Origin of the sequence: Flavobacterium sp. Root186 (assembly GCF_001428525.1) — a bacterium.
In the GTDB taxonomy this organism is placed as follows: Bacteria; Bacteroidota; Bacteroidia; order Flavobacteriales; family Flavobacteriaceae; genus Flavobacterium.
The window spans coordinates 1-53,394 of record NZ_LMHW01000004.1; the positions used below are offsets into that span (position 1 = coordinate 1).

Here is a 53,394-nt window from a genome sequence, read left to right on the forward strand (position 1 = left end):
CTTATATTAAATTTTAAATGAAATTGTTTTAATTTAAAAAGCGTGAATTTGAATAGCGGATTAATGAGGCTTTTTTATAAAATCTTCCGTGGCCTTATGTTTAAAAATCTCATAATATTTTGATGAAAAATAACTTAGTTTGCTATAACTCAGCCAAACTTTTTTCGTATTCTACTTGAAAGAGAAGATTAAATAAATTATTTATATTTTACAATAATTATTTAATCTCTAATGCTGGTGCATCAGCAAAATTTGCTTTCAGTTCTTCCGGTAAATAGGGTCTGCCTCCAGTTGCAGGTACACAAGTTCCAGTAAATACAGCTGAAGCCATTATTTTCCCGTTTTTTATTATGGACTGTTTGAAATGAAGACGAGGCAATCCTTGAGCATCAGTAAAAACAGTACAGGTCACATCAAAATTATCATCTTTTTTTAAGGAGCGTATAAACTTGATGCTGTACTCAGACAAAACCATAAATACACCATTTTCTGCCTGTTGAACAAAATCAAAACCCAAGATTTCTCTAATATAATCATGGCGGCACTCCTCCATATAAAAAGGATAATATAAGCCATCCATAATGCCTTGTACATCTATATGTCCTTCTGCAACAGTGTAATTTTTTGAATATTCCATAGTGTAAATTAAAAATTTAGTCTATCTGTAAACGTACTTCTGAACGGCTTATTGCAGTGAAAATATAATATAATGCTTTTTATACTTGATCTCTATAATAACATATTTATATCACATACAGTAAATCATATTGTCTCATGTTTACTTTTTTTCTACTTAGGGAGTTTAGTTTTATATTTGAAAGCATATAAAATATAAATGAATCAGATATTATCGTTCAAAATAAAAGAATTAAAAAAAAGTTTTTAGAATAATTATATAAATTAATATATGTTTTTTAAATTCGATAATGTTTTATCCTATTGCATATTTAATACCGCCCAACAAGTGTTTTAAAAATATGGGATCATTATAGCCTTCAATACTATGGCCTAGCGCAGTATAAAAAACTCTTCCTCCATCAAATTGATGATACCATGAAATTGGATGGCCGTTATTAGTATTCATTGCGCCAGTATATGATAATTCGTCCACCTTTATGAGGATATTTATATTAGGGTTTTGATTTTTAAAATTATACCATTCATCATTTCTTTCCCATATTGAAGGTAGATTATCCGTGGATTGATGTGTCTTGTCAAGAACTATTAATTTACCTATTTGCTGTTTTGGATGTGATATAAAAGTTGCACCAATCATATTTATGAACCAAGGCCATTCAGTCTCACAGTTTGTTGCGGAATGAATTCCAACAAAACCCCTGCCTTTTTGCATGAAATTTTGAAGAGCCAGTTTTTGTTTTTCATCTAATATTTTACCAGTTGTGCTTAGAAAAATGACTGCTTGATATTTATTTAAATTTTGAGAGTTGATATCTAGCGAATCTTCCGTAGCGTCTACTAAAAAATCATTTTCAATACCTAGTTTTTTTATAGCAGTAATACCTGCTGTAATACTCTCATGTCTGTAACCATTAGTTTTTGAAAAAATTAATACTTTTTTTTGTTCTACCTGAAGATTTTCCTTTGGAGTGTTTTTTTGAATCGAAGTAAAAAAGAAGAGGAATACGCAGCAGCTGACTACAGCTAATATATTAGGTAAAAAAGCTTTTGTTTTTAATCTGAATGTTTTATTCATATTTGAAAATTAATGGTAAATATAAATAATCTTATTTTATAAGTTTCATAAAATTAATAAAGTCAGTTTGTAATTATCTCAATGATAAAAAAAAGAATGGAAATACCTCACTATGTTTATTTATTAGTCAAATAAAAAAATGTGCCTTAATTCCACATTATTTTATTCCATAGTGTAATATTAATTCCTGGAAATGAAATTAACTTTTGGGATGTCATTTTTATAAGGAATGTCTAATATTATGTTTATAATCAGTACTAAAGCATATTTTTTCAACAGGTAGTAAAACTCTGTGTGTCAGCAGTTAAAATGGGGTTTTTGGAAAAGCATTCAGGCTGAACGGTCTGGACCTGACTAACAACAATGCAATGAAAAGAGCCATAGTACTGCACCGTTATAAAGAAGTTCCCAATGACGAGAAAGAATATTACATTATCAACAGCCATGGCTGCCCCATGGTAAACGAGGTATTCTTTAAAAGGCTTGAAAAGGTTATTGAAAGTTTTGATTCAAAAATCATGCTTTACATTTACTATTAAAATCAGCAGATTTAAAAGAGTTCTTTATAAAATATTTATTTTCAGTAGATTCTGAAATTCAAAATAAAGTCGTGAGGAGAATTTTTAATTTTAATGGATAAATCACAAAAAAAAATACAAAATAGGTTTAGTCCATAAAATAAATATCAAAAATCCTGAAAGACATAATACTTAAATAATCTGCAGATGCGGACGAATCTGCATACTGACAATATCACATCTCTTTGGCTGCGAAAGACAAAATAAAGTACTCATAGCAATATCGTAAGCCTCCAGCATTTCCAATTTTTCTACTTTCTCGTGCTGTACTGCTTTCGGGTCGGTCTGCATATCGCTTGTTACGGCTCCCGGTTCAATTAAGGAAACTTTAATTCCAAGCGGATTTAATTCTTTGCGGAGCGAAGTACTAAAACCTCGTATGGCTGTTTTAGTTGCCACATAAATAGTACTTTTCGCAGTACGGCTTTCTGCGCTCATCGACCCAATGTTGATGATATGTCCTGATTTTTGCTCTTTCATTCTTAAAGATGCTTCCTGAGCAAAGGCAAGATAACCTGTAATGTTTGTGTCAATAATATATTTGTAATCGTCATAGGTTCCCTGCGTGAGTCCCGGTGCTGCCAGTGCAGCATTATTGACCAGAATGTCAATTCCGCCGAGTTTACCATCTACAATTTCAAAGATTTTATCTATATCTTCTTTTTTAGTTACATCTGCCGGAATGCCATAGACCTCGCTTTTGGGAAATTGCTTTTTAATATCTGCAACAGCATTTTTAAAATCTTTCTCATCTCTTCCAAAAATAAGAACAAGCCCGCCAAGAGACACTAAAACATCGGCAATTGCTTTTCCTATTCCGGTAGTTCCACCGGTTATTACTATTTTTTTATCTTTGATATTTTGTCCAAAGTAATTTGTTAATTTTTCCATTATATGTTTTTTATTAATTAGTAAATATTACCATTGAATTTTAACTGAACCCTGACCTGAAACTTTGTATTCATGCATTTTTGCACTTTCGTTAAAGGCACTTAAAGCTTTCTTATCCTTAAATACTTTCATTTTAATATTTTCGTTCCCTAATTTTATAATCTTCAAATTGCACGACATATCCTTGTCGCCGTCAAGGTTAATAGTAATTACTTTTCCTCTTTTTTTATATTGATTTGGATAATCAATAAAAATTAAAAAGTCTTCATCGATTTTGATGTACTGCCTTGGCACAACACCAAAAGCCATTCCGGCGCCGTAAACTTCCTGACCGACCTGACCACTTTGTTCCCATCCGTTGTATAAATCTTCTAAAGGAACCCACAAATCAGCTTGTATTTCTCCTGTTTTGACTTCTTTCGAAAGCATTTCTTTTGGCAGCAGCGGAGGATAATAATAGGCAATTCTGCCAACTGCATATTTGATAAATTCCGGTATCAGCGTTTTTAAAGCAGGTAAAATATCGACATCTTTTGCCTGAATGAAATATTTGGATAAAGCGGCATATACTTCCAATTCTTCATATGCAGCAGTGTAAGGCGCATCATTTAGTGGGAATATTGAAAAGAAGTTGGTGTAATTTTTACCAAAACCATATCTGCAGTCATAAAGCTGTACGTTTTTAAATAATCCGGCAAGGCAGGTATAACTCAAATCGAGATATAATTTTTTATTGGTAATTTTATAGAGCTCTAATAATGCCCCGGCAGTAAAGGCTGTATTATTGGCCTGGTATAAAATATCAACACCAAGCTCTTGCAATTTTTTCGCTGCTTTTTCGGCTTCGTTTAAATAACGTTTTTCTTGGGTTAACTTAAAAACCAGCAGCATTAAGTGGGCATACGCTCCCGGAACATCCTTTTCTCCTCCGGCTCCGGGAGCTGTTTCTTTTTTGATTATTTCAAAAGTCTGCATATCATAGAATACCGGCCAGCTGTACTTAAAATGATGGGCTGTTTTTATGACATAATCAATGGAATCCAGCACCAGTTTCTCTGCTGTTTTTTCTCCATGTAAAGCCAGCCGTGCCAGATTAATCAACGGATGATGCAGGTACCAGGAATCCATTACCATTTCTTTTTTATGTTCTTCGGACTGATCCAGCTGATCTGCAAGGGCTGGAAGCCATCTGTTTATGCAGTTAATTTTTGGATCATAAAAAGCGGGCAGTCCCTTTATTAAATCCTCACACAGAGGCTGTTTTTTGCCACTCCATTTTTCAAATTCCTTAAACGGAGCCAATACTGCAAGCTGAACCATACTTTCAGCAGGTGTTTCATAATCGCACAGGTAGGCATTCAGGTAAGGAATTCCATTTTTTTGTGTCCACGCACCTTTATTATGCGTTAAATCGGTTATGACTTTTTGAGCAATATCAGGCCAGTCATTATATTCAATTCCTGGTTGCTCGAGAACTTTATATATTTTGACAAGATTGTTTAAAAAGTGTTCGCAGATAGAGTCCGTCTGCTTAAATATTTCAGCTTCCAGTACAATGTATGCATCTGATATAGTGAAAGCTATGCCTGCCGGAAGAGGCAGTTTATCAGTAGTTGGGAGTTGAAACCCAATTTCCGGCCAGTTTCCGCCCACTGTATTCTTGGATTCTGTTTGGGTAGCTTCGCAATACTCAGATATGGAAGTAAGGTTTTGAAAATAAAAAAACGATCCGGTTTGCGGTTTTGTAATACTGGCAAACAGAAGTCCCGATCTCGACCCGAATTGTTCCATATGAATTTTTCCCGAGGTATTTTCGACACTTCCATTTTGTGTGAGCGGAATTATATCCCGCGGCCAAAAGGGTATCATCAATGGGACAGCTGCCGTAAAAGTAGTGGTGTAATGTAAAAGCGGGGTCGCCGTATCGGGAAAATCAATGCGAATTTTATAATTACCGAGTCTGGAATTCAATAAAATGACAATAGTATTTTCGTCATCAAAAAGATTAACCACTTCAAAACAGCTGTTCATTGCAAATGCAGTACGAAAAGCTATTTTTCCATTGCCCGGCGTAATTGCAACGATCCAGAGAGAATCTCCTGTATTGTAAACTTGATAGACAAAATCAAGAATCTTTTTCTCTAAAAGTATTTCATTATTTTCAATATCTGCCTGAGCAGTTGTGCTCCAGGGTGTAACTGTATGCATAATGATAAGTTTTAGGTTATAAAAAAGTGATGTCCAATGAATAATGAATTACAGAATCAGCCTGCATTTCAATGGAGAGTGGTTGATCAGTATGGTTGTTAAAAATAATTAAGACCCGTCATCAGCGCTCCCAGAGAAAGCAGTAAAAAATAAATGAATAAACCATAAGTGCGTAAAAATGTATTCGTCTTTGAACTGATTTACAACAAATTTCAGTAAAAGGGCAGTTTATCCCCTTATATAATTTTTTTAACTTTTTATAAGATTTTACCCATAATGGAATAAGCCTTCTATTCTCAATACTTTTTTGCTGAACTATATAATATGATATTTTCCTTATAATCAGATTCCTTTATTGTAATTTTTTTTAAGAGATAGTCAAAGAATTTTTATTCATAATAATCTGTAATTCAGTATTTTAAATATTGTAAATATCAACTGAAAAGTTGTGAAAAAATAGAGTCTTGCGCTTTGTAAATTTGACTTATAACCTTAAAAAAACATTATGAAAACTGCTATTAAAAAAACAGCTGACACAAAAAGCAAAACTGCATCTTCCGCTGGTAAACCAACAGCATCAAAAACAGTTTCAAAAAAAACTGTAAAAGCAAAACCTTCTGCTGCTGAAGGACTAAGAGAATTATTTGTGGATTCATTAAAGGATATCTACTGGGCTGAAAAAGCTCTTGTTAAGGCACTTCCAAAAATGGCTAAAAATGCGACTTCTGAAAATCTGATTATGGCTATCAATGATCATTTGTCCGTAACACAAAAGCAGGTCGAAAGACTTGAGGAAGTTTTTAAATCTGTGGGTGAGAAGGCAGCAGCAAAAAAGTGTGATGCCATGGAAGGTCTTATAAAAGAGGGTGAAAGTGTTATGGAGGAGACTGAAGCAGGGGCAGTAAGAGATGCAGGGATTATTGCCGCATCACAAAAAATTGAGCATTATGAAATTGCTACGTATGGGACATTGGCTGCCTTTGCAACAACTCTAGGTGAAGATGATGCAGTACTGCTTCTGGAAAAAACTCTGTCTGAAGAAAAAGAAGCTGATGTTATACTGACTGAAGCGGCGTATAATACTATCAACTTTGACGCAAATAAAGAAGGCCAGGAATAATTTTAAAGTGTAATTCCAAGATTGCAATTGATTTTTATGAAACCTGTATCATTTTTCAATGGTACAGGTTTTTTGACTGTTGTAACTTTTACTGATCCCCACTGTAAAGAAATCGTAGATAACATAAATACAGCTTCTACTGTTTGGGAGCAGGTACAAGAACTGACTCCGTGAATTTTCCTGTGATCACTGTCCCTTCTTCGTCTTCCCATTGAGTAATGACATTTTCAATCAATTCAGGCTCGAAACCTATTACTTTCATTATCGGTCCGCCGAATTCCTGTTTTACATCTTGTCCTTTTTTAAATTGACTACTCATGATTATTAATTTTAATGAATGTAGTAACCATCAAATTAGCTATTGTTTGATCTGGTGCATTTTTATATTGTTTATTCGTCTAATTAGATTTTATTTTTTCTAGAATCAGTGACGCGGCCTTATCTGCTGCCTGCTTTACGATCTGCTTGGGACTACCGAAGAATACCTCCTTGTGGTCTATTATCCCTGTCGGAGTAATTATCGACAAAAAGATAGTACCGACTGGTTTCTCTTCAGTCTCGCTTCCTCCCGGAGTGGTAAGTCCAGTCAGGGCGACGGTAATATCAGAATTGAATATCACGGCAGTACGCTGGGCAAGGGCACTTGTTACCTGTGCTGATTCGGGAGTATACTGTTCTATCAGCTCGTGCGGCACCAGCATTATCTGTTCTTTAACAAACACTTCATAACAGACAATACCGCCCCTTAAAATTTTTCCTGATAAAGGGGTTAAAGAAAACTCAGCACTTAACTTTCCGGCTGATGCGCTTTCTGCAAAAGCGATATTCCAACCTTTAGCTGCAATGGCTTCACTGCATTGGATTATAATTTCTGATGTCATATTTTAATCTATTAATTACGGGTCGATTTGATGCTTCTATCCTTTTAATTTCTCTGTATACGAATCTTTATCACATTACTATTTATTGCTGGCCGTATGACCGGTCGTCACAATTTTTTTTTTATTTTCAGACAGCGTTATACCCTGCGTATTTTCCTGGTCATTTTTCGGATCTTCATCCCAATGGCCCCAATCTCCTTTATAAGAACTGCGGTAGATAATTTCACAGTTAGTTTCACCATATACCGCAACCTGATAAGGGCATTTATGAAGTTTTTCAGCAGCTACATTGATTAACTTTTTCATGATTGTGTGATTTTATAGTAGGATAAAAATATAACCTTACCGAAAGTGTTTTATTACAAAAAAAAACTAATAATTTATGAGATTATCATGTAACGGTAATTGTTTTATTTCTTAAGTAGAATAAATGTAAAAGGTATGTTCAGCATGAAATCCGTACGAAAAAAAAGCCATTATAATATATTCACTGCTGCAGGAATACAGAAATTGTGTTTTCGAGTTTCTCCCCAGCCTGTCAATTTTGACTTGCTGAGGATTGCTCACCAGATGTATTGAATTTTACCTTAATGCTGCCTGCAAAAGCAAAAAACCTTTTGTAATGAAATTTCAAAAGGTTTTATAAATAAAGTGCAAAGCTGATTTTTAAGACTGCTGTTTGGTTTCAAGATATGATTTCAATGCTCTTATATCATCATACACTATTTTTTCAAAAAGAGGATTGAGCAGTTTTGCTGCACCCTCTCCGGCAATTCCAAGAGGGGCACGGTAGGAAATTGTTACTTCAATTTCAGTAGCCTGTCCCGCTGACTTAAAAAGCACCTTTCCAAAATTTTTAACCGCTGCATCATTCAGGGACTGCCAGATGAGAAGTTTTTCCTTTTAGTCTTTTATAATCTCAGCTTTCCAGCTCACAGAACCAATTCCTGCGGGTCCTTTGGCAGTCCATTCGGACCGGGTGCTACTGATTGTTTTAACCGACTCGAGGTGATTCATGAATTTGGGCAGGTTTTCCAAATTGCGCCAGAATGCATATACTTCGCTGATAGGTCTGTTGATGGTAATGCTGGTTCTGATATTTACATTGGAACTTTTATCATTTTTTAAATGGTCTACTGCACTGTAAAGAGGACAGTAGCCGCTGATTCCTCTTGCGAGCATTGCGCCGCCTGATGTGATCTGGCTGATGTTTTTATTTTCCTGAGACATGCCTTTATACAAAAGATAAGATCCTGCGGCTGTCATTAGCATGCGTTCGAATGTGGATACATTGACCCTGCTGTTTGAATGGCTTTTCTGCTGTGTTATTGTTGAACTCTTCATGATGTTCTATTTTTAAATAGTAAACTGTTTTTACTTTCAGCTGTTGGTTGCTGTACTGCCGGTGCTTCCTGCACCGCCGGAATTGTTATTTCCCTCTTCTTGTTCATAACGGTTTGGATCTGTACCGTCCTCATCGGGTTCTTCGCCCCAGTCCCCAGTGTTGGTATGTTCGTCCGGATTTTTATCGGCAGCTGCTTTTAACTGCTGATGGTAAGGGCATTTCTGAAGTTCTTCGCTGCTGTTATTATGTAAATTTTCCATGATACATATATTTTTAAAATTTAAATACCCTAAATTAAATCATGCCTCCTGATTTTTGCTTACAAGAAAAGCACGATTTTTTATCAAATTATCATGTCAGGGAAAATGCAGGAATGATATACTTTCAAAACGTTTTCGAAACTCTCTGGCTTAACTTATGCCTTAAAGTTTCTGCACGCAAAAAAAGCTTCATAGGCATCTGAAGCTTTTGTCTATTAAATTCTTTATGCGACTAAATTCTAAGTTATTTTTCTTGTATTTTTTCATATCTTAAAAGTTAAATAAACTTAACTTTTGTGATACACCAGAGTATTTCCAGTCGAATATCTAACTTGTAACAAACCGTCTCAAATCTTATTTTAAGACGGTTCTATTTCAAAGTAAAGGGTTGAAGATTTATATTATGGATTTCCTTCCCCACAGCTTGAGCTTTAAATCTGTCCTGTTGCATAACTTGCATTGGGTGCGGCAAGCCATACGTAGATTGAAGCAAGTTCAACGGGCTGGACGGATCTTTCCATCGGGGTTTGTGAGCCGAACTGTTTCAATTTTTCCATGTGGTTCCTCCGCTTACCTGAAGCGTTGTCCATACTGGCCCAGATGTCACGCCGTTAACTCTTATTCCTTTTGGAGCAAGCTATTTAGCAAGAGATTTTATATAATAGGTAGTGGCGGCTTTTGTCTGTGCATAATCATATAAATCTTTCGTAGGTGCATAGGCCTGTACGCAGCTTGTCCCGATTATTGATACCCCGGGTTTTAAATGTGGCAAAGCAACTTTTATAATTTAGAAAGAAGTATAAATATTGGTCTTCATCGCAGCATCAAAACTACTGTTGAGATGTCTCTACTTCCCAATACAGAAATTAGCAAAAATATTCCCCAGCAATTCATCATTAGAAACCTGACCCGTAATAAGTCCAAATTGATATAAAGCTTCGCGAATATCAAGCGCAATTAAGTCACTTGAAAGATTCGTTTCAAGACCAAATTTTACTTTTTGTATTTCATCTAAAGCTTTTAGTAATGAATCATAATGCCTTGTATTTGTGACAATAGTTTCGTTGTTACGTAAAGCCCCAGTATTTACAAAAGACAATAATTTATTCTTTAATTCCTCAACACCAATCTTTTCTTTTGCAGAAATTTTTAAAAGTGTTAATTCTAAAGTTTCGAGTTTTTTATTGATTAATTCAATTTCATTTTCATTCAATAAATCAACCTTATTTATAACAACTAAAATTGGTTTTAGGGGATATTTGTTTTTAACTTTTTCAATTTCGACAATATAGTCAGAGCCTGAAACCTGAAATTTGAAGCCGTCAAACAAGAAAATTACAACTTGTGCCTGTTCAATTTTTTCGAAAGTTTTCTTAATTCCGATGCTTTCTACCACATCTTTAGTTTCACGAATTCCAGCCGTATCGATGAATCTAAAACCAACTCCGCCAATTACTAATTCGTCTTCAATAGTATCGCGTGTTGTCCCGGCAATATCAGAAACAATCGCACGTTCTTCATTTAATAAGGCATTCAATAAAGTTGATTTACCAACATTTGGCTCACCAACAATGGCAACGGGAATTCCGTTTTTAATAACATTTCCAACTGCAAACGAATCAATTAAACGTTTTAAGACAAATTCAATTCGATTTAATAATTCATGAAATTGCGTTCTGTCTGCAAATTCTACATCTTCTTCTGCAAAGTCTAATTCGAGTTCAATTAAAGAAGCAAAATTCAAAAGTTCTTCACGCAATTTGGCTATTTCATTACTGAAGCCACCACGCATTTGCTGCATGGCAATTTGATGAGACGCCTCATTATCAGACGAAATTAAATCGGCAACAGCTTCTGCCTGAGATAAATCCAATTTCCCGTTTAAGAAAGCCCTTAACGTAAATTCTCCCGCATCGGCCATTCGGCAGCCTTTTCGCAATAATAACTGAATAATCTGCTGTTGAATATAAGTAGATCCGTGACATGAAATTTCAATAGTATTTTCGCCTGTATACGAATTTGGTCCTTTAAAAACAGAGACCAAAACTTCATCAAGCGTTTTTTCGCTATCCACAATATGACCCAAATGCAGGGTATGAGTTTTTTGCTTCGTTAGGTCCTTATTTTTTATGGATTTAAAAACAGAATTTCCTATTGAAATAGCTTCAGCGCCTGAAATACGAATGATAGCAATAGCTCCCGCTCCAGACGGAGTCGCTAACGCCACTATAGAATCTTGATTTATCATGGTGCAAAGGTAAGAAAAAAGCAGAAATTTCTAAAGTCTTAATCACAGGTTAGTTATCTAACATAAACGCTGAAAATAGTAATTTATTTAAGAAATCATTAACTGTTAAATTCCTGATAATTATCAGGTTGTTTTGGATTTAGAATGATTAAATTTGAGTAACAAACCTATAATCTGAAATAAAATGAAAAAGATATTATTTCCTACCGATTTTTCTGAAGCAGCTACAAATGCGTTTGTACATGCTTTAGAATTTGCAAAAGTTGTCAAAGCCGAACTTGTTTTATTGCATACATTTGAGATTCCGGTTTATGACAGCCAGTTTTTTCCAGAAAATTATGCATCGATATACAGTTCTATAGAATTGGCAAAATTTGAAATGTTTAAAGACGAAATCCCAAAACTTCGAGCAATTGCTGCAGAACGTAAACTCCATGACATTGTAATAAAACACCGACTGATGGACGGTGACCTGATTTATAACCTGAAAAATGCTGTTGAAGAAGATGAAATTGATTTTGTTATTATGGGAACCACAGGCGTTTCTGACTGGACAAAATTTTTTACAGGATCCAATACAAATTCGGTAATTTCAGAAGTAAAAGTTCCGGTTTTATGTGTACCGATTGATGCTAAATTCAAGAAAATCAAAACAATTGGTTTTACAACAAAATACCGTGAAAAAGATAAAGCTGAACTTAGAAAAGTACTTAAAATTGCTAAAAAGACAGATGCAAAAGTGAAAAGCTTATACGTTAGATCTTCAAGTACAGATGTTTCTGACATGACTATTAAAGAATGGGAAATTGAATTTGCTAATGAAAATGTAGAATTTCTGGTTTTACCAAGTGACGAAGTAAAAGAAACAATTCTTGATTTTGTACTTTTTAAAGATATCGACATTTTAACTACAATTACGCATAAGCGATCTTTCTTTGAATCTATTTTCGATTCAAGTTTTAGTCAAAAAATCACAAAAGAAGTTTCTATTCCAGTATTGATAATGCATGAGAATTAAAATTCTACTTTAAATGAATAGCTTTTTTGTAAGTGTAAAACCTATATTTGTATTTCATTAAATTTAAAAAATGGAAACATATTTAAGTAAGGTAGAGCATTTTTCAAAAGTTTTTAATCAAACCAGCAAAAGGCACAACAGCATAAGTCTTTTACGGCTTTTAAGCATATTTTTTGTTTTGTTTATGTTGTTTTATTACATCAAAACTAATGAAATAGGGTATGTTGTAACTGCTTTTTTATCTTTTGCCGGTTTTCTTTTTTTAATGCGAATTCATTCGAAATTATCTTTTAAAAGAGAATTGACAAAAGCCATTTTAAAAATCAATGAAGATGAAATATCGTATTTGAAAAGAGAAAAACTTCCCTTTGAAAACGGAATTGAATTCAACGATTTTCACCATCCTTATGCCTATGATTTGGATATTTTTGGAGAACATTCCTTATTCCAAAATTTAAATAGAACGGCCACTTTTATAGGTAAAAAAACATTAGCAGATAAATTATTAAGCTTATCATCTAATGAAATTATTCTTGAAAATCAAGAAGCAATAGATGAATTAAAAAGGAAGATAGACTGGCGCCAGGATTTTGAAGCTCTTGCTATTGTCAGTACTGACAGTAAAAGTTCTTATGACTCATTAATTCATTGGATTTCATTTAAAAATAATCCTTTATCTAAAGTTTTAATTTCACTTTCTATTATTCTTCCGGCACTATTTTTTGGTTTTGTAACAGCCTATTTTATTACTTCAAAAGCAATATTTTTATCTTACGCAACTTATATCTTTATTTTTAATTTAATTGTTTTAGGAAGATCATTCAAACGAATTCAATCTGAAATTGCCAAAGCAGATAATATTGATAAAACAATTAAACATTATAGTTTATTAGTGCAGAAGATAGAATTGGAAAAGTTTGAATCTAAAAAGCTAATTGCATTACAAAAGCAGTTGGTTTCTAAAAATGTATCTGCGAGTTCTCATTTAAAACAATTATCAGAGTTGTTCTCGAGAATGGATACGATAAGTAATTTAGTTACTGCGATTGTTTTTAACGGATCATTTCTGTTTAATCTGCATGTTTTAAAAGCGCTTTTAAAATGGAAAGATGATTATGCGCATGAGCTTGAAAACTGGATTAATATTATTGGAGAATTTGAAGCTTTAAATAGTTTGGCAAATTTAGCATTCAACAATGCAGATTTTGTTTTTCCGGAAATTAATACAGAATATAAAATTGGTTTTGAAAATTTGAGTCATCCGTTATTAAACCCAGCGACGAGAGTAGGGAATGATACACATTTTTATCCTGAATCTTTTATGATTTTGACCGGATCTAATATGTCCGGAAAAAGTACATTTTTACGAAGCTTGGGAATCAATATGGTTTTAGGTGGAATTGGTTCAGTTGTTTGTGCTTCAAAAGCTAATATTCATCCACTTCCAGTTTTAGTTTCAATGCGATTATCGGATTCTCTAGCCGATAGTGAATCCTATTTCTTTGCAGAAATTAAACGTTTAAAACAAATTATGGATGCTCTGGAAGAAAGGCCTGCCTTTGTTTTGTTAGATGAGATTTTAAGAGGAACAAACTCTGACGATAAACGTAACGGAACTATTGAAGTTGTAAAAAAAGTAATTGCCAAAAAAGCAATCGGTGCCATTGCTACACACGATATTGAAGTCTGCTTAACAACCAACGAATACCCGGAAACTTTAACAAACCAGTGTTTTGAAGTCGAAATTAAAAATAACGAATTGCATTTTGATTATAAACTCCGCAGCGGAATCTGTAAAAATAAAAGTGCGACTTTTTTAATGCAGAAAATGGGGGTGATATGATTTTAGAATATAGATTTTAGATTTAATAGCCCGCAGATTTTGCATTTATTATCTTTTTTGTTAAAACACAACCTTGACATTTCGAGGAACGAGGAATCTTCGCAAGTAGTTGCGCAATCTGAGAATACAAAGTTTATAATCCTTTCTCCAAACATTTATAATTTAAAAATAAATATTGAATGCCTAAAGAGTTTTAAAATTCTTTTAGGCATTTTTTATATACAATATTTTCATAAGTTTTTACTTTATTTTTTAAAAGATGCGCAGATTTAGAATAGAATTTTGAAATATTTTTTTTCAAATTAACTGCCAAAAAACAACTTTTTACCCCATCAAAACCTTATCAAATTATCATAAAAGCTACTAAAAGCGTGATAAAAGTCAAAATGACAATAACTGGCTAAAATTCAGTATTTACTGAGTATTATGTTTTATTTTAGCAATAAATTAACGATTAATTAAAAATAAATTTTACTAAAACGTTTTTGTAAGTTTCGTTTGTTATATTTGCGATGTACTAAAATATGCAACAATAAACATAATACTTGATGAAAAAGATTACAATTAGAGATATTGCTAAACAGGCAGAAGTATCTATTTCTACAGTGTCTTTTGTTATCAATGGAAAAGGGGAGAAAATGGCCATAAGTCCGGCTGTGATAAAAAAAGTTCAGGACGTTGCCCAAAAACTTCAGTATAAACCAAGCATGATTGCCAGCAGCTTAAGAACTGGAAAAACAAGATCAATTGGACTAATTGTAGAGGATATTTCGAACCAGTTTTTTGCAGATTTGGCAAGAGTAATCGAAGATGAAGCAAAAAATATAGATTACAGGGTTTTTTATTGCAGTACAGGTGATGATAATGATCGTTCTGAAGAATTGGTACAAAGTCTTCTGCAGGCAAATGTTGAAGGTTTTATTATTACACCAACCAGAAATTTAGAGAAAACAATCGGTATGCTTTTAAAAATGCAGAAGCCAGTTGTATTGATCGATAGGTATTTTGCCAATCAAAAAGTAAGTCATGTTTTAATGGATAATTATGAAGGTTCTTATTCTGCCGTGAAATATTTGATTGAAAAAGGCAGAAAAAATATAGCCGTTGTAAATAATAAATCTGGAATGATCCAGATGAAATTAAGAGAAAAAGGGTATATAGAAGCATTAAAAGAAGAAGGAATTTACAACGAAAATTATACGTTGCAATTAGATTACCACTCGAGTGAAAAAAATAGAATTGATGCGATTATAAATTTTTTTAAAGAAAATCAGGAGATTGATGCCGTATTATTTTTGGCTAACTATCTTGGACTTGCTGGACTTCAGGCTTTTAGGACTTTAAAATACAAAATTCCGGAAGACATAGCCGTTATCAGTTTTGATGATCATGATAGTTTCAAACTGCATACGCCTACGATCTCGGTAATTGCTCAGCCCATAGAAGATATAGCAATTAAATCAATACAACTGCTCATGAGCCAGATGACAAATTATGATGATTTTAAAATTGAAAAAATCCTCAAAAAAGGAACATTGATTGTGAGAGAATCTGTTTAAAATAAATTAAAAATGATAAAAAAAGTTTAGGCTTTTTTTTAGTCATTTTACTAAATCGTTTTAGTGAAAATATTCTTAGATTTTACTGCTGTTTCAGCTGTTTTTATGAGAAATATTTATATAGTAAAAACCTTAAAATAGCTACGTTTTTTTGAATATTCATCGTACTATCAACATGGTTTTTTATCCAAAATTGAGTTCAAAATTTTATTAATTATTTAAAGCAAACAAAACAAAAACACAAACGAAACAAAACAAAATCCAAAACCAATAACCAAAAAGAATGCTTATGAAACGAATATTAGCAGTGTTAGCAATGGTATTGTTGAGCAGCTTAAGTGCTGCAGCACAAAACCGATTAATAACAGGCATAGTAACAGATGCAGAGAACAAAGGAATTGTTGCCGCATCAATCGAGGTTCAAGGAAAACCATTTAGTGCCATTACAGACGCCGAAGGGCGATTTAGAATGAATGTCCCTGAAGGTAAAGTTACCCTAAACATATCTTCTATAGGATTTGAATCGAAGTCAGTAGTACTTCAGGAGAATGAAACAAGAGCTGCTGTTACATTGACAGAAACTACACAAGAACTTAAAGATGTTGTAGTAACCTCTTTCGGGGTGAAAAAACAAAAGAAAAGTCTGGGTTACGCCGTTGGTGAACTTAAAGGCGACGACCTGACAAAAAATAAAGAAATTAACTTAGGAAATGCTTTGCAAGGTAAAATTGCAGGGGTAAATGTTTCTGCACCGGTTACTGGGCCATCTGGTTCAAGCCGTGTTGTTATTCGTGGAGCAACTTCTGCATCAGGGCTTAACCAGCCATTGTATGTTGTAGACGGAATTCCAATTGACAATACACAGCAAGGAAATGCCGGAATGTGGGGAGGTGCCGACAAAGGTGATGGTATGTCTTCTTTCAATCCAGATGATATTGCTTCGATGTCAGTATTAAAAGGTAGTGCAGCTTCTGCTCTTTACGGGTATAGAGGATCAAATGGTGTTATCTTAATTACAACAAAAAAAGGTAAAAACGGAACTGGAATTGGAGTTGATTTCAACACAAACTCAACTTTTAATACACCAGCAAGTCTTTTAAACTGGCAGGATCAATATGGTGCGGGAGCTCCAAATGCTAGCGGCGTTCCAACAAGATTTACCAATCTGCAGGAACTTAGAGATTCATACTATTTTGCCTGGGGTGATAAATATGATGGAACACCTTCTCTTGGTTTAGACGGTACAACCAGACCATACAAAGCATACGGAAAAGATAATGTTGAAAATTTCTACAGAACCGGATATTCTTTCAGTAATACTTTAGCACTTTCCGGAGGAAATGAAACAACTAACTTCAGATTGTCTTTTGGAAATACTAAAGATGAATCTATCATGCCGGGAACTACTTTTGGTAGAAATAACGTGGCTTTGAGTTTAAATTCGTCTCCGAATAAAAGCATAAGTATCGAAAGCAATGCACAGTACATTTCTGAGAAAAGTCATAACAGACCTTATTTGAATGACTCGCCAAGAAACCCGTCTTTCCCAACTACTTTCATGACGCCAGGTTCTGATATTAGATGGTTAAGCAATCCTTACGATGCAAACGGAGGAGAAGAAGATTTCTTAGGAGCAAACGTATATCATACAAATCCTTACTTTGCTACAAAATCACCATTAAACGATGATCTTAGAAAACGTTTTATTGGTTCTGCAAAAGTAACGTACAATATTACAGACAAGATTTATGCTAAAGGGGTACTTGGAATTGATGATATCAACTACGAATACACTGAAATTGAGCCAACTGGAATCAACTACAGCCCAGGCGGATCTATTGAAAACAGAATTGAAACCCGTTCTGAAGTAAATGCCTCTGGTTTCTTAGGATACAAAGGCGATATCGTTAAAAATCTTTCTTTAGATGCTTTTATTGGCGCAAACCGTCAACACAACAGATACAGCGGTATTAAAATGAAAGGAAACAATTTTATTGTTCCATTCGAATATTTCTACGGAAATACACAGCCGGACAAAACAGAAAAATTATTCTCTGAAAGTGAAGTAAACTCTCTTTTTTACTCTGCTGATATAGGATACAAAGATTTCTTATATGTAAGTTTAACAGGTCGTGAAGATTGGTTTTCAACTTTAGATCCTAAAAACAATAGTACATTTTATCCTTCTGTAAGTTCAAGTTTTATTTACTCAGAAGTTATAGGTCTTCCAGAATGGATTTCTTACGGAAAATTCAGAGCTGGCTGGGGTAACGTTGGAGGTGCATTGCCAGAAGCTTATGCTTTAGCATTGACTTATACTACGCCAGACGGACAAACAGATTCTTTAGGACAGCCAATTTTAGGTGTTAATGGAGAAACAATTCCAAACAGAACTTTGAAACCTTACAACGTAAGTACAATCGAATTTGGTTTTGAAAATACATTTTTCAATAACAGAGTTAGTACAGATTTGACATTCTACCACAAGAAAACAACGAATGATATTACAGATGCTGATGTTTCTCAGGCTTCTGGTTACAGAACTACAAAGATCAACGTTGGAGAAATCCTGAACAAAGGGGTGGAGTTTGCTATTAATGTAAAAGCAATAAAAACACCAAGTTTTGCTTGGAGTGTAGGTTATAATTTTGCTTATAATGATAGTGAAGTGATCAGTCTTTCTGATAAAATTACAACAAAATCATTAGAAGGAAACAGAGATGGTAGAGCTAACGTAGTTTTAGAAAAAGGACAGCCTTTTGGAGTTATTAAAGCTTATGATTATTTAAGGGATGCAAGCGGAAATATTGTACTTGATACAAACGGTAAATTCATGAGAGGAGATTTAATTATTGCAGGACAAGGTGTTGCGCCAACTTCAATGGGACTTTCAAATGATTTCTCTTATAAAAACTTCACACTTTCGGTTTTTGTTGATGCTAAATTTGGAGGAGAAATCTATTCTGCTACAAATCAGTTAGGAGCTCGTTACGGATTATCTGAAATCACACTTCCGGGTCGTGAAGGTGGTGTTGCAGTAAGCGGTAAAGATGTTAACGGAAATGCAGTTAACACAACAGTTTCTGCATACGATTACTGGAGAAGTTATAGTGATGTAACATCAAACTTTGTATACGATGCTGATTTTGTGAAACTAAGAGCGATTTCTTTTGCTTATAATTTCCCAAAAATGTTTTTACAAAAAACACCATTTCAGTCTGTTAGTTTAGCATTTTCTGCTCATAATTTATGGACAATTTATGATAAAGTGCCAAACATTGATCCAGAGTCAAATTATTCTAATAGTAATGCACAAGGTATGGAGAGAGCTTCAATGCCATTGACAAGAAATTATGGTTTTGCTCTTAATGTCAAATTCTAATATTTAAAAAGATGAAAAATAGATATATAAAAATATTTTGTGTCGCAATTGTTAGTGCAATGACATTGGCTTCATGCGATAAAGGATTCGAAGAAATGAATAAGAATCCAAATGCTTTAACTGATCCGGCTGTAAAATCAATGTTTACACTTGCTGAGATCTATGTTGACGGACAGGATTTTTCTAACACCAGAGGAAATAATTTATACGCAGCACAAATAGTACAGCAGTTTTCTTCACTTGGAGGCCCAGGTTCAAAATACACCTATTCTTCTGAATATTCAGCGGCTCTTTTTGGAGAAACATACGGGAAAGGATTAAATCAAATTTTCCAATTATTATCTGTAATAGATAATACTCCTGAAAATTCAAACATGATTCAGGCTTGTAGAATCATGAAAGTTTTCTTGTTCCAAAAATTGACTGATACCTATGGTGAAGTTCCTTATTTCGACGCTGGAAAAGGATATAATGGAAACGTTTTTTCTCCAAAATACGATACGCAGGAAGCAATCTACAATGATCTTTTAAAAGAATTAGATGAAGCAGGAACTGCTCTTGATGCAACTAAACCTTTTGTAGGCAATGCTGATTTATATTATCAAAGTGATGTAGCAAGATGGAAAAAATTAGCAAACTCTTTAATGCTTAGAGTAGCAATGCGTTTGTCTAAAGTAAATCCTGCGAAAGCAAAAGAGTTTGTTGAAAAAGCATATTCAAAAGGAGTTTTCACTTCAAATGATGATAGTTTAGTTTTAAAACATGATGCAGGTCCTGCTGGGGTTAAAACAAACCCAATTACTTCTTCATGGGTTAGAAATGACTTAAATGGTGGAGAATCAAACATCAAATTCAGTAAAACATTTATCGATTTGTTGAAAAACACAAACGATCCACGTTTAAGAATTTATGCAAAATTAGAAGCTACTGGAGATAATAATCCGGCAAATCAGCAAGGTTTGGCTAATGATGCTAAAGAATTTCCGGGAGGAGATAAAAAATTATTCTCAGATCCTAATACATCAACAGTATTGCGTTTAGATGCTCCTACATTAATTATGTCTTATGCAGAAGTTCAATTTATATTGGCAGAAGCTTCAGTAAAAGGATGGAATGTTGGCGGGTCTGCACAAACTTATTACGAAAACGGAGTAAGAGCAGCTATGAACATTTTAACGATTTTTGGAGATAAAGTGCCTGCAGTTACACCAGCAGAATATAACACTTACATCACGACGTATCCTTTTAAAACTGCCGGAACAGATGCACAAAAAATCGAGCAGATTATTACACAAAAATGGATTGTTTTATTATTCAATGGTTTTGAAGCTTTTTCAGAATACAGAAGAACAGGTTACCCAATATTAGTTCCGGTTAATGACCCAACGGGAGATACTCAGGGAACTATTCCAAGAAGATTAATTTATGATCAGTCAGAGCTTGTAACAAACGCGGCTAATTATAAAGAAGCAATTCAACGTCAAGGTTTAGATTTAATGACCACTAGAATTTGGTGGGATAAATAATTTTTAAATTGGTTGGTTAGTTAAAATAAGTCGGGTACTGAGCATGCCCGGCTTATTTTTAAATCTCTTTATAAATGGGGTAATAACAATCCGTATTAAACGAGTTTGATTTATTGATTTAAATACCTTTTTTTTCGCAGCCGCAAAGAGTGCTCTGCTGAAAAAGATGGGATTATCTTCAAAAAATAAAAAAAAATCTCAGAACGATACCGATTTTTAAAGTTCATTGATAATCAGAATTAAAAACAACACAAATCAAATTAAAAGCATACATAAGGCAGTAGTAAAAGAAAATATTTCCAGTTGTTTTTTTGAGTTAATAACGAAAAATAAATTCTAAGGAGAAGGAATAACTTTAGTACGTTCAATTCCTTCTCTAAACTGCCAAATGATTAAAATGTTGTACCTTTTTTAGTAACTTTAAAAGGTATAAATAGTATTAGAATAAAATGAATTTTCAAACAAAACTTCTTTGGATAATCTTCCCTTGTCTTTCAAATTTTTCATTGACAGCACTTGCGCAAAATGTTGATTTGAAGAACAATTGGAGTTATCGGGAAGAAAAAACACAAAAGTGGTTTCCAGCGACAGTTCCCGGAGAAATCCATACAGATTTATTAAACAATAAATTAATTCCGGATCCATTTTACAGGGACAACGAAAAAAAATTATTGTGGATAGAACGTAAAAACTGGGAATACAAAACCACATTCAAGGCTTCAGCAGTAATGCTGAAAAAGAAAAACACAGAATTGATTTTTGACGGATTAGATACGTACGCATCTGTATATCTTAATAATCAGCTGGTTTTAAAGGCCGATAATATGTTTCGTCAATGGCGGGTAGATGTTAAAAAAGTAATCAAATCTGGTGATAATAATTTAGTTATAGTATTTCAATCGGCACAAAATGTTGTTGATTCACTTGCTAAAAAAGATTTGCCTTTTAAAATTCCAGATAATCCACGTGCTTACGTTCGTAAAGCGCAGTATCATTTTGGATGGGATTGGGGACCAAAATTCACAACATGCGGAATTTGGAAAACGCCGAGGCTTGAAGCTTATGATGAAAAAACTCCAGAGAAACCATACGTTCTTAATCGCAAAATAGAATTAGTACAAGAACCGGATAGTCTTGGCCGATCTTTTTATTTTAAAATTGATGGAAAACCTGTTTATATGAAAGGTGCTAATTATATTCCGTCAGATGCATTTCTTTCTCGGGTAACCAAAAAAGAATATGAAAAAGTAATTTTATCTGCCAAATATGCTAATATGAATATGCTTCGTGTTTGGGGCGGCGGAATTTATGAAGACGATTATTTTTATGATTTATGCGATAAATACGGCATTAATGTCTGGCAGGATTTTATGTTTGCCGGTACAATGGTTCCCGGAGATAAAGCATTTTTTGATAATGTAAAACAAGAAGTGCAGTATCAGGTAAAACGTCTGCGTCATCATCCAAGTATAGTTTTGTGGTGCGGTAATAACGAATCTGATGAAGCCTTTAAAAACTGGGGCTGGATGAGAAGCATGAAATTGTCAAAACAAGATTCTACCCGTTTGTGGCACGATTACGTTCGTTTATTTCACGATAGTATTCCAAAATGGGTTAAAGAAGTAGATGATAAACGTCCGTATTTAAGTTCTTCGCCTTTACATCATTGGTCTAAACAAAAAAGTATTACGGAAGGTGATAGTCATTATTGGGGTTTATGGTGGGGATTAGAAGATATTGAAGCGACACAGAAAAAAACAGGACGATTTGTGAGTGAATATGGAATGTTGTCTATGCCGAATTATTCGTCTACAGAAAATTTTACATTACCGGAAGACCGACATTTATATTCAGATGTAATAAAAGCGCATCAAAAATCAGGCAAAGGATTTATAAAGCTGAATTCGTATTTGAACCGATATTTTATAGATTCAACCAAAATAAAAAAGATGAATGTGGAAGATTATACCTATTTAACACAGTGTTTACAATATTATTCGATAAAAAATATCGTAGGCATTCATCGATCTAAAGCGCCCTATAATATGGGAACTTTAGTCTGGCAGTTAAACGACTGCTGGCCCGTTGCAAGCTGGAGCATAACCGATTATGATAACCGACAGCCAAAAGCGGCCTGGTATGCCATTCGGGAAGCGTACAGAGATGATAAAACGCCAGAAATTGATCTTACACGCCCAATAGATTTAAAATTAGAAGACCCGAAAATAAGCTGGAAGATAAAAGGAAATAAAGTTATTTTGAAAGCCCAAAAGCGGGCAAAATATGTTTATATTTCCATAAAAGCATATACCGGAAAATGGAGTGATAATTATATAGATTTAGCCGCCGGAGAAGAGAAAATAATTTCATTCGATGGAAAAATTGTTAATCCAGAGATTAAGATTCTTTCTTTATATGAAGTTTTGAAAAAGTACTAATTTAAGGTACAAAGGTTCAAAATAACATAGCGATAAAGGTTTTCCTTAGAGGCGTTCAGCAGTGCGTCTCCGCAAAGAATTAAAAAATATTTGTGTAAATCAGTTTAATCCGTGTCATTTGTGGGCTAAACGATAGACAAACAAACATAAAAAGATTAAAAAATATATGAGAATAGCAATTATCGGCTTCTTGGCTTTAAATCTATTTTTTGCCAATCCAGCAATATCACAGCATAAAAAGGCAAAACAAACAAAACAAACAGACATAAATTACACACAATATGTAAATCCGCTGATAGGTTCAGCAGGTCACGGTCACGTATTTGTTGGCGCTAATGTTCCGTTTGGAGCAGTACAATTAGGTCCGGTAAATGTATTTGAAGGCTGGGATTGGTGCAGCGGATATAATTACGCCAGTAATACAATTTTAGGCTTTACGCATACTCATTTAAGCGGAACAGGAATTGGTGATTTAAATGATATTTTGCTTTTGCCGGTATCAGGAAAAGTGGCACTTAATAAAGGAACAAAAGAAGATATGACAACTGGTTATGGTTCTTATTTCTCTCATAATAATGAGATTGTTAAACCAGGATATTACAGTGTTTTATTAGATAAATACAACATCAAAGCAGAATTAACTGCGAGCGAAAGAGTAGGTTTTCATAAATACACTTTCAACTCAGCCGATGATGCTCATGTTTTACTTGATCTTGCAGACGGAATTGGCTGGGACAGACCCGTAAAAACTTTTATAAGAAAAGTTGATGAAACTAAAATTGAAGGTTATCGTTATTCAGCAGGCTGGGCGGCAGATCAGCGTATTTATTTTGCCATGGAATTTTCTGAACCAATTGCAAATCTTGCTTTATACGACAGTACAGCTGTGGTAAGAGGTCATGGAGGTGAGGGTTTAAAAATGAAAGCAGTATTAGATTTTGCAGCCTTAAAAAACAAACAAATTCTGGTAAAAGTTGGAATATCTCCGGTAAGTTCAGAGAATGCCGCTGCCAATATTAAAGCTGAGATTCCGAATTGGGATTTTGATAAAACAGCAAAAGAAGCCAATTCAAAATGGAACAAAGAACTCAATAAAATTCAGATAAAAGGAGATGAAAAAACAATGAAAGTTTTTTATACTTCTTTGTATCATACAATGTTTGCACCATCGATCTTCAATGATGCTAACGGAGATTATTTGGGAACAGATAAAAAAGTCTACGAAAAAGCAAATTTTACAAACTACACTACTTTTTCGCTTTGGGATACGTATCGCGGTTTACATCCTTTATACACAATTACACAGCCGGAAAAAATTAATGATATTGTTAAATCATTTTTAGCAATTTATCAGCAGCAGGGAAGATTACCGGTTTGGCATTTAATGGGTAACGAAACCAACACAATGAATGGAAATCATTCAATCGCCGTTATTGTCGATGCCTACTTAAAAGGATATCGAGATTATGATACCGAATTGGCTTACGAAGCTATCAAAAAAACAGCCATGCAAACCCGTGACGGAATGGATTATGTTCAGAAATTAGAATATATCCCTGCCGATAAAATGCTGGAATCTGTTGGAAATGCGCTTGAATACGCAATCGATGATTATTGTATTGCACAAATGGCTAAAGCATTAAATAAAACGGAAGATTACGCTTATTTCACCAAAAGAGCCAATTTATATAAGCTATATTTTGATAAAGAAACCACTTTCATGAGAGGTAAATTAACCAATGGAAAATGGAGAACACCATTTAATCCGCTTTCATCGGCACACCGAAAAGATGATTATGTAGAAGGAAATGCATGGCAGTATACTTGGTTAGTTCCTCAGGATCCTTATGGTTTAATCGAATTATTTGGAAGTGAAGAAGCATTTTTAAACAAACTGGATTCTCTATTTTTAATAACCGATAAAGTAGAAGGAGAAGATGTTTCACCAGATATCAGCGGATTAATAGGGCAGTACGCTCATGGAAATGAACCAAATCATCACATTCCGTATTTATATGCTTATGCAGGACAGCCTTGGAAAACGGCAAAATTGATCCGCGAAATAGATGATAAATTTTACTCTACAAAACCAGACGGATTATGCGGCAATGAAGATTTAGGTCAAATGTCGGCTTGGTATGTTTTATCCTCAATGGGATTTTATTCTGTAAATCCTGCAAACGGAATTTACGTTTTAGGAAGCCCGTTAGTAAATACCGCTGTTATTCATCATAAAAAAGGGATTTCATTTACTGTAAATGCGATTAATAATAGTGCAGATAATATTTATATCCAAAATGCAGAGTATAACGGAAAACCGTATACAAAATCATATATCACACAAGAAATGATAGCTCAAGGCGGAGAATTGAAATTATATATGGGAAGCAAGCCTTCCTTAACATTTGGAGTAAAGAAAGAAAACAGACCACTTTAGGATTTTAGATTTTAGAATATAGATTTTAGAAGCAGCATCATTCAGTTTCCTGCAAGATTTTTAAAACCCTGTAGGTATAATTTAGTTTAAAGCTTACAGCCTAAAGCTTAAAGCGTATGGCATAAAAAATAAAATTATGAAAATAAAAAGTTTAATTTTTTTTGGATTAATGCAGTATTGCATTTCTGTAAATGCACAAGTTAAAGAACCCGTAGAATATGTAAACCCGTTAATGGGAACACAGTCGCTGCATAATCTTTCCAACGGAAATACCTATCCCGCAATCTGCAGACCTTGGGGAATGAATTTCTGGACTCCGCAGACCGGTAAAATGGGTGACGGATGGGCGTATACTTATACCGCAGAAAAAATTAGGGGATTTAAACAAACACACCAGCCTTCACCGTGGATGAATGATTACGGTCAGTTTTCAATAATGCCCGTTACAGGTAAACTGGCTTTCGCCGAAGATGAAAGAGCGAGTTGGTTCAGTCATAAAGCAGAAGTTTCAAAACCATATTATTACAGCGTTTATTTAGCTGATTATGATGTGACAACAGAAATAACAACAACAGAACGAGCAGCACATTTTCAGATTACATTTCCTGAAAACGAAAAATCTTCAATTGTTATTGATGCATTCGACAAAGGATCTTATATTAAAATAATTCCATCAGAAAATAAAATTATTGGTTATACAACTCGTAATAGCGGCGGAGTTCCTCAAAATTTCAAAAACTATTTTGTACTAGTATTCGATAAACCATTTGCAGACAATTCAACCTGGACTGACAAAGTGCTGACAAAAGATAAATTAGAAGCATTTGGGCTTCATACAGGTGCAGTAGTTGGTTTTAAAACTAAAAAAGGAGAAAAAGTCAACGTAAAAGTGGCTTCCTCATTTATAAGCCCAGAACAGGCAGAGCTTACTTTAAAAAACGAATTAGGTGCAGCATCTTTCGAAGAAACCTTAGCCCAATCTAAAAACGAATGGAACAAAGTTTTAGGAAAGATTGCTGTAGAAGATACAAACGAAGATCAGCTAAAAACTTTCTATTCCTGCTTATATCGCACCGTTTGTTTTCCACAAAAACAATATGAAATAAACAAAGACGGAGAAATTGTGCACTACAGCCCCTATAACGGAAAAGTTCTGCCTGGATATATGTATGCAGGAACAGGTTTTTGGGATACATTCCGTGCGTTATATCCTTTGCTAAATTTAGTTTATCCCTCTATCAATAAAGAAATGCAGGAAGGTTTAATAAATGATTATAAAGAAGGTGGATTTTTACCAGAATGGTCTAGTCCGGGTTTTAGAAATGTTATGGTGGGAAATAATTCTGCCTCTGTAGTTTCTGATGCTTATATAAAAGGATTACGCGGTTATGATATTAATACCTTATATGAAGCTTTACAGCACGGAGCCAATAACGAAGGCCCGCTAGAAGCTGTAGGTAGAAAAGGAGTACAGTATTACAATACTTTAGGATATGTGCCTTATGATGTTGAGATTAATGAAAATGCAGCCAGAACGCTTGAATATGCTTATGATGATTTTGCAATCTGGAAATTAGCAAAAGCCTTAGATCGTCCGAAAAAAGAAATCAATCTGCTTGAAAAACGAATGATGAATTACAAAAAGCTATTTAATCCATCTATCGGATTAATGAGCGGGCGAAATAAAGATGGCAGTTTTCCACCCAATTTTAACCCTTTTAAATGGGGAGACGCTTTTACAGAAGGAAACAGCTGGCATTACAGCTGGAGTGTATTTCATGATATTCAAGGTTTAATTGATTTGATGGGCGGCGAGAAAAAATTTGCCGCAAAACTAGATGCTGTATTTACAACACCTCCGGTTTTTGATGATAGTTATTACGGAGCAGTTATTCATGAAATACGAGAAATGCAAATCATGAATATGGGACAGTATGCACACGGAAACCAGCCTATTCAACATATGATTTATTTATACAATTATGCAGGCGAGCCTTGGAAAACACAATACTGGTCAAGAGAAGTAATGAACCGTTTGTACAAACCAACTCCTGATGGATATTGCGGAGATGAAGATAATGGACAGACTTCTGCCTGGTATATTTTCTCTGCAATGGGATTTTACCCGGTTTGTCCGGCAACTGAAGAATACGTTTTAGGTGCACCATTATTTAAGAAAACAACTTTACAGCTTGAAAACGGAAAACAGCTTATTATTAATGCCCCAAATAATTCAGATGTAAGCAAGTATGTAAATGAATTGAAATGGGATAATGCAACTTATACTAAAAATTATATCAACCATTTTGATGTATTAAAAGGTGGAGAACTGAATTTTGATATGACAAGTTCTCCAAATTTAAAAAGAGGTACGACATCAGAGGCGTTTCCATATTCTTATTCAACTTCAAAGTAAAATTTATGCAGTCACGTAGAAAATTTATAAAAAATACAGGAATCTTTTCCGCAGGATTATTAGCACTTCAAACCGATGTATTTGGACTTAATTCAGATGCTTTTCAGTTTCCTTTAAAAGATTTTATCAGCAAAAGACCTCCATTAGCCGAAAGAAAATTTACAAGTAAAGCAGTTGAAGCGGCAATTGTGAGAATCAAAAAACAAATAGGAAATCCGGAACTGGCCTGGTTATTTGAAAACTGTTTTCCAAATACGCTGGACACTACAGTCGATTTTGAAATCATTGACGGCAAGCCCGATACTTATGTAATTACAGGAGATATTGATGCAATGTGGCTGCGTGACAGTACAGCGCAGATTTGGCCTTATATTCCGTTTGTAAAAGAAGATCCAAAACTGGCCGAACTGGTAAAAGGAGTAATCAACCGTCAGGCAAAATGTATTTTACTTGATCCTTATGCGAATGCTTTTTATAAAGATTTTACGAAAGAAAGCGAATGGAAAAATGACCTGACTAAAATGCAGCCCGGAATTCACGAAAGAAAATGGGAAATTGACAGCTTGTGTTATCCGGTTCGATTAGCACACGGCTATTGGAAAGAAACCGGAGACATCAGTTTGTTTGATGCAAAATGGAAAGAAGCGATGCTGCTAATTCTGCAGACTTTTAAAGAACAGCAAAGACTGGATGGAAAAGGCGGGCCGTATAGTTTTCAGCGTCAAACGGCCTGGGCTACAGATGGAGTTCCGTTAGGTGGTTACGGTTATCCTGTAAAACCTTGCGGATTAATTGTTTCTACTTTCAGACCAAGCGACGACAGCACTTTGTTTGGATATTTAATTCCAAGCAATATGTTTGCGATCGAAATATTAGGTTATTTGATCGAGATTTTTTCTTTACCAGCTTTAAAAGACAATGATTTGGTTGCCAAAGCTGCAGAATTAAGAGATCAGGTACAAAAAGGTTTAAAAGAAAACGGAATCATAGAACATCCAAAATTTGGAAAAATCATTGCTTTCGAAGTAAACGGATACGGGAGTTTCCATATGATGGATGATGCTAATGTTCCTTCATTATTATCACTTCCTTATTTGGGTGCGATTGCTCCAAATGATCCTTTATATCTAAATACCCGTAAGGTGGTATTATCAGAAAACAATCCTTTTTTCTATAAAGGAAAAGCTGGAGAAGGAATTGGCGGCCCGCACACGGGAGTTGATACAATCTGGCCTATGAGTATTGTTTTGAGAGCGATTACAAGTGTAGACGAAAAAGAAATTAAAACATGCATCAGCAATTTGATTAAAACAAATGCCGATACAGGATTTATGCACGAATCATTTCATAAAGACGATGTAAACAAATTTACCCGTAAATGGTTTGCATGGGCAAATACATTATTTGGAGAAATGATTGTGCACACCAGTATTCATTATCCTCAAATTTTAAAAGATAAAAATATCTAGTACTAAAAGCTAAACGATTAAGAATGAATACATCATATGCCATTGGGCTAGATATAGGAGGAACACATATTACCGCAGCAGTTATCAATAAAACAGAAATGAAAGTTATGGAACTTTCATTATATAAAGAATCATTTGACTCTAATTTACCTGTCGATCAGGTAATGAATATCTGGAAAAGAGTGATCTCTACTTCAATTGAAAATTCAAAAGTAAATAATATTACAGGAATTGCAGTTTGTATGCCCGGTCCATTTGATTATGAAAAAGGAATCTGCTGGATTAAAGATCAATCTAAATACGAACATTTTTATGGATTGAATATAAGAAATCTACTTTTAGAAAATCTAAACTTTTCAAATGATTTTCCGGTGCTTTTTGAAAATGATGCCGTTTGTTTTGGAAAAGGAGAAGTTTTTAAGCAACAGGAAAATCTTTCTAAAAAGGTAATGGCAGTTACTTTAGGAACCGGATTAGGCGCTTGTTTTATTGACAAAGGAGTTTCAGTAAGTACAGGAAACAAGGTACCAACAGATGGAGAAATTTACAATCTTGAATATAAAGGAGGTATTGCCGAAGATTATGTTTCAGTGCGCGGTCTTTTATCTCATTATAAAACTTTAAGTGGTTTTTCGCTTAAGAATGGTTTAGAGCTTTATAATTTAGCTAAAAACGGAGATCAGCAAGCTGTAAAAGTTTTTGAAACAATGGGCGAAGATTTGGCAGCAGTTGTAATTCCGTGGATAAAGAATTTTTCAGCAGATCATATTATTGTGGGAGGAAAAATTGCTAATGCAAGTGATTTATTTCTGTCTTCATTTAATAAAACAATAAAAGAATCAGGTATTGAGGTACTTGTTTCCATTTCTACAGATAATGAAATTGCGGCCTTATTAGGAGCAGTAAGTTTTCTTTGTGATTAGATTTAAAACAAAAACGGATGAGCAATTTACTCATCCGTTTTGTTTTAACTATTTCATTTAAATTATTTTAACCCTTCTTTAATTGTTTGAACAAAAGCTTCAACAGGCTGAGCTCCAGAAACCGCATACTTCCTATCAAAAACAAAGAAAGGAACTCCCTGCACACCAATTTCCTGTGCTTCTTTAATATCGCTTTGAACTTCTTTTAAATATAAACTTTCGCTTTCCAGAACTTCCAAAACATCATTTTTACTCAATCCGGCTTTTTCAGCTAATTCAATTAAAGTTGGACCGTCGTTTAAGTCTCTTCCTTCTGTAAAATAAGCTTTAAAGAAGATTTCTTCCATTTCATCGCCTAACTTTTTAGTCTTAGCCAATTGAATAATTCTATGTGCTTCTAAAGAATTTGAAATAACCGCTTTATCAAAGTTATAATCTAAACCAGCACTTTTAGCACGTTCCGCTACACCTTTGTGCATTTCTCTTGATTGTTCAACAGATATGCCTTTTCGTTCCGCTAAATACGTATAAACGTCTTTTTCTGGTTGTGGTGTAATAGTTGGATCAAGCTGAAAGCTTTTCCACTCAATTTCAAATTCATTATTTGGAAATTCAGCTAAAGCCGTTTCCAACTGTCTTTTTCCGATATAACAAAACGGACACATGATGTCCGACCAAATTTCTATTTTCATAAGTGCAAAATTACAGAAAAAATTTGTTTCAAGTTTCATGTTTCAGGTTTTTAAGAGTTCTGTCAAAGTTTAAAACTTTGACAGAACTTCAGCGTAGTAAAATGTTTTATTTTATGTTTAAATATCATTTCATATATAAAAATCAGTATTTTTAGTACAAAAGTCAATAAAAACTAATTTGTTGATTTAGATGTAATTATAAAAATTATTATGAAGAAAAATATTTTCTATTTTTTATTGATCTTATTTTCAGCACATTTAAACGCTCAAGTTAGAGGTTCTATTGATTTAGGACTTTATCGCCATACTGATTTTCAAGAATCCGGTTATATTCAGGGCGGATTAGGTTTAGAGGTTCAGGTTTATAAGTTCTTAAAACCGGAGTTTGGCGTTAGTTATTATTATGGCAGACTCGAAGATTATAATAAATTAGATGCTGTTGGAAACATTACAAATATATCACAGGTAAAAGCATCAGCACTAAATTTTGGATTTACGCCTAAAATTTGTCTTTCTTGCGTAGAATATAGTGCCGGAGATGTTCTTCTTCAAATCCTGCCTATTTATAATATATCAAAAATTGAAGCGCAGCAGAATTACACTACAATCAATCAAAATAATCCGTCTCAATCAAAAACGCAAAAAGATATTGTTACAGAATGGCAGCAATCTGTTGGTATTGGAATTGGTATCGATATTATTCTTTCAGATAAAAATTATGATTCTTTAGCTGTTAATTTATATTTTACAGGTGTAAATATGGGAAAAGCGATAGGTGAGGTGGAAAGTACTGAAACCAGATACGATAGCAGAACTTTAGGATTAGGACTGAACTATTATTTCGGTTTTAAGAAGAAAAAGGATTAAAAGACAGAAAATTGTTTCAGGTTTCAAGTTTCATGTTTTCTGTAGTTAAACCCGACAGGTTTTAAAAACCTGTCGGGTTTAGTTAGGAGTGAAGAGGGCTTCAACTTCGCTCAGCCTGACAGCGTAGTATCGAGAAATTATCTAGACAGACATCATATTTGAAAACAGTTGCCACCCTGAGCGAAGTAGAAGGGCTCAAAGTGAACTCTGCAAATGAGATTGCTTCGTTCCTCGCAATGACCAAAAATAAAAAACCGCAACTCTTTTAAAGAATTGCGGTTTCTAGGTATAAAAAATGGTTGGTTAATAGCGATATTTTTTTTTTACAATGATATGTCTTTAATTTTAAATTAAAAAAAATCCCTGTAACAAAAAGAAGTTTTGATGTTAACTATTTAACATTACCGGCATTACCAACATTGTTACAGTTTCACCTTCTTCTAAACCGTCAGCAGGCGTTAAAATTCCAGCTCTGTTAGGTAATGACATCTCCAACATAATCACATCTGATTGAAGGTTTGTCAACATTTCGATTAAGAAACGAGAGTTAAAACCAATTTGTAAATCATCACCTTGATAATCACAAGTCAATCTTTCTTCTGCTTTGTTTGAGTAATCAATATCTTCAGCAGAAACATTTAATTCAGCTCCTGCAATTTTTAAACGAATTTGGTGTGTAGTTTTGTTTGAGAAAATCGCAACACGACGAACAGAACTTAAAAATAAAGAACGATCGATTAATAATTTGTTTGGATTTTCTTTTGGAATTACCGCTTCGTAATTAGGGTATTTTCCGTCGATTAAACGACACATTAAGATATAATTGTCGAATGAGAAAGTCGCATTCGAATCGTTGTATTCAATTTTTACTTCAGCATCAGAACTTCCTAAAATACTTTTCAAAATATTCAAAGGTTTCTTTGGCATAATAAAATCAGCAACCTGAGATGCTTTTACATCTGCACGAGCATATTTTACTAATTTATGAGCATCTGTAGCAACAAAAGTCAAACCTTCTGGAGAAAACTGAAAGAATACTCCAGACATTACCGGACGTAAATCATCGTTTCCTGCAGCAAAAATTGTTTTACTTACAGCAGTTGCCAAAACATCAGCAGGAACTAAAGTTACAGACGGATCTTCAAGATTTACAGACTTAGGAAATTCTTCTCCAGCTGCATATGCTAATGCATATTTACCTGAGTTAGAACTAATTTCAACGGTATTGTTGTCTGCAACAGTAAAAGTTAAAGGCTGCTCTGGAAATGTTTTTAAAATTTCAAGTAAAAGCTTTGCCGGTACAGCAACACTTCCCTTACTTTTAGAATCGATTGATAATGTAGCCGACATTGTCGTTTCAAGATCTGAAGCCGAAACAGTCAACTCATTATTGTTTAGTTCAAATAAAAAGTTGTCTAAAATAGGCAACGTATTGTTACTGTTAATTACACTACCTAAAACTTGTAATTGTTTTAATAAGTACGAACTCGATACTATAAATTTCATCTCTTTTGTTTTATTTTTTGATGTATTCCCCAGCATTTAGGCGCTAAGGATACGGATTACAAATATATCGTAAACATTCTTAGTTTCGCAATTTTTTTATTAACATCTATCGGCTGTATTTTCTTTTTCTGAGAAAGGTAAATACCAATCCGAAAACCAATAAAATAAGGATTGGAAGCCCGATAGTTATGAATTGCGTTGTCGTATAATTTTCGTAAACTTTTTCTTTATCCAATAATGGCAGTTCAACATCTTTGCTTCTAATGTTAATAAGTCCTGTATCATCAAGAAGATAATTGACACAATTCATCATAAAATCTTTATTGTCATAAAGGTTTCCGGTTCTTTGGTCATAGCCCAGTTCAACAGGCATCATGTTTTTATCCAACTGATTTCTGGCAATATCTCCATCGGCAACAACGATCATTTTGGTTGGTTTTCCTTTTGACAGAAAAGAACTTTCTTTAAAAGGTAAAACTCGATTTTCAAATGCCGAATGAAAACTTCCTTCTAATAAAACAGAAAGATTTATATTTCCTTTATTAGCATAATCCGCTGGCAAAGTTTTCTCTGTTACAATATTCAGATTAATTTCTGATGGCGTTCCAATTGTTTTAGAATATTGAGACGATTGTAATAAAACTGTTTTTTTGATTCCGTTTTTCAAGGTATCAATCGGACTTGCAAAATCAAATTTGATTCCGCCTAAATTTTTCACAATCGGGTGCTGGCTTGCCGGCTGAACCAGCGGCGCAAATTTCCAGATAAAATCCTGATATTGAGTAGCACTTCCTTGTTCTCCGGTTGCCAGTTTTATTGGACTTCCGTTTTCGTCTTTGACCAAATCAGGATTAATTCTGAAGCCGTATTTGAAGAACATATCGTTTAAATTCAAATCTCTTGGGTAAGCCAAAGTTGCGCCTGCCTGATTGTATAAACTGTCCATATCTGCCGCAACCTGATCAATAAGCCATAATGTTTTACCGCCGTTCATGATGAACTGATCCAGAACTTGTTTTTCTTCGTCTGAGAATTTTTCAGTTGGTTTTGAGATTATCGCTAAATCATATTTTTCTAAAGCAGCTAAAGTTCCGTTTGGATCTTTAGCAACAGAATCTAAAGTAAACGGTCCGATATAATAACTTTCCTTGATCTGTCTCAATAATTTTCCAATATGAATTTCAGATAATTCACCATTTCCTTTTATAATAGCTACTTTCTTTTGTCTGTCTTTGGTGATTTTATTAATAGCATCGGCAATCGAATATTCTAAATGCTGAATTGATCCAATTACTTTTTGTGTAGTCGAAGCTCCCATTATATTTTTTAATAATGGAATATTAACTTCTTTATTATTGTAAACCGCAACCGCCCACGGAAAAACCATTTCCTGAGATTGTTTTCCTTTATCGTCGACAGAAATGTTTATTGGTGTAAGCCCTTTTTGATAAAGGGATTTTATAACTTCCATATTGTCTTCTCCGTTTTCCATCGGGTTTACGAATTCGAAAACAATATTGCTGTTGTAAGCCTGAAATTCTTCCAGTAATTGTTTAGTTTCCAATTGTAAACGTCTAAAATCTGCAGGAAGTTCTCCTTGCATATAAATTTTAATAGACAATGGATTTTTAACCTGTTTTACAATTTGTAAAGAAGTTGGCGATAAAGTATATCGTTTGTCTTTCGTTAAATCAAAACGATGAAAGAATAAGCTTCCGAGAACATTTAAAACAATTAAAATAAAAATTGTAATACCTAATGTTTTTAAATTCAATTTATTAGATGCTTTCATTACGCTTTAAAAGATTTTAATTGATAAACGGTAAAAGATAAAAACAAAATGCTGATGCTTAAAAAATAAATTACATCGCGAGTATCAATAACGCCTCGGCTCATACTTTTAAAATGATCCTGCATTCCAAATGCCGAAATGATATTCGATTGTCCAGGAACTAATGACGCCAAACCTTCAAATCCAAAATAAAACAAAAAACATAAAAACACAGCAATTATAAACGAAACAATTTGATTTTCTGATAGAGTAGAAGTAAAGATGCCAATCGCTGAATAAGAAGCTATTAAAAATAACAATCCAAAGTAAGAACCAATTGTGCTTCCCATATCGATATTTCCTTCAGGTGAACCTAAACTCGAAATGACTTCTACATAAATGAAAGTTGGAATAATCGCTAAAATAATTAGGAAAAACGAGCCTAAAAATTTTCCGTTTACAATTTCCCAAATCGATAATGGTTTGGTTAAAAGTAATTCAAGAGTTCCTTGTTTTCTTTCGTCAGAGAAACTTCTCATGGTAACAGCCGGAATCAGGAAAATTAAAATCCACGGAGTTAATGTGAAAAACGGAGTTAAATCAGCATAACCTGTATTCAATATATTGTAATCTCCTTCAAATACCCATAAAAACAGCCCGTTGCTGATTAAGAAAATCGCAATGACCAAATAGCCAATAGGAGAGCCAAAAAAAGATTTTATTTCTCTTAAAATGATTGATTTCATTTGTGTTTTTTGTTTTTATTGTTTCAGGTTTCATGTTGCCCGCTTAACGTGAAACTTGAAACATGAAACTAATTTAAGCTAACCAATTTATCCACACTCCACGCTTCTGGTTTTGCATTGAATAATTTTTTTGTAAAATCCCAAACCGTATTAAATAATTCAGATTGTCTGTAGTTTTCTAAATCTTGTTCGGTTTCCCAATAACTATAGGTAAAGAAAATACATTTATCATTTTTATCCTGATACAATTCTAAAAAACGATTTCCGTCTGTATTTCGTATTTTATCTTTCACAGATTCAAAATTCTCCAGAAAATCAGGAATTTTTTCTTCATGAAAACTCATTTTTACAATTCTGACAAACATGTGTTTAATTTTAGATTTTAGATTGTTGATTTTAGATTTATTGAAATCTAAAAGCTTTTCAGGTGCGCAAAAATACCAAAATGATTATTGAATAAGCTTATCTAGCTTCAAAATTATTGTGTCATTTGCTTTAATTAAATAAATAGAATCGTTGTTCTTTTCTTTAAAGATTTGGAATGGTGCATCAATATCTGATAAGCGAGGTATATTTTTTAGTCCATTTGGTCTCCAAATAGCATCATCTTCGATTTGAATTCCTTTGATGTCTTCTGGAAGTTTAATGGAACTGTTTAAATAATATTTATTATTTAATATGTAAATTCCTCTTTCATTGTATGCTTCATTAACTTGAAGATTTAATTCAGATGAATGGTCTATTTCAATTAAATCTTGATAATTATTACAAGCGGTTTGTAAAATAATTAATATCCCAAGTAAGAGTGTTTTATTGAATTTCATAATATGGATTTTTAGCTTATTATAAATTTTCTAAGAAAACTTTATCGTAATCACATCACGATAATTCAGTCCCAACAAACTATTTGCAGAACCCACTTTTGAAGGATTACTTCTAAAAATAGCAATCTCAAGAAAACCAGCTTCATTAAAAATGGCCAGTTTCTCACCTTCATACGTTTTAATTGGGTATTTATCAGAAGTCGCGATAGCTGAATAATTTGGCAGAATCGTTTTGATACTTTTAGGCTTCATGACAATTTCATACGGACGTCCGCGGGAAACTTCTAAGAACTGTTTTTTAGAAATATTAGTTACCACGTTTCCAAAATGATCAATATAAATAACGTAACCCTTTAATGAATTTCCATCGGCAGCAACTACAGCTTGTAACTCGGTTACTTCTTTAACCGCTGGAATTTCTTTGCCAATAACATTCAGTAAACCGCCTTTTGCAATATGACAGGCCACTTGAATAAAAATATCCAAATCACTGAATTCAATAGGAAAACGATCATGAATATTGATTTCGACAATTTTTTGCGGCACAATCTTCTGCGTAAGCATGCTTAAAATTCCGTTATCGGCACAAATAAAGAAATGATCGTTCCATTGCATCGCGATATGCTGGTTCTCTTTATTACGTTCAATATCAACTCCAATTAAGTGTACAGTTCCTTTTGGAAAACTCAGATAAGAGGCTCCAATAATGTAACTTGCTTCGGCTGTGTTAAATGGATCAACGTCATGCGAAATATCAATAATTTTTGCATCTGGAAGTTCAGAAATGATTTTACCCTTCAGCGAACCAACAAAGTGGTCTTTTAAGCCGTAATCAGTAGTGAGGGTAATTATTGACATCATTTTGTTTATAACTATTGATAGTATTTAAATCTAATTTTCATTAAATTTGAGAAATGCAAATCTAATAATAGTAAATGCAAATTGAAAGTAGAAAAAACAAATTGCACTTAAAGATATGAACATACCCGACAACTATAGATTTTCAAAACAAATTTATTTTTAATTTAAATTTATCTCATTTGAACGAAAGAATTATCGAGCTTATAGACATCGCTCCAAAAGACTTTTGGGGCGCGCAGGATTCTCATCTTGAAATTATTAAAAAGTACTACCCAAAGCTTAAAATCGTAGCGCGAGGGACAACTTTAAAAGCCTTTGGCGAAAAAGATGTTTTAGATGAATTCGAAAAGAGATTTCAGAGGCTTATGCTTCATTTTACCAGATACAACAACATTGATGATAATGTAATTGAACGTGTAATAATGAGTGATGGTCAGGATGAAAAAAAAGCATACGATCATGACAAAATATTAGTTCACGGAGTTGGCGGTAAGATTATTAAAGCCATGACACCCAACCAGCAGTTACTGGTAGATACAATCAGAAAAAATGATATGGTATTTGCAATTGGACCTGCCGGAACCGGAAAGACTTACACGGGTGTTGCAATGGCTGTTAAAGCACTTAAAGACAAAGAAGTAAAAAGGATTATATTAACGCGTCCGGCGGTAGAAGCAGGTGAAAATCTTGGTTTTTTACCCGGCGATATGAAAGAAAAACTAGATCCTTACATGCAGCCTCTTTATGATGCTTTGAGAGATATGTTACCAAACGAAAAACTCGAAGATTACATTTTAAAAGGAATTATTCAGATTGCGCCTTTGGCATTTATGCGCGGGCGAACGCTTGATAACGCCTTTGTAATTCTGGATGAAGCGCAGAATACAACGCACTCACAAATGAAGATGTTTTTGACCCGTATGGGAAAAAACGCCAAGTTTATGATTACGGGAGATCCTGGTCAGGTCGATTTACCACGCAGAACTATTTCGGGTCTTAAAGAAGCTATTTTGGTTCTTAAAGATATAGACGGCATCGGAATTATTTATCTTGATGATAAAGATATTGTACGCCACAGATTAGTGAAAAAGGTAATCGACGCTTATAAGCAAATAGAAAACCACGACTAAGTTTTATTTTTTAGTGAAATGTTAAATGTAAATCGTAAAATGTGTTTTAACATTTATTAATATTCGTTTTACTCATTTTCTTTTTTAGAAATGTGTAAAACGAATATTTTTTTGAGATGAATTTAATTTATGATATGAACAAATTTCAGAAAATCATTGGGGATAATGTTTTAGCATTTAGAATCTCTTTATTTTATGTGGGACTAGGAACATTATCGGTATGTTCAATTTATCCTGATGATTTGTTTTATGGTGATTGGTCATTATTTGGATTGCTAATTACTTTTCCTGTATCAATTATAAGTTTTGGTTATAGATATGCTGAAGCAGATTTATTATACCCAGTTTTCTTCATTCAATTAATAATGTTCTTTTTAACTTTTTTAATTTTAAGTTCTTTTATTAAAAATAAACAAAAGCTCAAAAATGAAACAACTAGATGATTTCTACCTAAACCAAGAAGAGCCTATAAAAGGAACATTTCTGGCATTAAAAGATATTATCTTAAAACAAGACAAAGACATTACGCATGTTTTAAAATATGGAATGCCGTTTTTCTGTTATAAAGGAAAAATGTTCTGCTATTTATGGATTCAGAAAAAACTCAAACAGCCGTATATCGGAATTGTGGAAGGAAAACATTTTGAAGAAGCTTTTTTGATTCAGGAAAAGCGTTCTAGAATGAAAATTATGATGTTTAATTCTGAGGAAGATTTGCCATTAGAACAAATAGAATTAGTTATTCAGAAAGCGATAAATTTATATAAATCAGGAATTATTAAAGTTTAATTGTTTAAAATGCAGTATTTAACGGAATAGTTAAATAAATAATAAACTTGCTCCAATTTTGGCTTTCAACGCTTGTAATCTTTGCTCAGCTGAGCGTAAAGCCGTAAATTTGCACATCATAAATATTTGATATTGATATGACAAAACTCAAAAATATAAAAGTTGTAGTAAGTGATTTAGATGGAACTTTACTCAATCCTCAACACAAAATTTCAGATTATACCAAATCAATTTTTCAGGAACTTCACAATCAAGGTTATCTTTTAGTTGTAGCAACAGGCCGTCATCATCTTGATGCAATGGCTATTATTGAAACGCTTGAAGTTCCCGTTTATCTAGTTAGTTCAAACGGAGCAAGAATTCATTCGCCAAATAAAGAAGAACTTTTTGCATTTAACTTAGACAGTGATGTTGTAAAAGCAGCTTTAAATGTTGAAATCGACCCTGAAATTACGGTGGTTTTGTTTAAAGAAAGTGTTTGGCAGACTAACAGAATAAATGAAAGACTGAATGCTTATCAGTCAGAATTAAATTATCGTCCGGAATTGGTAGATTATAAAACTCTGGAAGATTTTGGGGCCATTAAAATATTCTTTTCATGTGATAATCACGAAAAATTATTAAAACTAAAGGATGATGTTTTAGCCAATTCTTCAGAACATTTACACCACGCTTTCAGTTTGCCAACTTGTTTGGAATTTATGGACAAATCGATAGATAAAGCCGTTGCAATCGAACAAGTTTTGGAAAAAGAAGGTTTTACTTTAGCCGAAGCAGTTTCATTTGGAGACGGTTTTAATGATGTTCAAATGTTATCAGCGTCTGGAAAAGGTTTAATTATGGGAAATGCCCCTGCATTATTAAAAGAAACTTTGCCTGATTTAGAAGTTATTAAAACAAATACCGAAGATGGTGTAGCAAAATATATCGCTTCAAAAATATTAGACAAAGAGCTTGTCTAGAGTTTTTTGCCACGACCCGAGCGATAGCGAACAGGCGAAGCAATTACACTAATTTTCACTAATTATTTGTTTAAGTAATTAAGCTTTCTTTGGGAGTTAAAAAATTCGTGTAATTCGTGTCAAACTAAACCCAATTAATCACATTTCTTATTTATCTCTTTCTTTAATGATGTAACTCTCTGAAATAATTTTAAATTTGCATTCATAAAAAAACAACACAACAAGATAATGAGCAATACAATTACAACCACAAACTTTAATTTCCCGAATCAGAAATCAGTTTACCGCGGAAAAGTTAGAGAAGTTTATAACATCAACGACGATCTTTTAGTAATGGTAGCAACTGACAGACTTTCGGCTTTTGATGTGGTTTTACCAAAAGGAATTCCATATAAAGGACAAATTTTGAACCAGATTGCGACAAAATTTATGGAATTAACTCAGGATATCGTTCCGAATTGGTTAATTGCAACTCCGGATCCAAACGTTGCTGTTGGGCATTTATGTGAGCCTTTTAAAGTAGAAATGGTTATTCGCGGTTATCTTTCAGGACATGCGGCTCGAGAATATGCGGCAGGAAGAAAACAAATCTGCGGAGTAGCTATGGCAGAAGGTTTAAAAGAAAATGACAAATTCCCGGAACCTATTATTACGCCAACTACAAAAGCAGATAATGGTTCTCATGATGAAGATATTTCTCGTGAAGATATTTTAGCAAAAGGAATTGTTTCTGAAGAAGATTATTTAGTTTTAGAAAAATATACTCGCGCCTTATTTCAAAGAGGAACTGAAATTGCTGCTTCTCGAGGATTAATTTTGGTTGACACCAAATATGAATTCGGAAAAACAAAAGACGGAGTAATTGTTTTAATTGATGAAATTCATACTCCTGATTCTTCTCGTTATTTTTATGCAGAAGGATATGCAGAAAGACAAGAAAAAGGAGAGGAGCAAAAACAATTATCTAAAGAATTTGTTCGCCGCTGGTTAATCGAAAACGGTTTTCAAGGTCAGGAAGGACAGCAGATTCCAGATATGACAGATGCTTATATTGAATCAGTTTCTGAAAGATATATTGAATTGTACGAGAATATTTTAGGAGAAAAATTTGTGAAAGCAGATATTGATAATATTGACCAACGTATTGATAAAAACGTATTACAATACTTAGCTTCTAAATAGTAATTTTCGGGTTTAAACTAACTATTTAAACCATGAACTTTATTTCAAATAAAAAAAATGCCTTGTTATCTCTATGTATGATAACAGGGCATTTTCTTTTTGCGCAAATTGATAAAAATGCCACAAAAGAAACCAGGATTCTATATCATAATTTAAAAGCTATTTCAAAAGAACATATTCTATTTGGTCATCAACACGCCTTAGAATATGGCCACTGATGGTCTAATGAACCCAATAAATCAGATGTGAAATTAGTTACCGGTTCTCATCCTGCAGTGGTTGGAATTGATTTCAGCGGTTTTTCTAGACATTCAAAAGAAGAAGTTGAAAAGACAAAAGCAGTTTTAAAAAAGAATGTTATAGATACTTATGAACGTGGCGGAATTACAACTGTTTCATGGCATTTTAATAATCCGGCTTCCGGAGGCGGATTTTACTGGAAAGATTCTGTTTCTGTTGCAGCAATGTCATTAATTAAAAATGGAGGCTCACATCATCAACAATACAAGGAAATTTTAAAAACCATTGCCGATTTTGCTCATTCTGTAAAAGCAAAAGACGGAAAATTGGCCCCAATGATTTTCAGACCTTTTCATGAATTTGAAGGTGATTGGTTTTGGTGGGGAAAAAAGTATACTTCACGTGAAGATTTTATAGAAGTCTGGCAGTTTACGGTTTCTTACTTAAGAGATACTTTAGGAGTTCATAATTTTATTTACGCTTTTTCTCCAGACAGTCGATTTAATTCGGAATCAGAATATTTAGAGCGTTATCCCGGAGATGATTATGTCGATTTATTTGGAATGGACGATTACGGCGATTTTGGATGTGATGGAAAATATAATTTAGAAGCAGGTATCAAAAAACTCAAAATAATATCAGATACTGCTATTCAAAAGAAAAAACTTGCTGCTTTTACAGAAACAGGCTTAGAATCTATTCCAAATGCCACGTGGTGGACAGAAACGTTATTAAATTCCTTAAAAAAAGAAAAAATTGAACTCTGTTATGTTTTAGTTTGGCGAAATGATGCCAAAAGTCCAACTCATTATTATGCTCCATTTCCAGAACAGGTTAGTGCTCCAGATTTTCTTAAATTTTATAATGATCCCTACACTTTATTTGAAATTGATTTGAAGAACATTTATAAGAGAAAATTTTAAAAGATTTCTTCTTTTTTTTGATTTAATACTGAAAACTATTTCGTTATATTTTAGGATTTTTCTTATTTTATATCCCTGTGGCTAAAGTTTTTTATTTTAGTGAGAAATCCACAAAATCTTGCTTAAAAATTTTGTTTTAATGAAAAATTTCTGCCTTTTTTGTGTATAATAATACTGTATAGTTAAAAAGGTAGAGTATCACTTTTAATTTTTCTTAAAAAATCTCCTTTCTAAATTGAAAAAATATTTGAATTCGTGTAACATTTCTACATTTGCAGCGTCTTTTATATAGAATTTCAATTTTAGAAAGACAATATTTCGAATTCATTAATAAAACGTTAAGAATTAGTTAAAACAAGGTACTTTGTAATACAATGTACCAAAATTAGATTACATTTGTCAAGAATTTAAAATCAATTCATTATCAATCAAATATTTATCAATCAATTTAACAAACCCAATCATTATGAAAAATTCAGTTATTTATTTAGGATTAGCTTTAGTAACATTTGTAAACGTTGCAACAGCTTCAAATAACACATCAGTTGTTAAAAATCAAGTTACAGTATCAGCTGTATACGATGACGGAACACCTCTAGTAGTTGCTGTAAGCAAAGGAGATATCGAAACAGTTAAAAAATTCATTGAATACGGTGTTAATGTAAACGAAAAAGCAGACGATATGTCTCCATTAATGACTGCAGCTCGGTACAACAAAGTTGAAATCATTAAAGTTTTATTAGCAGCTGGTGCTCGTCCATCAGATAAAAATGAAAAAGGATATACAGCATTAAAATTTGCACAATTATCAAATGCAACAGAAGCTATTGCTCTTTTGAAAGACGCAAAATAATAATAGTTTAAAAAGTTTGAGTTAGTACAAACGGCCTTCTTTGAGCGGATGGCCGTTTTTTTGTACTTTATTGGTTCGTAGAATAATTTATATAAGCAAAAAAGCACCATTACTATTAATGGTGCTTTTTCTTTCTAAACCAAATTAATCTAACCAAAAATTAATTTTATTGTAAATACTTCTATTCTATAGGAGCATGTTTTTTTCTGTTAAATATCCAGAATAAAATTGGGAATACTAATAACGTCAGGATTGTTGCTGTTACCAGACCTCCAATAATAACAATTGCAAGAGGTTTTTGTGACTCAGATCCAATTCCGGTTGAAATTGCTGCCGGCATTAAACCTATAGAGGCCATAAGCGCAGTCATAACTACAGCTCTCGTTCTGGCTTTTACTCCCATAAAAATGGATTCTTCAAGTGAGAATTTTGCCTTGAGATTATGATGGAATTCTGATATCAGAATAACGCCATTCTGTATACAGATTCCCAGTAAAGCAATAAAACCAACTCCTGCCGAAATTCCGAAATTCATTCCGGTTAAGTGTAAGGCAATAATTCCTCCAATTACAGCAAACGGGACATTGGCTAAAACTAACAGTGAATCTTTGAAATTTCCAAACAAAATAAATAACAGCACGAATATTCCAATTAAACTGATTGGTACAACCTGAGCCAGACGCGCACTTGCACGAACCTGATTTTCAAATTCTCCAGTCCAGCCTGTTGTATATCCCGGCGGCATTTTTACTTCTGCCACTTTAGATTGCGCTTCGGCAATGGTACTTCCTAAATCTCGGTCACGAACAGAGAATTTTACACCAATAAAACGTTTGGTATTATCTCTGTAAATAAAAGCCGGACCAGTTATCGTTTTAATATCACAGATTTCTTTCAATGGAATTTTTGCTCCGCTGATGGTTGGTACTTTTAACTCGGCTAAATCTTCTTCATCTTTACGATATTCTTTAGAAAAACGAACACGAACATCAAATTTCTTTTCATCCTCATATTTTTGAGTCGCTGTTTTTCCTCCAAAAGCTAATTCTAAAACTGCCTGTGCATCGCTTAAGGTTACACCATAAGCAGCCATTTTTTCTCGATCCAGAATTACACTGATCTCCGGCTGTCCAACATTTCTAAGAATTCCGACATCTTTAATACCGGGAATGTTTTTAATTTTTTCGAGAACCTGATTTGACAACTCATCTAATTTATCCAAATCATCACCATAAATTTTAACAGCATTTGAAGCTTTAAAACCAGCAACAGACTCGGCAACGTTATCAATAACAGGCTGCGAGTAATTATATGTAATTCCCTGATGAACTTTCAATTTCTCATCCATTTCATTAATTAAATCATCCATCGTAATTTTTCGTTTCCATTCTGATTTTGGTTTCAAATCAACCTGAAGCTGAATAAATCCAAATCCATTAGGATCCGTTCCGTCATTACTTCTTCCGGTTTGCGAAAGCACATTTTTTACTTCAGGAAAACTTTCCAGATCTTTTCTGATAATTGCCGCGGTTTTTACACTTTCCGGCAATGAAGTACTCATAGGTAATTCAGCCGTAACCCATAATGCTCCCTCATTTAATTGCGGTAAAAATTCTGTTCCTAAAAATGTTGCCGAGAAAAAACTTGCAATAATTACACTTAATGAAATAACTAAAGTTTTTACTTTATGCTTAAATGTCCAGGCAAAACCTTTTGCAACATTTCTGTCCCAAAAGTTTACAAACGGATTGTTTTTTTCTTTTACGTTTTTATTCAATAAAATATGAGATAAAACCGGAACCAAAGTCAAGGTAAAAAGTAATGCTCCCATTAAGGCAAAACCTAATGTGTAGGCTAGAGGAGAGAACATTTTTCCTTCTACTTTCTGGAATGAGAATATTGGCAGTAAAGCGATAATAATAATTAATTTAGAGAAAAAGATAGCTTTACCCATTTCTGTTCCCGTTTTCTTAATGATGCTTCCTTTTGCAATTTTATTATAAGCTTTCATTCCTAATTGATGCGCTCGATGATCGAGAACTACAAATAATCCTTCGACCATTACAACTGCACCATCAATGATAATCCCGAAATCGACTGCACCTAAACTCAGTAAGTTGGCGCTCATTCCCATCATCTTTAAACATAAAAATGCAAATAATAAAGAAAGCGGAATTACGATAGAAACGGTAAAAGTAGTCCTCCAGTCGGCCATGAAAAGAAACACAACACATGTAACCAGAATAATACCTTCAAATAAATTATGCATTACCGTTTCGGTAGTGAAATTCATTAAGTTGTCACGATCATAAAAGGTTTCAATTTTAATATCCTTCGGAAGCACATTTTCATTCAAATCCTTTATTTTATCTTTAATTAAAGCTAAAGTTTCCTGCGCATTTTCTCCTTTACGCATTACAACAATACCTTCAACGGCATCATCATTTTTACCAATTCCGGTTTGTCCAACTCTAGGCATCGAACTTTCGTAAACAGAAGCTACATTTTTCACCAAAATTGGGTTTCCGCCTGCATCGTCTACAATAATATTTTCAATATCCTGAATCGACTTAAGAAGTCCAACACCACGAACCACAAATGCCTGTCCGTTTTTTTCAATAATATCACCACCAACATTTAAGTTTCCGGCATCAATTGCATTATAAACCTGCAATGGTGTAATATTATATTTAGCCAGTTTTACAGGATCAACGCCAACTTCATAAGTTTTAGTTTGACCTCCAAAAACGTTTAAATCTGCAACTCCCGGAACTGCACGCAATTGTTTGTCAATAACCCAGTTTTGGTAAGTCAACAATTCACGGCTGTCACGGCTGTCACTTTTTACAATATATCTGAAAATTTCACCAGTAGGACCGTAAGGCGGCTGAACGTCTGGTTCAACATCATCAGGAAGTGTAACATTTTTAAGCAAATTATTTACCTGAAAACGTGCAAAAGTATCATCAACACCATCATCAAAAATGATTTTGATAACGGATAAACCAAACATGGTAATACTTCTGACACTTGTTTTTTTCTGAACCGAGTTCATCGAGATCTCGATAGGAGTAGTTACAAAACGCTCTACTTCCTCGGCACTTTTACCATTCCATTGTGTAATAATAATAATTTGAGTATTCGTTACGTCTGGAAAAGCGTCTATGGGCATATTTTTGAAGGAAATAAATCCGGCAACAGCCAATATTCCAACCCAAAAAAAGGTAAATGCTTTATTCTTAAGGGAAAAAGCAATTATATTTCGTATGAATTTGTTCATGTCTTATTCGTTTAACGCGCGATAAATAAATAATTGATTATTGGTAATGACTTTCTCATTTTCCTTTAAACCACTTGAAATGTAAGTCGTGTCACCAACAACTCTAAAAACTTCAACTTGTCTTGTTTCAATATTATGGCGATCTTTAAATATCATGACGAAATTTTTACTTTTATCAAAAACAATGGCATTGCTTGGAATGGCAATCATTGATTGATTTTCGTTATAAGATAATTTTATATTCGCGTTCATATCGGGTTTCAATAAAAAACCTGGATTTTGAAGTTTAATACGCGCCTGCATAGCTTTAGTTTCGGGATCAATTACATTGAAAATTTTATCTACTTTTCCTTTAAAAACTTTATCAGGATAACTTAAGGTTGTTACACTTGCATCAATTCCCAGTTTAATTTTATTAATGTCGATTTCATTAATATTAGCCATCGCCCAAACTTCACTGATTTCAGCAATATCAAAAATGTTTTCAGAACGATCAGAACGTAAAAGCATATCCTGATTTATACTTTTTTGAATAATAAACCCGCTTATTGGTGCTGTCACTTCATAAATAGAACCCGCTTTAATATTATAGATTTTATAGGTTTCCTGAATTTTGCTCAATTGAGACTGCGCTTTATTTACTTCAGCTTTTGCCTGCAGTACATCACTTTCAGAATTTAATTTTCCGTCAAATAATTCCGTTGCCACTTTCAGGTTATTTTTGGCAACTAGTAAATCACTTTTAGCATCAATAGACTGCTTTTCAAAATCAGCAACATCCGTACTTTTTATCGTTGCTAAAACTTGTCCTTTTTTTACATAATCTCCAAGTTCTACATTTACTTTAATCACATTTCCGCCAACAAGCGGGTAAACATCAATTAATTTATTATTGTCGGCTGTGATTTTTCCGTAAAAACTCAATTCGTTTTTTACAGTTTGTTTTTCTGCAGTTGCTGTGCTTGTAGTTTTTAGCATACTATCGCTCAAGGCGAAAGAAGTATTGGTTTGTGGATTTTCTACTTCTTTTTTACAGCTCGTAAGTGATAAACTTACAATTGCAATTCCTATAATTAGTGTATGTTTCATTATTATTTAATTTTAAAATAAATCCTTGTTGATGGTAGTATTCAATTCTTCTCCTGATAAAGCCAGTTTTTTCTTCAATTCATTTAGCTGAATATTAGCCTGATTATAGCTTTCCATAAAGTCTGTAAATTCTAATAAGCTGATATTTCGTTTTTGAAAATTGGTTAAGATTCCATTATAAACAGCTTCAAAGTCTGAATTTACTGTTGGTTTAATAACTGCATAGTTTTTACGGGATTCATCCCATTTATTCCATGTCGATGTAATTTCAGTTTCCAATTGAAGGCTAAAATTTTGCTTTTCTACTTTTGATTGTGCTAAAACTACCTGAGCATTTTTAATATTTCCTTTGTTCTTGTTCCAAAGCGGGAGGGGAATTCCAACAGACACGTTTGCCTCTCTATTAAAAGCACCGCTTCGCTGATCGTAATTTGCACCCAAAGTAATGTCAGGAACCGAAAGCGATTTTTGCCATTTTACAGTCAGTTCATTTGCTTCAATCTCTTTTTGTTTGGCTAAATAATCAGGACGATTAGCAATTGCTTCATCTTCTAAAGATTTTAAATCAAACGGAATAATTTTTAAGTATTTATTAAAATCATCTTTAGAAACATCTGGAATTATCGTTTCAGTTGAATTCAATAGCAATTTTAAATTTGCCTGTTCTTCAATGCTGCTATTAACAACTTCCATTCTTTCATTTTTAAAGTTCAGATAAAGAGATTGCAAACGCACAACATCTCGCAAAGGAATATTTCCTTTTTGAGCCTGAATAGAGTAGGAGTTAATTAAGTCTTCAATATGAATAAGTTGTTTATCCGTTATTTCAAGACTTTTCGTGTTGTAATAAACGGTATAAAAACTCTGGCGTAACTGCAATTTTAATGTTCGAAGCAAATCATTAAACTGAAGTTCTGCTAATTGTTCATTAGTTTGTGCCAGTTTAACTTCATTACGTTTTTTCCCGCCTAAATAAATTAATTGCTCAATACCAAAAACTTTTTGACCTTCTTTACCAATGTCAAAATATTTACTCCTTTCTGGATTATAAGCATTTAGCTCAGCTGTAATTGTTGGATTATCCCAAATACGGGACTGAATGGTCATGGCTTTTGCAGCATCGATATTATAATGAGATGCCAGCAAAAAAAGATTGTTTTTAAGAAACTGACTCTCACAATCTTGAAGTGTGACTGTTTTTTGAGCCATAACTACCTGATTAAGCAGTACAAGTAGTAATAATGCATATAGTTTTCTCATTGTATCTATTTTATTTTGTACAAATATGCTATCACCAGGCTTTAAGAGTGCTTAAAATCTACCTTAAAAATAGCTTAAATAAAATGAAATATTAATGAAAGAATAATTGGAATAGGTTTTCTTTACTGTTTGGTATACTGTAAGTTATAGATGATTTATGAAGGGTCAAAATTCGATTTACAATGCGTAACCCTAAGCCAAAACCTGATGTTCCTTTAGAATTTTTTCCGCGCATAAAAGGCTGAAAAAGATTTTTTTGTTCGTTTTCGCTTAAAGTTTTTCCAGTATTTAAGACAGAAATAACCAGATGATTTTCTTGGGTGTTTATTTTTACCAAAGCCTGTTTATTATCTGAATAAACACAGGCATTTTTTAAAACATTAATTAAGGCAATTTCCAAAAGATTTTTATTGCCCTTAATTTCTAATGCCGTATCTAGATTTTCACTTTCTTCAATTTCAAATAAAATGATAAATTCAGGAAAACTTTTCTTTAAATTTTCAATAGCCGAGAATAGAATTTCATCCATTCTATGAACTTCATTATCCTCATTATTTTTATTGGTATCAATTTTAGACAATATTAATAAGGAACTAATCAATTCTGTTAAGTGGTTTACATCTGATAAAATAGTAGTTAGGAAAGTTTTTCCTTTTGCAGATGTTGAAGGATCAGCAACTGTATTTTCTATCTGAGCCGTAATTCTGGAAAGTGGAGTTCTGAGTTCATGCGAAGCGTGAGCCGTAAACTCTTTTTGTTTTTGATAAGAAACCTCAATTCGATCCATCATGAAATTAAATTCGTTAGCAATCAAATCAATTTCATCTTTATTACTTTTTGAAGCAATACGAGTATCGAGATTATTTTCATTGATGTTTTTTATTTTCTGATGAAATAAATGCAAAGGATTCATCGCCTTTTTAACCATAAATGAAGTTAAAACCCAGCAAATACAAGTAAATAAAATATAAGATATAATAAGGGTATATCTTAAAAAAAGCAGCTTTCTCTTTCCGTAATCATCTGTTGCCGAAATTAAAGCATAAAAATCTTTGTCTTTTGTATCATAAAAAACACCGTAAACCTCATAATCACCTTGTTGTTTAAAGAACGTTTTATGTTTTTTCAGATATTTTAAATCGTCTATAGACCAATTTATTTTAGCATCATCAATACTGCTGTAAATAAGTTTGAAATGAGAATCAAAAACCAAAGTCTTCTCATCATAAAGCTTATTGATAGAGTTTTGATCGATCATTTTCAAAAGCTGGTCATCGACTTCCTTTACATTAACTAAAAGTTTAATGTTAGAAAGCGCTTTAATTTCTAAACGATCCCGAAATTCTTCTTTTCTAAAATTAGAATACAAAACAAAAATCACTGTAGAAGCCAACCCAAATAGGATTGTAAACATTAAACTTACTAAAAGCGATATTCTGTTTTTTAAAGTCATTCTTCGCTGCTTAAATAATACCCGTAACCAATTTTGGTGCGGATAAGTTTTATCTCGTGATCTTTATCGATTTTTTTTCGAAGGAAATTAATATAAACTTCAATCGTATTTTGATTGGTTTCGATATGATAATCCCAAAGTTTATCAGCAATAAATTGTTTAGACAAAACTTTTCCTTTGGCATGAGCCAAAATTAAAATCAATTTAAACTCTTTTGGAGTAAGTTTAATTTCTTCGCCAGAGCGAAAAACCTTCATTTCTTCTTCCTGAATTTCTAAATCTTCAACAATAATTTTCTTTTCTGTTTGCTGCGGAATTTCTTTTCGTCTTAATAAGGATAAAATTCTAGCGTACAATTCGTCAAAATGAAAAGGTTTTACCAAATAATCATCGGCACCATTGTCAAAAGATGCCAGTTTATCTTCGATTTCGCTAAAAGCCGTCAGCATTATAATTGGAGTCTTTTTATCAACCTCTCTGATTCCTTTGCAGACATCAATACCGTTTGTGCCGGGAACATTAATATCAAGGATGATTAAATCATATTCGTAAGGAAAATATTTTTTTAATAATAAAGAACCATCATAATAAGGTATACACTCGAATTCTTTAATAGTAAAGAATGCGGAGATTTCTTTAGATAAAGTAAAATCATCTTCGAGTAGTAAAATTTTCATGCTTTGTTTGTTTATAAATTCGGCCGTTAAAAAACAAACAGCCGAATTTATGTTTCTAAAAATATTATTTGAAATAAGAAAAACTCTGATTGTTTTCTATTTTCAACAGCGATTCATAAATCAGCTGAATTACATTTTCTACATCTTCTTTGTGAACCATTTCAACCGTTGTATGCATATAACGTAACGGAAGAGAAATCAATGCCGATGCTACACCGCCATTACTATAAGCAAAAGCATCAGTATCTGTACCGGTTGCTCTCGATGTTGCATGACGCTGAAACGGAATTTTATTTTCTTCGGCAGTATCTACAATTAAATCACGCAGTTTATTTTGAATCGCCGGAGAATACGCAATAACAGGTCCTTTTCCCATTTTTAAATCACCTTCAACCTTTTTATCAATCATAGGTGTAGTAGTATCGTGACAAACATCAGTCACAATTGCAACATTTGGTTTAATAGTATGCGCAATCATTTCTGCACCACGCAGACCAATTTCTTCCTGAACCGAGTTTACGATATATAAACCAAATGGTAATTGCTTTTTGTTTTCGTGTAATAAACGAGCAACTTCAGCAATCATAAAACCGCCCATTCTGTTATCAATCGCGCGGCAAATAAATTTGTTTTCATTCAAAATCATAAATTCATCAGGATAAGTAATCACACAGCCCACATGAACACCCATTGCTTCAACCTGCTCTTTAGTTTCGCAGCCCAGATCAATAAAAATATTACTTAGTTTCGGAATTTCTTCTTTATCTCTTAAACGAGTATGAATAGCCGGCCAGCCAAAAACACCTTTTACAATTCCTTTTTTAGTATGAATATTAACTCTTTTAGAAGGTGCAATTTGATGATCTGAACCACCATTTCTTATTACATACAATAAACCGTCATCAGTAATATAATTCACATACCATGAAATTTCATCGGCGTGGCCTTCAATTACAACCTTAAATGGAGCATCGGGATTAATAACTCCAACAGCCGTACCATATGTATCAGTAATAAAAGTATCAACATACGGTTTCAAATAATTCATCCACAATTTTTGTCCTTCACTTTCGTAACCAGTAGGCGAAGCATTATTTAGATAGCTTTCCAGGAAAGCAATAGAAGTATCCTTTAAGATAGATTTTGTACTCATAAAAATATTTTTGCGCTAATTTATAAATTTGGTATTAGAGTTGTGTATAAATATATAATTTTACATTTAAATTAAGACTCCATGAGATTTACCAGTATTTTGTTTTTACTATTGATTGCATTTACAAGTCAAGCCCAGGTTACTCCAAAAGAAAATCAGGAAATGGGCAATATTTTAACCGAACAAGATTCTATTCTGAATGATACTATTCAGCTGCCCGAGATAATTATCTCAAAAGGAGAGAGAATGAGTGCCGAAGAAATGAAGCAGTTTCAGATTCTGCAAAACAGAGTCTATAAAGTGTATCCTTATGCAAGATTGGCTGCGGATAGATTAACAGCACTAAATAACGGAATGGCACGATTAAAAAACAATCGTGAAAAAAAGAAGTATTTTAAGATTGTAGAAGACTACCTTAATAATGAATTCGAAGACAGACTTAAAAAACTTTCCAGAAAACAAGGGCAAATTCTTGTAAAACTTGTGCATCGCCAAACCGGAAAAACAACTTATGAGTTAATCAAAAATCTAAAAAGCGGTTTCAAAGCCTTCGTTTCAAATACAACAGCTAATTTATTCGATATAAGTTTAAAGACTGAATACAAACCCTACGAGGTTAATGAAGACTATTTAATAGAAACAATCTTAGTACGCGGTTTCGAATCTGGACGTTTATTAAATCAAACTCCAGCCAACCCTGTAAATTATAATAACCTCATGGAACATTGGGAAACAAAAGCCAAGGATCTCAATAAAAAATAACATACTATAATAATTAGTGCAACCCGACAGTTTTTTAAAACCTGTCGGGTTTGTTTTTTATACAATATATATAAGTATAAAATGATACTATAATATATAAGAGTAAAACATTTGTCAG

The 53,394-nt window shown here is 33.4% G+C and carries 45 protein-coding genes and 1 pseudogene; 21 read left to right on the forward strand and 25 right to left on the reverse strand.

What is annotated here, in order from left to right; genetic code table 11:
- Positions 1–217: 217 nt before the first annotated feature.
- Positions 218–637 (reverse strand): thioesterase family protein, encoded by a 420-nt coding sequence (locus tag ASD98_RS03100; protein ID WP_056200094.1) that lies wholly within the window; start codon positions 635–637, stop codon positions 218–220.
- 294 nt (positions 638–931) lie between these two features.
- Positions 932–1,714 (reverse strand): ThuA domain-containing protein, encoded by a 783-nt coding sequence (locus ASD98_RS03105; RefSeq protein WP_056200097.1) that lies wholly within the window; start codon positions 1,712–1,714, stop codon positions 932–934.
- Positions 1,715–2,037: 323 nt separating this feature from the next.
- Between ASD98_RS03105 and ASD98_RS23650 the strand changes: the two are divergent.
- Positions 2,038–2,253 (forward strand): annotated as a pseudogene (locus tag ASD98_RS23650) (murein L,D-transpeptidase catalytic domain-containing protein); the annotation flags it as partial.
- Between the two features lie 171 nt (positions 2,254–2,424).
- On the opposite strand, the gene ASD98_RS03110 reads toward ASD98_RS23650, so the two are convergent.
- The gene (locus tag ASD98_RS03110) at positions 2,425–3,183 is read right to left on the reverse strand and encodes an SDR family oxidoreductase (protein ID WP_056200100.1); all 759 of its coding nucleotides are present in this window, start codon (positions 3,181–3,183) and stop codon (positions 2,425–2,427) included.
- A gap of 27 nt (positions 3,184–3,210) precedes the next feature.
- Positions 3,211–5,391 (reverse strand): hypothetical protein, encoded by a 2,181-nt coding sequence (locus ASD98_RS03115; RefSeq protein WP_056200102.1) that lies wholly within the window; start codon positions 5,389–5,391, stop codon positions 3,211–3,213.
- 505 nt (positions 5,392–5,896) lie between these two features.
- Here ASD98_RS03115 and ASD98_RS03120 point away from each other — a divergent pair.
- Positions 5,897–6,511 (forward strand): ferritin-like domain-containing protein, encoded by a 615-nt coding sequence (locus ASD98_RS03120; protein WP_056200104.1) that lies wholly within the window; start codon positions 5,897–5,899, stop codon positions 6,509–6,511.
- 136 nt (positions 6,512–6,647) lie between these two features.
- Here ASD98_RS03120 and ASD98_RS03125 read toward each other — a convergent pair whose 3' ends face one another.
- The 8 genes from ASD98_RS03125 to mnmE form a co-directional block, all read right to left on the reverse strand.
- Positions 6,648–6,830, reverse strand: coding sequence for a hypothetical protein (locus ASD98_RS03125; RefSeq protein WP_056200107.1), 183 nt, complete (start codon positions 6,828–6,830; stop codon positions 6,648–6,650).
- Between the two features lie 79 nt (positions 6,831–6,909).
- Entirely contained in the window at positions 6,910–7,392 is a 483-nt protein-coding gene (locus ASD98_RS03130; RefSeq protein WP_056200111.1) for a CinA family protein, read from the reverse strand.
- Between the two features lie 78 nt (positions 7,393–7,470).
- Entirely contained in the window at positions 7,471–7,698 is a 228-nt protein-coding gene (locus ASD98_RS03135) for a hypothetical protein (protein ID WP_056200114.1), read from the reverse strand.
- A gap of 360 nt (positions 7,699–8,058) precedes the next feature.
- A complete protein-coding gene (locus ASD98_RS24300) occupies positions 8,059–8,235 on the reverse strand; it encodes a hypothetical protein (protein WP_242412066.1) in 177 nt (58 codons plus the stop codon).
- A 60-nt stretch (positions 8,236–8,295) separates the two neighbouring features.
- Complete coding sequence (locus tag ASD98_RS24305) at positions 8,296–8,736, reverse strand: YgaP-like transmembrane domain (protein WP_255357652.1); 441 nt, start codon at positions 8,734–8,736, stop codon at positions 8,296–8,298.
- Between the two features lie 36 nt (positions 8,737–8,772).
- On the reverse strand, positions 8,773–8,997 hold the full coding sequence (locus ASD98_RS03145) for a hypothetical protein (RefSeq protein WP_056200118.1): 225 nt from the start codon (positions 8,995–8,997) through the stop codon (positions 8,773–8,775).
- 431 nt (positions 8,998–9,428) lie between these two features.
- Entirely contained in the window at positions 9,429–9,518 is a 90-nt protein-coding gene (locus tag ASD98_RS24560) for a hypothetical protein (protein WP_369814744.1), read from the reverse strand.
- Positions 9,519–9,844: 326 nt separating this feature from the next.
- Positions 9,845–11,245: a tRNA uridine-5-carboxymethylaminomethyl(34) synthesis GTPase MnmE gene (gene mnmE, locus ASD98_RS03150; RefSeq protein WP_056200121.1), complete on the reverse strand. Its 1,401-nt coding sequence runs from the start codon at positions 11,243–11,245 to the stop codon at positions 9,845–9,847.
- 184 nt (positions 11,246–11,429) lie between these two features.
- Here mnmE and ASD98_RS03155 point away from each other — a divergent pair, with 184 nt between their 5' ends.
- The 10 genes from ASD98_RS03155 to ASD98_RS03200 all read left to right on the forward strand — a co-directional run bounded on the left by ASD98_RS03155 (position 11,430) and on the right by ASD98_RS03200 (position 30,256).
- On the forward strand, positions 11,430–12,263 hold the full coding sequence (locus tag ASD98_RS03155) for a universal stress protein (protein WP_056200123.1): 834 nt from the start codon (positions 11,430–11,432) through the stop codon (positions 12,261–12,263).
- A gap of 70 nt (positions 12,264–12,333) precedes the next feature.
- Entirely contained in the window at positions 12,334–14,106 is a 1,773-nt protein-coding gene (locus tag ASD98_RS03160; protein ID WP_056200126.1) for a DNA mismatch repair protein, read from the forward strand.
- 548 nt (positions 14,107–14,654) lie between these two features.
- Positions 14,655–15,665: a LacI family DNA-binding transcriptional regulator gene (locus ASD98_RS03165; protein WP_056200201.1), complete on the forward strand. Its 1,011-nt coding sequence runs from the start codon at positions 14,655–14,657 to the stop codon at positions 15,663–15,665.
- A gap of 289 nt (positions 15,666–15,954) precedes the next feature.
- A complete protein-coding gene (locus ASD98_RS03170) occupies positions 15,955–19,047 on the forward strand; it encodes a SusC/RagA family TonB-linked outer membrane protein (protein WP_242412068.1) in 3,093 nt (1,030 codons plus the stop codon).
- 11 nt (positions 19,048–19,058) lie between these two features.
- Complete coding sequence (locus ASD98_RS03175) at positions 19,059–20,573, forward strand: SusD/RagB family nutrient-binding outer membrane lipoprotein (protein WP_056200129.1); 1,515 nt, start codon at positions 19,059–19,061, stop codon at positions 20,571–20,573.
- Positions 20,574–21,022: 449 nt separating this feature from the next.
- Entirely contained in the window at positions 21,023–23,011 is a 1,989-nt protein-coding gene (locus ASD98_RS03180; RefSeq protein ID WP_056200131.1) for a glycoside hydrolase family 2 protein, read from the forward strand.
- A gap of 166 nt (positions 23,012–23,177) precedes the next feature.
- Positions 23,178–25,448: a GH92 family glycosyl hydrolase gene (locus tag ASD98_RS03185; RefSeq protein ID WP_056200134.1), complete on the forward strand. Its 2,271-nt coding sequence runs from the start codon at positions 23,178–23,180 to the stop codon at positions 25,446–25,448.
- Positions 25,449–25,584: 136 nt separating this feature from the next.
- Entirely contained in the window at positions 25,585–27,864 is a 2,280-nt protein-coding gene (locus ASD98_RS03190) for a GH92 family glycosyl hydrolase (protein WP_056200137.1), read from the forward strand.
- Positions 27,865–27,869: 5 nt separating this feature from the next.
- Positions 27,870–29,333: a glycoside hydrolase family 125 protein gene (locus ASD98_RS03195; protein ID WP_056200141.1), complete on the forward strand. Its 1,464-nt coding sequence runs from the start codon at positions 27,870–27,872 to the stop codon at positions 29,331–29,333.
- Positions 29,334–29,356: 23 nt separating this feature from the next.
- Positions 29,357–30,256: an ROK family protein gene (locus tag ASD98_RS03200; protein WP_056200143.1), complete on the forward strand. Its 900-nt coding sequence runs from the start codon at positions 29,357–29,359 to the stop codon at positions 30,254–30,256.
- Between the two features lie 62 nt (positions 30,257–30,318).
- Here ASD98_RS03200 and ASD98_RS03205 read toward each other — a convergent pair whose 3' ends face one another.
- A complete protein-coding gene (locus ASD98_RS03205; protein WP_056200204.1) occupies positions 30,319–30,948 on the reverse strand; it encodes a DsbA family protein in 630 nt (209 codons plus the stop codon).
- Between the two features lie 210 nt (positions 30,949–31,158).
- Between ASD98_RS03205 and ASD98_RS03210 the strand changes: the two genes are divergently transcribed.
- Positions 31,159–31,815, forward strand: coding sequence for a hypothetical protein (locus ASD98_RS03210; protein ID WP_056200146.1), 657 nt, complete (start codon positions 31,159–31,161; stop codon positions 31,813–31,815).
- 387 nt (positions 31,816–32,202) lie between these two features.
- On the opposite strand, the gene dnaN is transcribed toward ASD98_RS03210, so the two are convergent.
- From dnaN to ASD98_RS03240, 6 genes are all read right to left on the reverse strand, one after another.
- Positions 32,203–33,321 (reverse strand): DNA polymerase III subunit beta, encoded by a 1,119-nt coding sequence (dnaN, locus tag ASD98_RS03215; RefSeq protein WP_056200207.1) that lies wholly within the window; start codon positions 33,319–33,321, stop codon positions 32,203–32,205.
- 106 nt (positions 33,322–33,427) lie between these two features.
- Positions 33,428–35,113: a gliding motility-associated ABC transporter substrate-binding protein GldG gene (gldG, locus tag ASD98_RS03220; RefSeq protein ID WP_056200149.1), complete on the reverse strand. Its 1,686-nt coding sequence runs from the start codon at positions 35,111–35,113 to the stop codon at positions 33,428–33,430.
- Positions 35,113–35,838 carry a gliding motility-associated ABC transporter permease subunit GldF gene (gldF, locus tag ASD98_RS03225; protein WP_056200153.1) on the reverse strand — a complete coding sequence of 242 codons (726 nt, stop codon included), beginning with the start codon at positions 35,836–35,838 and terminating at the stop codon, positions 35,113–35,115. Before gldF ends, gldG begins: the two co-directional genes overlap by 1 nt.
- Before the next feature lie 68 nt (positions 35,839–35,906).
- Positions 35,907–36,203 carry a putative quinol monooxygenase gene (locus tag ASD98_RS03230; protein ID WP_056200155.1) on the reverse strand — a complete coding sequence of 99 codons (297 nt, stop codon included), beginning with the start codon at positions 36,201–36,203 and terminating at the stop codon, positions 35,907–35,909.
- 84 nt (positions 36,204–36,287) lie between these two features.
- Positions 36,288–36,662: a hypothetical protein gene (locus ASD98_RS03235; RefSeq protein WP_056200159.1), complete on the reverse strand. Its 375-nt coding sequence runs from the start codon at positions 36,660–36,662 to the stop codon at positions 36,288–36,290.
- 30 nt (positions 36,663–36,692) lie between these two features.
- Entirely contained in the window at positions 36,693–37,520 is an 828-nt protein-coding gene (locus ASD98_RS03240) for an S-adenosyl-l-methionine hydroxide adenosyltransferase family protein (RefSeq protein ID WP_056200162.1), read from the reverse strand.
- Positions 37,521–37,702: 182 nt separating this feature from the next.
- On the opposite strand from ASD98_RS03240, the gene ASD98_RS03245 reads away from it, so the two are divergent.
- The 7 genes from ASD98_RS03245 to ASD98_RS03275 all read left to right on the forward strand — a co-directional run bounded on the left by ASD98_RS03245 (position 37,703) and on the right by ASD98_RS03275 (position 43,602).
- Positions 37,703–38,653 (forward strand): PhoH family protein, encoded by a 951-nt coding sequence (locus tag ASD98_RS03245; RefSeq protein WP_053472652.1) that lies wholly within the window; start codon positions 37,703–37,705, stop codon positions 38,651–38,653.
- A 134-nt stretch (positions 38,654–38,787) separates the two neighbouring features.
- The gene (locus tag ASD98_RS03250; RefSeq protein WP_157849136.1) at positions 38,788–39,096 is read left to right on the forward strand and encodes a hypothetical protein; all 309 of its coding nucleotides are present in this window, start codon (positions 38,788–38,790) and stop codon (positions 39,094–39,096) included.
- Positions 39,080–39,442, forward strand: a complete 363-nt coding sequence (locus ASD98_RS03255) for a DUF1801 domain-containing protein (RefSeq protein WP_056200168.1) — start codon at positions 39,080–39,082, stop codon at positions 39,440–39,442. The genes ASD98_RS03250 and ASD98_RS03255 overlap by 17 nt, the downstream gene beginning before the upstream one ends.
- 137 nt (positions 39,443–39,579) lie before the next feature.
- Positions 39,580–40,404, forward strand: coding sequence for a Cof-type HAD-IIB family hydrolase (locus ASD98_RS03260; RefSeq protein WP_056200172.1), 825 nt, complete (start codon positions 39,580–39,582; stop codon positions 40,402–40,404).
- Between the two features lie 228 nt (positions 40,405–40,632).
- On the forward strand, positions 40,633–41,586 hold the full coding sequence (locus ASD98_RS03265; protein WP_056200175.1) for a phosphoribosylaminoimidazolesuccinocarboxamide synthase: 954 nt from the start codon (positions 40,633–40,635) through the stop codon (positions 41,584–41,586).
- Positions 41,587–41,831: 245 nt separating this feature from the next.
- Entirely contained in the window at positions 41,832–42,749 is a 918-nt protein-coding gene (locus ASD98_RS03270; protein ID WP_242412069.1) for a glycoside hydrolase family 26 protein, read from the forward strand.
- 466 nt (positions 42,750–43,215) lie between these two features.
- Positions 43,216–43,602: an ankyrin repeat domain-containing protein gene (locus ASD98_RS03275; RefSeq protein WP_056200178.1), complete on the forward strand. Its 387-nt coding sequence runs from the start codon at positions 43,216–43,218 to the stop codon at positions 43,600–43,602.
- Positions 43,603–43,783: 181 nt separating this feature from the next.
- On the opposite strand, the gene ASD98_RS03280 is transcribed toward ASD98_RS03275, so the two are convergent.
- The 6 genes from ASD98_RS03280 to ASD98_RS03305 all read right to left on the reverse strand — a co-directional run bounded on the left by ASD98_RS03280 (position 43,784) and on the right by ASD98_RS03305 (position 52,514).
- Positions 43,784–46,882, reverse strand: coding sequence for an efflux RND transporter permease subunit (locus tag ASD98_RS03280; protein WP_056200181.1), 3,099 nt, complete (start codon positions 46,880–46,882; stop codon positions 43,784–43,786).
- 3 nt (positions 46,883–46,885) lie between these two features.
- The gene (locus ASD98_RS03285; protein ID WP_056200184.1) at positions 46,886–47,971 is read right to left on the reverse strand and encodes an efflux RND transporter periplasmic adaptor subunit; all 1,086 of its coding nucleotides are present in this window, start codon (positions 47,969–47,971) and stop codon (positions 46,886–46,888) included.
- A gap of 12 nt (positions 47,972–47,983) precedes the next feature.
- The gene (locus ASD98_RS03290) at positions 47,984–49,231 is read right to left on the reverse strand and encodes a TolC family protein (protein ID WP_056200187.1); all 1,248 of its coding nucleotides are present in this window, start codon (positions 49,229–49,231) and stop codon (positions 47,984–47,986) included.
- Between the two features lie 91 nt (positions 49,232–49,322).
- Positions 49,323–50,684, reverse strand: coding sequence for a HAMP domain-containing sensor histidine kinase (locus ASD98_RS03295; protein ID WP_056200189.1), 1,362 nt, complete (start codon positions 50,682–50,684; stop codon positions 49,323–49,325).
- Positions 50,681–51,361, reverse strand: a complete 681-nt coding sequence (locus ASD98_RS03300; protein ID WP_056200192.1) for a response regulator transcription factor — start codon at positions 51,359–51,361, stop codon at positions 50,681–50,683. The genes ASD98_RS03295 and ASD98_RS03300 overlap by 4 nt, the downstream gene beginning before the upstream one ends.
- Before the next feature lie 64 nt (positions 51,362–51,425).
- Positions 51,426–52,514 (reverse strand): M42 family metallopeptidase, encoded by a 1,089-nt coding sequence (locus ASD98_RS03305; RefSeq protein ID WP_056200195.1) that lies wholly within the window; start codon positions 52,512–52,514, stop codon positions 51,426–51,428.
- 81 nt (positions 52,515–52,595) lie between these two features.
- Between ASD98_RS03305 and ASD98_RS03310 the strand changes: the two genes are divergently transcribed.
- Positions 52,596–53,276 carry a DUF4294 domain-containing protein gene (locus ASD98_RS03310; RefSeq protein ID WP_056200198.1) on the forward strand — a complete coding sequence of 227 codons (681 nt, stop codon included), beginning with the start codon at positions 52,596–52,598 and terminating at the stop codon, positions 53,274–53,276.
- The last annotated feature ends 118 nt before the right edge of the window (positions 53,277–53,394 follow it).

Bases quoted from the DNA above. Each gene is read 5' to 3' on its own strand.
- ASD98_RS03100 (WP_056200094.1), bottom strand. From the start codon at position 637: ATGGAATATTCAAAAAATTACACTGTTGCAGAAGGACATATAGATGTA.
- ASD98_RS03105 (WP_056200097.1), bottom strand. From the start codon at position 1,714: ATGAATAAAACATTCAGATTAAAAACAAAAGCTTTTTTACCTAATATA.
- ASD98_RS03110 (WP_056200100.1), bottom strand. From the start codon at position 3,183: ATGGAAAAATTAACAAATTACTTTGGACAAAATATCAAAGATAAAAAA.
- ASD98_RS03115 (WP_056200102.1), bottom strand. From the start codon at position 5,391: ATGCATACAGTTACACCCTGGAGCACAACTGCTCAGGCAGATATTGAA.
- ASD98_RS03120 (WP_056200104.1), top strand. From the start codon at position 5,897: ATGAAAACTGCTATTAAAAAAACAGCTGACACAAAAAGCAAAACTGCA.
- ASD98_RS03125 (WP_056200107.1), bottom strand. From the start codon at position 6,830: ATGAGTAGTCAATTTAAAAAAGGACAAGATGTAAAACAGGAATTCGGC.
- ASD98_RS03130 (WP_056200111.1), bottom strand. From the start codon at position 7,392: ATGACATCAGAAATTATAATCCAATGCAGTGAAGCCATTGCAGCTAAA.
- ASD98_RS03135 (WP_056200114.1), bottom strand. From the start codon at position 7,698: ATGAAAAAGTTAATCAATGTAGCTGCTGAAAAACTTCATAAATGCCCT.
- ASD98_RS24305 (WP_255357652.1), bottom strand. From the start codon at position 8,736: ATGAAGAGTTCAACAATAACACAGCAGAAAAGCCATTCAAACAGCAGG.
- ASD98_RS03145 (WP_056200118.1), bottom strand. From the start codon at position 8,997: ATGGAAAATTTACATAATAACAGCAGCGAAGAACTTCAGAAATGCCCT.
- ASD98_RS24560 (WP_369814744.1), bottom strand. From the start codon at position 9,518: ATGGAAAGATCCGTCCAGCCCGTTGAACTTGCTTCAATCTACGTATGG.
- mnmE (WP_056200121.1), bottom strand. From the start codon at position 11,245: ATGATAAATCAAGATTCTATAGTGGCGTTAGCGACTCCGTCTGGAGCG.
- ASD98_RS03155 (WP_056200123.1), top strand. From the start codon at position 11,430: ATGAAAAAGATATTATTTCCTACCGATTTTTCTGAAGCAGCTACAAAT.
- ASD98_RS03160 (WP_056200126.1), top strand. From the start codon at position 12,334: ATGGAAACATATTTAAGTAAGGTAGAGCATTTTTCAAAAGTTTTTAAT.
- ASD98_RS03165 (WP_056200201.1), top strand. From the start codon at position 14,655: ATGAAAAAGATTACAATTAGAGATATTGCTAAACAGGCAGAAGTATCT.
- ASD98_RS03170 (WP_242412068.1), top strand. From the start codon at position 15,955: ATGAAACGAATATTAGCAGTGTTAGCAATGGTATTGTTGAGCAGCTTA.
- ASD98_RS03175 (WP_056200129.1), top strand. From the start codon at position 19,059: ATGAAAAATAGATATATAAAAATATTTTGTGTCGCAATTGTTAGTGCA.
- ASD98_RS03180 (WP_056200131.1), top strand. From the start codon at position 21,023: ATGAATTTTCAAACAAAACTTCTTTGGATAATCTTCCCTTGTCTTTCA.
- ASD98_RS03185 (WP_056200134.1), top strand. From the start codon at position 23,178: ATGAGAATAGCAATTATCGGCTTCTTGGCTTTAAATCTATTTTTTGCC.
- ASD98_RS03190 (WP_056200137.1), top strand. From the start codon at position 25,585: ATGAAAATAAAAAGTTTAATTTTTTTTGGATTAATGCAGTATTGCATT.
- ASD98_RS03195 (WP_056200141.1), top strand. From the start codon at position 27,870: ATGCAGTCACGTAGAAAATTTATAAAAAATACAGGAATCTTTTCCGCA.
- ASD98_RS03200 (WP_056200143.1), top strand. From the start codon at position 29,357: ATGAATACATCATATGCCATTGGGCTAGATATAGGAGGAACACATATT.
- ASD98_RS03205 (WP_056200204.1), bottom strand. From the start codon at position 30,948: ATGAAAATAGAAATTTGGTCGGACATCATGTGTCCGTTTTGTTATATC.
- ASD98_RS03210 (WP_056200146.1), top strand. From the start codon at position 31,159: ATGAAGAAAAATATTTTCTATTTTTTATTGATCTTATTTTCAGCACAT.
- dnaN (WP_056200207.1), bottom strand. From the start codon at position 33,321: ATGAAATTTATAGTATCGAGTTCGTACTTATTAAAACAATTACAAGTT.
- gldG (WP_056200149.1), bottom strand. From the start codon at position 35,113: ATGAAAGCATCTAATAAATTGAATTTAAAAACATTAGGTATTACAATT.
- gldF (WP_056200153.1), bottom strand. From the start codon at position 35,838: ATGAAATCAATCATTTTAAGAGAAATAAAATCTTTTTTTGGCTCTCCT.
- ASD98_RS03230 (WP_056200155.1), bottom strand. From the start codon at position 36,203: ATGTTTGTCAGAATTGTAAAAATGAGTTTTCATGAAGAAAAAATTCCT.
- ASD98_RS03235 (WP_056200159.1), bottom strand. From the start codon at position 36,662: ATGAAATTCAATAAAACACTCTTACTTGGGATATTAATTATTTTACAA.
- ASD98_RS03240 (WP_056200162.1), bottom strand. From the start codon at position 37,520: ATGTCAATAATTACCCTCACTACTGATTACGGCTTAAAAGACCACTTT.
- ASD98_RS03250 (WP_157849136.1), top strand. From the start codon at position 38,788: ATGAACAAATTTCAGAAAATCATTGGGGATAATGTTTTAGCATTTAGA.
- ASD98_RS03255 (WP_056200168.1), top strand. From the start codon at position 39,080: ATGAAACAACTAGATGATTTCTACCTAAACCAAGAAGAGCCTATAAAA.
- ASD98_RS03260 (WP_056200172.1), top strand. From the start codon at position 39,580: ATGACAAAACTCAAAAATATAAAAGTTGTAGTAAGTGATTTAGATGGA.
- ASD98_RS03265 (WP_056200175.1), top strand. From the start codon at position 40,633: ATGAGCAATACAATTACAACCACAAACTTTAATTTCCCGAATCAGAAA.
- ASD98_RS03275 (WP_056200178.1), top strand. From the start codon at position 43,216: ATGAAAAATTCAGTTATTTATTTAGGATTAGCTTTAGTAACATTTGTA.
- ASD98_RS03280 (WP_056200181.1), bottom strand. From the start codon at position 46,882: ATGAACAAATTCATACGAAATATAATTGCTTTTTCCCTTAAGAATAAA.
- ASD98_RS03285 (WP_056200184.1), bottom strand. From the start codon at position 47,971: ATGAAACATACACTAATTATAGGAATTGCAATTGTAAGTTTATCACTT.
- ASD98_RS03290 (WP_056200187.1), bottom strand. From the start codon at position 49,231: ATGAGAAAACTATATGCATTATTACTACTTGTACTGCTTAATCAGGTA.
- ASD98_RS03295 (WP_056200189.1), bottom strand. From the start codon at position 50,684: ATGACTTTAAAAAACAGAATATCGCTTTTAGTAAGTTTAATGTTTACA.
- ASD98_RS03300 (WP_056200192.1), bottom strand. From the start codon at position 51,361: ATGAAAATTTTACTACTCGAAGATGATTTTACTTTATCTAAAGAAATC.
- ASD98_RS03305 (WP_056200195.1), bottom strand. From the start codon at position 52,514: ATGAGTACAAAATCTATCTTAAAGGATACTTCTATTGCTTTCCTGGAA.
- ASD98_RS03310 (WP_056200198.1), top strand. From the start codon at position 52,596: ATGAGATTTACCAGTATTTTGTTTTTACTATTGATTGCATTTACAAGT.